44 protein-coding genes (1 of these 44 only partly in view) are annotated in these 48,242 nt (G+C 62.8%); 28 read left to right on the top strand and 16 right to left on the bottom strand.

Features of this window, described 5'->3' with window-relative positions:
• The 4 genes from GQO94_RS10115 to GQO94_RS10100 form a co-directional block, all read right to left on the bottom strand.
• A partial coding sequence (locus GQO94_RS10115; protein ID WP_198045916.1) for a nuclear transport factor 2 family protein occupies positions 1-263 on the bottom strand: 263 nt, incomplete at its 3' end.
• A 60-nt stretch (positions 264-323) separates the two neighbouring features.
• Complete coding sequence (locus GQO94_RS10110) at positions 324-878, bottom strand: VOC family protein (RefSeq protein WP_232332867.1); 555 nt, start codon at positions 876-878, stop codon at positions 324-326.
• Positions 879-883: 5 nt separating this feature from the next.
• On the bottom strand, positions 884-2,203 hold the full coding sequence (locus tag GQO94_RS10105; protein ID WP_156841030.1) for an aromatic ring-hydroxylating oxygenase subunit alpha: 1,320 nt from the start codon (positions 2,201-2,203) through the stop codon (positions 884-886).
• On the bottom strand, positions 2,200-2,760 hold the full coding sequence (locus GQO94_RS10100) for a nuclear transport factor 2 family protein (protein ID WP_156841029.1): 561 nt from the start codon (positions 2,758-2,760) through the stop codon (positions 2,200-2,202). Before GQO94_RS10100 ends, GQO94_RS10105 begins: the two co-directional genes overlap by 4 nt.
• Before the next feature lie 482 nt (positions 2,761-3,242).
• Here GQO94_RS10100 and GQO94_RS10095 point away from each other — a divergent pair, with 482 nt between their 5' ends.
• From GQO94_RS10095 to GQO94_RS10085, 3 genes are read left to right on the top strand one after another with little or no spacing between them, the layout of a single operon-like run.
• Entirely contained in the window at positions 3,243-4,589 is a 1,347-nt protein-coding gene (locus tag GQO94_RS10095) for an aromatic ring-hydroxylating oxygenase subunit alpha (protein ID WP_232332866.1), read from the top strand.
• Positions 4,589-5,275, top strand: a complete 687-nt coding sequence (locus GQO94_RS10090) for an SDR family oxidoreductase (protein WP_156841028.1) — start codon at positions 4,589-4,591, stop codon at positions 5,273-5,275. Before GQO94_RS10095 ends, GQO94_RS10090 begins: the two co-directional genes overlap by 1 nt.
• 13 nt (positions 5,276-5,288) lie before the next feature.
• The gene (locus GQO94_RS10085; protein WP_156841027.1) at positions 5,289-5,726 is read left to right on the top strand and encodes a nuclear transport factor 2 family protein; all 438 of its coding nucleotides are present in this window, start codon (positions 5,289-5,291) and stop codon (positions 5,724-5,726) included.
• Here the strand turns inward: GQO94_RS10085 and GQO94_RS10080 are convergent, their stop codons facing one another.
• A complete protein-coding gene (locus GQO94_RS10080) occupies positions 5,727-6,107 on the bottom strand; it encodes an EthD domain-containing protein (protein ID WP_156841026.1) in 381 nt (126 codons plus the stop codon). It lies immediately after the preceding gene.
• Between the two features lie 5 nt (positions 6,108-6,112).
• Positions 6,113-7,249 (bottom strand): aromatic ring-hydroxylating oxygenase subunit alpha, encoded by a 1,137-nt coding sequence (locus GQO94_RS10075; RefSeq protein ID WP_408636612.1) that lies wholly within the window; start codon positions 7,247-7,249, stop codon positions 6,113-6,115.
• 151 nt (positions 7,250-7,400) lie between these two features.
• Between GQO94_RS10075 and GQO94_RS10070 the strand changes: the two genes are divergently transcribed.
• Entirely contained in the window at positions 7,401-9,047 is a 1,647-nt protein-coding gene (locus tag GQO94_RS10070; RefSeq protein ID WP_156841024.1) for an AMP-binding protein, read from the top strand.
• A gap of 37 nt (positions 9,048-9,084) precedes the next feature.
• Here GQO94_RS10070 and GQO94_RS10065 read toward each other — a convergent pair whose 3' ends face one another.
• Complete coding sequence (locus tag GQO94_RS10065) at positions 9,085-9,891, bottom strand: SDR family NAD(P)-dependent oxidoreductase (RefSeq protein ID WP_156841023.1); 807 nt, start codon at positions 9,889-9,891, stop codon at positions 9,085-9,087.
• A gap of 163 nt (positions 9,892-10,054) precedes the next feature.
• Between GQO94_RS10065 and GQO94_RS10060 the strand changes: the two genes are divergently transcribed.
• Positions 10,055-10,816, top strand: coding sequence for an SDR family NAD(P)-dependent oxidoreductase (locus tag GQO94_RS10060; protein WP_156841022.1), 762 nt, complete (start codon positions 10,055-10,057; stop codon positions 10,814-10,816).
• A 177-nt stretch (positions 10,817-10,993) separates the two neighbouring features.
• Here GQO94_RS10060 and GQO94_RS10055 read toward each other — a convergent pair whose 3' ends face one another.
• A complete protein-coding gene (locus GQO94_RS10055; RefSeq protein ID WP_156841021.1) occupies positions 10,994-12,007 on the bottom strand; it encodes an NADP-dependent oxidoreductase in 1,014 nt (337 codons plus the stop codon).
• A gap of 191 nt (positions 12,008-12,198) precedes the next feature.
• Here GQO94_RS10055 and GQO94_RS10050 point away from each other — a divergent pair, with 191 nt between their 5' ends.
• Positions 12,199-12,963: an SDR family NAD(P)-dependent oxidoreductase gene (locus GQO94_RS10050; RefSeq protein ID WP_156841020.1), complete on the top strand. Its 765-nt coding sequence runs from the start codon at positions 12,199-12,201 to the stop codon at positions 12,961-12,963.
• Between the two features lie 21 nt (positions 12,964-12,984).
• On the opposite strand, the gene GQO94_RS10045 is transcribed toward GQO94_RS10050, so the two are convergent.
• The 4 genes from GQO94_RS10045 to GQO94_RS10030 form a co-directional block, all read right to left on the bottom strand.
• Positions 12,985-13,992: an NADP-dependent oxidoreductase gene (locus GQO94_RS10045; RefSeq protein ID WP_156841019.1), complete on the bottom strand. Its 1,008-nt coding sequence runs from the start codon at positions 13,990-13,992 to the stop codon at positions 12,985-12,987.
• Between the two features lie 103 nt (positions 13,993-14,095).
• Positions 14,096-14,524, bottom strand: coding sequence for a nuclear transport factor 2 family protein (locus tag GQO94_RS10040; protein ID WP_156841018.1), 429 nt, complete (start codon positions 14,522-14,524; stop codon positions 14,096-14,098).
• An 85-nt stretch (positions 14,525-14,609) separates the two neighbouring features.
• The gene (locus GQO94_RS10035) at positions 14,610-14,960 is read right to left on the bottom strand and encodes a Rieske (2Fe-2S) protein (protein ID WP_156841017.1); all 351 of its coding nucleotides are present in this window, start codon (positions 14,958-14,960) and stop codon (positions 14,610-14,612) included.
• 4 nt (positions 14,961-14,964) lie between these two features.
• Entirely contained in the window at positions 14,965-15,972 is a 1,008-nt protein-coding gene (locus GQO94_RS10030) for an NADP-dependent oxidoreductase (RefSeq protein ID WP_156841016.1), read from the bottom strand.
• Between the two features lie 118 nt (positions 15,973-16,090).
• Between GQO94_RS10030 and GQO94_RS10025 the strand changes: the two genes are divergently transcribed.
• The 14 genes from GQO94_RS10025 (at position 16,091) to GQO94_RS09960 (ending at position 31,892) form a co-directional block, all read left to right on the top strand.
• On the top strand, positions 16,091-16,489 hold the full coding sequence (locus GQO94_RS10025; protein WP_332310840.1) for a nuclear transport factor 2 family protein: 399 nt from the start codon (positions 16,091-16,093) through the stop codon (positions 16,487-16,489).
• Positions 16,490-17,175: 686 nt separating this feature from the next.
• A complete protein-coding gene (locus tag GQO94_RS10020) occupies positions 17,176-19,815 on the top strand; it encodes a TonB-dependent receptor (protein ID WP_156841015.1) in 2,640 nt (879 codons plus the stop codon).
• Positions 19,816-19,900: 85 nt separating this feature from the next.
• Positions 19,901-21,886, top strand: a complete 1,986-nt coding sequence (locus tag GQO94_RS10015; RefSeq protein ID WP_156841014.1) for a tetratricopeptide repeat-containing sulfotransferase family protein — start codon at positions 19,901-19,903, stop codon at positions 21,884-21,886.
• Between the two features lie 150 nt (positions 21,887-22,036).
• Positions 22,037-23,041, top strand: coding sequence for an SDR family oxidoreductase (locus tag GQO94_RS10010; protein WP_156841013.1), 1,005 nt, complete (start codon positions 22,037-22,039; stop codon positions 23,039-23,041).
• Complete coding sequence (locus GQO94_RS10005; RefSeq protein WP_198045915.1) at positions 23,038-24,867, top strand: glycoside hydrolase family 15 protein; 1,830 nt, start codon at positions 23,038-23,040, stop codon at positions 24,865-24,867. Before GQO94_RS10010 ends, GQO94_RS10005 begins: the two co-directional genes overlap by 4 nt.
• Before the next feature lie 202 nt (positions 24,868-25,069).
• On the top strand, positions 25,070-26,854 hold the full coding sequence (locus tag GQO94_RS10000; RefSeq protein WP_156841012.1) for a thiamine pyrophosphate-requiring protein: 1,785 nt from the start codon (positions 25,070-25,072) through the stop codon (positions 26,852-26,854).
• A gap of 139 nt (positions 26,855-26,993) precedes the next feature.
• Positions 26,994-27,170 carry a hypothetical protein gene (locus GQO94_RS09995; protein WP_156841011.1) on the top strand — a complete coding sequence of 59 codons (177 nt, stop codon included), beginning with the start codon at positions 26,994-26,996 and terminating at the stop codon, positions 27,168-27,170.
• A 15-nt stretch (positions 27,171-27,185) separates the two neighbouring features.
• Complete coding sequence (locus tag GQO94_RS09990; protein ID WP_156841010.1) at positions 27,186-27,422, top strand: hypothetical protein; 237 nt, start codon at positions 27,186-27,188, stop codon at positions 27,420-27,422.
• A 345-nt stretch (positions 27,423-27,767) separates the two neighbouring features.
• Positions 27,768-28,436 carry an SRPBCC family protein gene (locus GQO94_RS09985; RefSeq protein ID WP_156841009.1) on the top strand — a complete coding sequence of 223 codons (669 nt, stop codon included), beginning with the start codon at positions 27,768-27,770 and terminating at the stop codon, positions 28,434-28,436.
• Entirely contained in the window at positions 28,436-29,623 is a 1,188-nt protein-coding gene (locus tag GQO94_RS09980) for a zinc-dependent alcohol dehydrogenase (RefSeq protein WP_156841008.1), read from the top strand. The genes GQO94_RS09985 and GQO94_RS09980 overlap by 1 nt, the downstream gene beginning before the upstream one ends.
• Positions 29,620-30,414: an SDR family NAD(P)-dependent oxidoreductase gene (locus GQO94_RS09975; RefSeq protein WP_156841007.1), complete on the top strand. Its 795-nt coding sequence runs from the start codon at positions 29,620-29,622 to the stop codon at positions 30,412-30,414. Before GQO94_RS09980 ends, GQO94_RS09975 begins: the two co-directional genes overlap by 4 nt.
• A gap of 33 nt (positions 30,415-30,447) precedes the next feature.
• Complete coding sequence (locus GQO94_RS09970) at positions 30,448-30,732, top strand: DUF3175 domain-containing protein (protein WP_156841006.1); 285 nt, start codon at positions 30,448-30,450, stop codon at positions 30,730-30,732.
• Between the two features lie 101 nt (positions 30,733-30,833).
• Complete coding sequence (locus tag GQO94_RS09965) at positions 30,834-31,058, top strand: DUF3072 domain-containing protein (protein ID WP_156841005.1); 225 nt, start codon at positions 30,834-30,836, stop codon at positions 31,056-31,058.
• Between the two features lie 6 nt (positions 31,059-31,064).
• Positions 31,065-31,892 (top strand): oxygenase MpaB family protein, encoded by an 828-nt coding sequence (locus GQO94_RS09960; protein WP_156841004.1) that lies wholly within the window; start codon positions 31,065-31,067, stop codon positions 31,890-31,892.
• An 82-nt stretch (positions 31,893-31,974) separates the two neighbouring features.
• On the opposite strand, the gene GQO94_RS09955 is transcribed toward GQO94_RS09960, so the two are convergent.
• From GQO94_RS09955 to GQO94_RS09945, 3 genes are all read right to left on the bottom strand, one after another.
• Positions 31,975-33,027: a cupin domain-containing protein gene (locus GQO94_RS09955; protein WP_156841003.1), complete on the bottom strand. Its 1,053-nt coding sequence runs from the start codon at positions 33,025-33,027 to the stop codon at positions 31,975-31,977.
• Between the two features lie 70 nt (positions 33,028-33,097).
• Entirely contained in the window at positions 33,098-34,288 is a 1,191-nt protein-coding gene (locus GQO94_RS09950; RefSeq protein ID WP_156841002.1) for an aminotransferase class V-fold PLP-dependent enzyme, read from the bottom strand.
• Positions 34,289-34,343: 55 nt separating this feature from the next.
• The gene (locus GQO94_RS09945) at positions 34,344-35,738 is read right to left on the bottom strand and encodes a sodium-dependent transporter (protein ID WP_156841001.1); all 1,395 of its coding nucleotides are present in this window, start codon (positions 35,736-35,738) and stop codon (positions 34,344-34,346) included.
• A 94-nt stretch (positions 35,739-35,832) separates the two neighbouring features.
• Between GQO94_RS09945 and GQO94_RS09940 the strand changes: the two genes are divergently transcribed.
• The 6 genes from GQO94_RS09940 (at position 35,833) to GQO94_RS09915 (ending at position 42,795) form a co-directional block, all read left to right on the top strand.
• Positions 35,833-36,327 (top strand): MarR family winged helix-turn-helix transcriptional regulator, encoded by a 495-nt coding sequence (locus GQO94_RS09940; protein ID WP_198045914.1) that lies wholly within the window; start codon positions 35,833-35,835, stop codon positions 36,325-36,327.
• Between the two features lie 11 nt (positions 36,328-36,338).
• On the top strand, positions 36,339-36,728 hold the full coding sequence (locus GQO94_RS09935; RefSeq protein WP_156840999.1) for a VOC family protein: 390 nt from the start codon (positions 36,339-36,341) through the stop codon (positions 36,726-36,728).
• A 177-nt stretch (positions 36,729-36,905) separates the two neighbouring features.
• Entirely contained in the window at positions 36,906-38,243 is a 1,338-nt protein-coding gene (locus tag GQO94_RS09930) for a metal-dependent hydrolase family protein (RefSeq protein WP_198045913.1), read from the top strand.
• Positions 38,240-39,676 (top strand): amidohydrolase family protein, encoded by a 1,437-nt coding sequence (locus GQO94_RS09925; protein ID WP_156840997.1) that lies wholly within the window; start codon positions 38,240-38,242, stop codon positions 39,674-39,676. Before GQO94_RS09930 ends, GQO94_RS09925 begins: the two co-directional genes overlap by 4 nt.
• Positions 39,677-39,755: 79 nt before the next feature.
• The gene (locus GQO94_RS09920) at positions 39,756-40,934 is read left to right on the top strand and encodes a pyridoxal phosphate-dependent aminotransferase (RefSeq protein WP_156840996.1); all 1,179 of its coding nucleotides are present in this window, start codon (positions 39,756-39,758) and stop codon (positions 40,932-40,934) included.
• Between the two features lie 43 nt (positions 40,935-40,977).
• Entirely contained in the window at positions 40,978-42,795 is a 1,818-nt protein-coding gene (locus GQO94_RS09915; RefSeq protein ID WP_156840995.1) for a tetratricopeptide repeat protein, read from the top strand.
• A 68-nt stretch (positions 42,796-42,863) separates the two neighbouring features.
• On the opposite strand, the gene GQO94_RS09910 is transcribed toward GQO94_RS09915, so the two are convergent.
• Positions 42,864-45,839 carry a TonB-dependent receptor domain-containing protein gene (locus GQO94_RS09910; protein ID WP_198045912.1) on the bottom strand — a complete coding sequence of 992 codons (2,976 nt, stop codon included), beginning with the start codon at positions 45,837-45,839 and terminating at the stop codon, positions 42,864-42,866.
• A 482-nt stretch (positions 45,840-46,321) separates the two neighbouring features.
• On the opposite strand from GQO94_RS09910, the gene GQO94_RS09905 reads away from it, so the two are divergent.
• Together GQO94_RS09905 and GQO94_RS09900 are read left to right on the top strand one after the other, a co-directional pair.
• Positions 46,322-48,112, top strand: a complete 1,791-nt coding sequence (locus GQO94_RS09905; protein ID WP_156840993.1) for a DEAD/DEAH box helicase — start codon at positions 46,322-46,324, stop codon at positions 48,110-48,112.
• Between the two features lie 17 nt (positions 48,113-48,129).
• Positions 48,130-48,242: the start of a YaiI/YqxD family protein gene (locus GQO94_RS09900; protein WP_156841040.1), read on the top strand. 337 nt of this gene lie beyond the right edge of the window; the window shows 113 of its 450 coding nt (coding positions 1-113); the start codon lies at positions 48,130-48,132; its stop codon lies off the right edge, out of view.

Raw genomic sequence — 48,242 nt, 5'->3', positions numbered from 1 at the left:
GTTTCGCCGTCATAAGCGGTGATCGCGAAATTGGTGAGGTAATGCGCGTGCGCCGACATAGCCGCGAATGTATCCTCGAAAAATTTGCCGATTTCGCCATGGCCATTGAGGTTAGGAAAATTGATTCCCGAAAGATCAAACACCGCATCCTCGACAAAGACGTCGCATATGCCTTCTACGTCATGCAAACTGTCGACTGCGTGGGCATAGGCAATCACTAAGTCCTGGATGGCCAGACGGTCGTCTATGGGACACTGCGCCATGCTCGATACCTCCTCTCGTTAGAAATATGAAATCTGTGCCGCCGCCTTGCCGACAGCAAATCACTTCGCGTCGGACGGAAAACCAGGCCGTATTGGATCGGTCTTGCCATCCCAACCGTCCGCCGCAGCGGCGATGCGAGCGAAAAAATCTCCTTGGAGAGAATTCGCCTCGATCAGTTCGACCATGCAGCCGATCGCCGGGCTCGTGTCGATGTAGCTGAACCGGTAACCACCGAAGGTTCCGTTCACCGCGGTAAGAAATCCCTCATCCATATAACGCGCATACACGTGATCGTACGCATCGGTGTAGATGGCAAGGTGGTGGAACCCGGACTGCCCCTTGGCGATGGTATCGCGGTAGGCCGACGGGACTTCGCCATGCTGCTCGATCAGTTCAATTTGAACCCCACCCGATTGCGCGATGGCGACCGAGAAATCGAGGCCAGTCGATTTAATCCCGCGATAGTCGAATTCCTCGAGAACGATATGCGGAACTTCGAGAAACGGGCCGATCCCGGTCGCCCTGATCCACTCGCGGCAGCTTTCATGCAGATCTTCCACCACAAAGGCGATTTGCATGAACTGCTTGCTGGGGACTCCCGGGATCGGCGCCAAAATGCTTACTCGCCTTCCACCATATCCTTGAGCAATTCGTGGAAGCGTTGCACTCGCTTTTCCTGTTCCGGCAAATGAAAGCCCTTAAACCCGCGTGAGTTCAGGCCCTGCTGCTGCGTGGTGCCGATCGACAAGTCCTGATCCGCGACGAAGCCGAGCGAAACGCCGTCCCCGTAGACCGAGTGCCGATGCACCGCGTCATGTTCGAGCGGCACGTTGCCGATCGGAGTGACGACTTCCTTCATGCCTTCCACCGGCGGATAGAGGCACCAGTGCTGAAACACGCACTTTTCCGGATCGGTCGGATGCGGCTCGGTGCGCAGGACCTGGAGCTGCTCGGGGCTCATCGTCAGCGTCAGGTTGGGGAACAGCGTGCAGTGGTAGTAATCCACCAGCTGCTGGTCGGTCATGTTGTTGTAGTTGGTGTAGCCACGCTCGGGCCCCAGCCGCCTCTTCGCCTCGATGATCGCGGCGCGCAAGTCGCCGGTCCGGCCATTGTATTCGGTCGGATCGATCCCCCAGGCGGTGGCGATCTCGTCTAGCGGAGCCGGGACTTCGGTGGTGTGATAATCGGTGCGCGTGGTCGCCTGATGGCCCTTCATCCACATCGCGTTGTGCCCGGAGGGATACATCTCGAAAAGCGTATCGGGCAGGCCGTCGTTGATGAACGTGCTCAACTCCGGATGGATGGTGGGGAGGTGATAGCTTTCGTTGAAGTTGTCGCGAATGATCTTCCAGTTGAACTCGCAATCGGCAGATAGGTTCAGCACGCGCACCCAGTTATCCAGGCCGTAGCCCGCCAGGCGTTCGGGAAACGGCGACAGCCATTCGTGCAGCGGCGCGACATCGTCGTCCATGCACCAGAACACGAACGGCCCCCAGGTGTCGCAGCGCAGCTCCGACAAGTGCAGCTTGCCGCAGGGATTGCCGTCGGCGAAATCGTCGGGATCCTGGACATGCGCAAGCGTTCCGTCGAGGTCGAACGTCCAGTTGTGATAGCCGCACACGATGCGCGGCACACTCGTCACGTCGCCGAGCACCAGCCGGTTTCCGCGGTGCGGGCAGGAATTATAGAAGGCACGGATCGAACCGTCTTCCTGGCGGACCATGATCACCGATTCCTTGCCGAAGTTGTGGCGAATGATATCGCCCGCTTCCTCCAGTTCGGCAATCATCCCGCCCAAGTGCCACACCTTGGGCCAGAGCCGTTCGTTCTCGCGATCCATCCATTCCTTGGAGATGTAGCGCTCGGCGGTGATGACGTCGCCACGAACCGGCAAATCGAACTCTTCCGAGTAGCGCGAAACCTTCTTCTGGATATTCATGAGCGAACCTCTTTGGCTGGCATGGCGTTGCTGGCTTGGCTGGGATCCGCCCCTTGGCGCCCGCCGCGCGGAGCGTCAGGGTTGGCGGTGAAGAAATTCATGTCGCCGGGATGATCGGTGACCCAATCGGTGACGAGTGTCCGGGTCGCAATCCGCCAGTCGCCGTCGATCGACGTGTACGTGTCGAGATAACGCCCGGCAATGAACACGTCGCGCCAGCCTTCGGCCTCGCTGCCGGTGCGGTGCCATGCCTGAAAGTAGCATTCGCCGCTCGCCCGATCGCCGTCGATCGAAAGCGAGACTTGGCCGAGCAAATGATGCGTCGCGTCCATGGTCTTCAGCAAATTCTGGGCGAACGTCACGAACGCGTCGACCCCGCCCCGCATGAGGCCGCAATCGATGACGGCGTCGGGATGAAAGGCGCTGGCCTGCAGATCGGGATCGAGCCGGTCCAGCCCCCGCATGTACCGCTGCACGGCGGCGCCGATGTCGCGACGGGCCGCGAGGTCGCGGATTTCCGCTTCGAGATCGAACGGGCGGGGGCTTGGTGAATTCATGAAATCGATTCCTTAGCGATGGTGCCGGGACACGGCGTCGTATCCGCGCCGCCAATCCGGCAACCCGAACGCACCGATGCCGGGGCGTGTAAAACCGGGGGCGAAGAGCTGTTCATCACAGAGATCGGCGGCCAATCCGTTCGCGACACGCGTGGCGCCGCGGCAAGCAACCTTGCCGGCCTTCGCGGGACGATTGTTCGCAGAACTATCCATATTCTAGGCCAACCTCGTCCTTAGCGTTCACGTCTCGGACGGATGTGATGCGCCATTTCGCTGGAATCTAAACAATTCTCCGACTTATCGGACCGTAGTACGATGCGTTCGGCCCGCCCTCACCTGCAATTTCTGTTAGTGATTCTGCGGCTCTGACGGTCACGACCCGGTCGGTATCCCCGGCGCATGCTCGCATAAAGGAGAGGTGTCGGCGGTCCGCCGTCTGCTGCAGGGTCCCGACCAAATTCGATGTTCACCGGGAGAGTGGCGTGAACCAGCAAACGGCAGTCCCGCCGCCAATGGACGGGCGTGACCCCTCCAATCTGCGCGGCGATGCGATCACGGGCGACCGCTATTATTCGAAAGCGTTCGCCCAGAAAGAATGGGACCATCTCTGGTCCAAGATCTGGCACATCGCCGGTCGCCTTGCGGACATCCCCGAGGAAGGCGACTTCATGGTCCACAACTTCCTGAAGCAATCGGTCATCGCGGTTCGCCAGGCGGACGGATCGGTGCGCGCCTTCCACAATTCCTGCGGCCATCGTGGCATGCGGATGGTCGACGGAACCAGTTCGGTAACGGCCTTCACGTGCCCCTATCACGGCTGGCGCTGGGGTATCGACGGCGTGTTGGAAAACGCGCAGGACGCCGACGTCGATTTCAAGCAGGGCAACCCCTGCGGCAAGCTTTCGCTCAAGGAACTGCGCTGCGACACCTGGGGTGGTTTCGTGTGGTATTCGATGGACGACGCCGGCCCTACGCTCGCCGAATTTCTCGAGCCGATGCCTGCCCTCTATCGCGGCTATCCGATGGACAAAGCCGTGCGCGTCGCGTGGTATCGGATCGAACTGAACGCCAACTGGAAGTTCGTCACCGACAATTTCTCAGAGAGCTATCACACGCGCACTGCGCACCCGCAGGTGCCGCCGTGGATCGATCAGGACGTCGATTCCGCTCGGCACGAAATGTGGCCCAAGGGCCATGGCCGCACCGTTCAGCCGATGCGCCCCTCCTTGTCCGACCGGCCGGAAGGCGGCGGCAACGCCATGTTCGAAGCCGAACTGCGCAAATGGGATATCGATCCCGGCAAGTACGAGACCTACGAGGATTTCGCGCTGCAAGGCTGGAAGGACCTCAAGGCCGCCAAGCAGAGACTCTGGAAGGAAAAAGGGTATCTGCACTACGAGCACATGAACGACGAGGAGATCACCGACAGCCCGCACACGGTGATCTTCCCCAACGTCACCATCAGCTTTCTTCCCGACAACCTGGTGCTGTTCCGCAGCGAGCCGCATCCCGACGATCCGGAGAAGTGCTATTTCGACTTGTGGTGCATGGCTTTCCCAGTCGAAGGACAGACCGAAGTGGAATCGATCATGGCGGGGGTGAAGCCGCTTCGCGAAGTTTTGGAATGCGAACACCGTGTCTTCGATCAGGGCCGCGGCATTCCCGAGCTGGCCGGCCAGATCGTCTACCAGGACATGGAACTGGCCGAAGGAATGCAAGCCGGCATGCACTCGCTTGGCTACCGCGATGCGTACTTGTCCGACCAGGAAACCCGCCTCAGGTTTTTCCATGAAACGTTGAACGACTGGATCGAGGGAAGGCAACCATAATGGCTAATGTCGCAATTACCGGTGCCGGTCGCGGCATCGCCCTGGAATTGGTTCGCAGCCATGCAGCGAAGGGGGATCGGGTCTTCGCGCTGGTTCGCAATCCTTCCAAAGCCGCGGAACTGCAGGCCATCGCGAGCGGTTCGGACGGCAAGGTCAGCATTCACGAAATGGATGTCGCCGAAACAGCATCGGTCACGTCCGGTGCCGCCGAAACCGGCGCCGAGCCCATCGATCTGCTGTACAACGTCGCGGGCGTGCTCGGCGAAGCGTCGGCGCAACTGGACGGCGTCGACTGGGACGACTTCGACTATGCGCTCGAAGTGATGCTCAAAGGCCCGATGCGCGTTCTCACCGCGTTCCTGCCGCGCATGCGTGCCGGGTGCAAGGTGATCAACTTTTCCAGCCAGCTCGCCGCGTCGACTTGGCCTTACGGCGGTTACTATCCCTATGTGGCGGCCAAGGCGGGGCTCAACCGGATGATGCGATCGGTCGCGACCGATCTCAAGGATCGTGGCATCGTCGTCGGTATCGTTCACCCCGGATACGTCCAGACCGACATGAGCGGGCCGGACGCCGACATCACGCCGCAGGAAAGTGCAGAGGCCATCATCGCGCTCACCGAAGCCTGGACGCTGGAAGAGAGCGGCGAGTTCTACAACTGGAACGGCAAGAAGCACGAGTGGTGAGGGAGCAATAAGAATGGCGTTCACAGGCCCGATCGAAGATCGCATCGCGATCCGCGAACTGATGGATACCCATGCCCACGGCGTGATGACGAAAGACGCCGATCTATGGGGCTCGATCTGGGCCGAGGATGCGCACTGGGAGTTGCTCGAATATCCCGATCTGGGCGGGTTCGACGGTCGCGAGGCGATCGTCGCGGCGTGGTCTTCCTCGATGGAGCGGTATGGTCTCGAGGCCATGACCAAACCGATGATTTATTTCATGCAGCCCGGCGCAATCGAAGTGGAAGGGACCAAAGCCAAAGCGGTCGCCTACACCATCGAGATCTACGACGATCCCGATACCGGCAAGCGGGTGCACACCACCGGTCGCTACGATGACGAGCTGGAAAAGCGCGGCGGGCAATGGCAATTCACACGCCGCGCCTATGGGTCGATCCTCAACGAGACGTGATTAGCGAGAGTCCGGATCAGATGCGTTCGGCGGCGGCATAGCCGATGCGCTCTCGCTGACGCTGAACGTGCGGATCCGACTGCGATCGAATAGCTTTTCCTCGTCTCCGGCTATCATGGCGAGGGTATCGGGACGCCCCATAGCAAGGAAGCAGGCGTCCCGCATCGCTTCGTCGGGAAAATCGATTTCCATGACCACATCGAAATCGAATTCCTGGTCCTCACCATCGCTTGGCGTGAGGTAGCGCCGCACATAGCGCGTGGCATATCCCGCCAGAACCTGTTCGCCGATGCGGCGGTGGTGGGTTTCGTAGTAGTCGCGAAAGTCCACCCTGCTCATGCCGGAGCGGCGCTTGAGCAGGGTGATTACCGTGACGGACACGCGCGTTACATCTGCGGTTCGGGTGCGGACGGATCGTCTTCGAGGTACCAGTTCACCCATTCATGAAAGAACTGGTTGCCGCGTTCGTTGCGCCCGAAGACGAGATCGTCGTGGGCGCCGGATTCGAGGCCCTTCTGGATCTCGAGCCCGATGACGTAGTCTTCGGTATACGTCACGTCGCGGAAGAAGTTCATCGCGCCTTCGACGGCTTCCCGATCCGCTTCGTCGCGGATCGGCTCGCGGCGCAAATAGTTGAGGATGGTGACGTTGCGGTCGGGCGTCGGTCCAGGGAAAAGCTGCGCGACTTGCGTGATCTCCGGCGCGACGAACAGCGAGACATTCGGGAAAAAGATGCGCACGAAATCGTAGCCGGCGTTTTCCCGGTCGCCCCACTGCTCGCGCGGGACATCCTTGAGCTGCTCGGCGATCGAGTGCTGCGGAAAGCCGATGCGCATGTTGGGGCCAAACCCCTCGTAATGCATGGTGTTCGACGGCGTACGCGGGAAGATCGTGTCCGGATGCAGCGACTTGAAGTGATAGCCTTCGAGATAGCCGTCAAAGGCAATCTTCCAGTTCGCGCCCTCGATCCGGCGATTGCCGAGATAAGTCCAGTTCGCGAAATCGAGCGCTTCGAAGTCTTCGAGGTAACCCTTGAAATAGCGGTCGAGATCCATGGGCGCGTTGGGGGTAAGGCAAACGAAGATCATGCCGGCCCGTTCCTCGCAAGGCAGCTGGCGTAGGCCCATCTCTGACTTGTCGACGTCCCCGAACGTGGATGATTCCGCGATCCCGATCAGCTTGCCGTCGCTGCCGTAGGTCCAGGAGTGGTACTTGCAGGTGAAGCGCGAGCAATTTCCCGTTCCTTCGGCCACGGGAGCGCCGCGGTGCGAACACACGTTGAGGAAGGCGCGAACCTCACCCTGCTTGTCACGGTTGATCAGCACCGGCATGCCGACGGCATCCATGGTCTTGTAGTCGCCGGGGTTGGGCAATTCGGCGGTGAAAGCCAGCATGAGCGGCGTGCGCTTGAAGATCAGTTCGATTTCCGCGTCGAACTGATCCTGGTCCGTATAGCTGCGAGTGGGGACGCGCAGCGGCTTGTCCGTCTGATGGGTCTTCTTGTTCTCGACATAGTCGAGCATGATTTCGGCAACGTCGCCAAGCTTGCTCAAACGATCCACTAACCTGCTCCCGGTTTAGATTTGACTGCAATTCTTGAAGTGTCCGCCAGCCCGTCGCAAGCTGCCCAAGGTACTAGTTGGCGGCGCCTCGATGGTGGAGCACTTAGCTGACATGATGGAGAGGAAGAGCCCTGCATGGGCCTGGCTAGAAGGTCCGCCCGCACATCTTGCGACGTACGTCGGAACCGGAGTCTGGGACGAGCGCACGATCGCGCAACAAGCCGCTGCGTTGACTGAGGACGATCCCGATTTCATCGCGATTGTCGATGGCGAACTCACGCGCACACGCGCGCAGATCATGGCCGAAGCCGAGGCCTTGTCCGCCGCGATGTACCAGCGCGGCTTGCGCAAGGGCGACGTCATCGCGTTCCAGATACCCAACTGGTACGAAGCGATGGTCGTCAACCTCGCCGCAGCGATGTCCGGCCTCGTCATCAATCCCATCGTTCCGATCTATCGCGATCACGAAGTGTCGCAGATGCTCGAAGATTGCGGAGCACGCGCGATTTTCGTCGCCAGCACGTTTCGCAAGTTCGACTTCGAAGCGATGGCGCTGCGGATCAGGACTCACCTGCCCACACTCGAGCACGTCTTCACGGTGCGTGGCAGCGGCCCGGAGGACTATGCCGCGCTCGTCGCCGAAGGACGAAACTTTGCGTTCACCTGGCCGGAAGTCGACCCGCTGGGGGTGAAGCTGGTGCTCTACACTTCGGGAACGACCGGGCGGCCCAAGGGCGTGCTGCATTCGCATGTCTCGATCGCCCGAATCTTGCGTGAAAGCGCAGCGGACTGGGGCCTGTCTGCCGGAGAGGCGACATTGATGCCCTCCCCGGTCACGCACGTTTCGGGCTATGCCAACGGGTTGGAAGCCCCGTTCATATGCGGGACGCGCACCGTCCTGATGGAAGCGTGGAACGCCGAGGACGCCTTGCGGCTGATCGTGCAGCACAACCTCGTGGGCACGGTGGCGGCCACGCCGTTTCTCGTCGAACTGGCGGATACCGCGCGCAAGTTCGGCAACCGCCTGAGCGGGTTCCGGTACTTCGCCTGCGGCGGTGCCGCCGTTCCCGACGATCTGATCCCGGCTGCCAACGCCGCGTTCGACGATTGCCATGCCTTCCGCGTTTTCGGTGCGTCCGAAGTTCCCCTCGTCACGTTCGGCTGGCCGCACGACGAACAGCTTGCCGCGACGACGGACGGACGGATCGGAGACTACGACGTTCGCATCGTCGATCACGAGCATCGCCCGCTGCCCGATGGTACCGAAGGCGAAATCCTCGCGCGGGGACCGGCCATGATGCTCGGCTACGCCGATGCCGAACAGACCCGTGCCGCGATCACCGAAGACGGCTATTTCCGCACGGGAGACCTCGGTATCCGCAGCCCTGCGGGTGCGATCACGATCACCGGGCGCAAGAAGGATCTCATCATCCGTGGCGGCGAGAACATTTCGGCCAAGGAGATCGAAGACGTTCTTCTTCGCCATCCCAAAGTGCGCGAGGCGGCCGTGGTCGCCATGCCCCATCCGCGGCTCGGTGAAGGCGTATGCGCCTATGTGATCACGGCCGAAGCTGGTATCGACGCGTCCGCACTCGTCGCGCACGTCGGCGATAGCGGCCTTGCCAAACAGAAGATCCCCGAACGCTTCGAATTCCGGGACGATTTCCCGCGCACGGCCGCAGGCAAAGTTCGCAAGGATCAGCTTCGTGCCGAGGTCAAGACGCTCGTCGAAGCCGACCAGACGGGCGGAGCAAGCTAGCGCCGGGATCGCGCAAAGCCGCACCCTTTACGTCCCGCTATTCGTTCATGGCTTGCGCGACGGACGCTTCGATTTCGCTTTTCATCGGGTTGCGGCGCAGCGTCAGGCCGCCGTTCACTTGCAGGTTCTCTCCTGTCATGAAGCATTCGTCGCTGGCGACGAAGACTGCAGCCGCCGCGATGTCCTCGCTGGTGCCGATGCGGCCCAGCGGATAGCCGGCCAGGAACGCATCGAACAGTCCGGGCACTTCGCGCGCCTCCGCGGTCATCGGCGTGTCCGTCAGCCCCGGCGAAATCGTGTTCGCGCGCACGCCCTCCATGCCGAACTCGTGCGCGATGCAGCGGATGACGTGATCGGCACCGGCCTTGGTCCCCATGTAGGCGGCATGATCGTTGAGCATGATCGTCGCCGTGGCCGAGCTGATCTGGATGATCGAACCGCCGTCGCCGCCCATGCTGCGGCACATCTTGCGCAACACGGCCTGATAGAACTCGAAAGCGCCGACGTACTGCAGCATCGTCAACGCCATCAATTCTTCGTGTGTGGTTTCGAGGAACGGCTTGAGCAGGCCCCAGCCGGTCGCGTTGATCGCGACATCGATCCCGCCCAGCATGTTCGCGCAGGTTTCGACCAAGGCATCGATACTGTCCTGTTCGGTAAGGTCGCAGGTCGCCCAGGTGCATCCGGTCTCGCCGCAAAACGCCTTCAGTTCCGCGTCCTTGCGACCGCTGACCATGATTTGGGCGCCTTCCGCCAGGAAGCGGCGCGCGATGCACTGCCCCATGTTGTCGCGGCTGCTCGCGCCGACGATCAGCGTGCGTTTTCCTGCGAGGCGTCCCGACATACCCGCTCCTTTCCCGTCTTATTCCTGTTGCTCCGGGGCTAACACGGGCCAGGGGGTCCCAACTTCCTGTTCAAAAGAGGAGTGGCCACACCGGTTGCCACGGTCGAAACACCATCGCACAACAGCGCGTCGGCGCCCAAACTCGTGTGGAGGACCTGAAACGATGGATCTTGGACTTAAGGGAATGAAAGCGATCCTCGTGGGCGCCAACGGCGGGATCGGCCGCGCGGTCGCCAAAGTCCTTGCCGCGGAAGGTTGCGCAGTGGCCATTTGCGGCCGCACGCAGGACAAGGTCGATACGGTGAAGGGCGAGCTCGATACGGCCGGCGTCTCCAACTATGTCGAGGCGCTCGACGTTACCGATGCCGCGAGCGTCCCGGCTTTCGTCGAAAAGGCTGCGGGTGAGCTCGGCGGTTGCGACATCTTCATCAGTTTCACGTCGGCCAATCCCGGCGAGGATAGCGACGCAGGCTGGGAAACCATTCTCAAGACCGATATCCTGCCGATGCGCCGAGGGATCGCTGCCGCGAAGCCGTTTCTCGCCAAGTCGGAAAACGGTTCGATAATCTGTATGAGCTCGACCGGCGCCGTCGAGGAATTCATGGGCGTTCAGCCTTACAATGCGCTGAAGGCGGCCGTGATCAACTATTCCGCGGCGACGGCACAGTCGCTGGCCGCCGAAGGCATCCGTTGCAATTGCTTCACGCCTGGCCCCGTTTGGACCGACGACGGTCCGTGGCCGCAGATCAAGCAAGCGGCGCCCGACTTTTTCGAACAGATTGTCGGATCGATCCCGAACGGAAGGATGACGACCGGTGAAGAGCTTGCGAACGCAATCGTGTTCGCGGCCTCCCCGGCCTGCAAGGCGATGACGGGAACGAACATCGTGGTCGATGGCGGCTTTACCAAGCGCGTTCAATTCTGACCGGGGCGACCCGCACCGATATTTCGGTCTGCTTTTCGAATTGAGAGGAACTAAGCGACGGCCTTCCCCGGGGAAAGCCGTCGCGAATTTTTTGCTCCAGGGTGCTGCCGAAATTCGCTGCCGCGAGGACATCAAACGCCGAGCGCGTTGCGCAGCAATTGCGAACTTCGCGGATAATCAGGCTATTTTCAGCACCAGCTTGCCGGTGTTCTTCCCCGAGAAAAGTCGCATGAAGGCGGGGTAGACGTTCTCCATGCCTTCCTGCACGTCTTCATCGAACCGCAGGCTTCCATCGGCCATCCACTGCGCCAACTGCGCGCCGCCTTCACCGAAGCGCTCGGCATAGTCGGCTACGATGAAGCCGTGAATCGTGGAGCGGGTCGCAAGCACTTGCCACAGGTTGCGCATGCCCACTCTTTCCGGCGCATTGTATTCGCTGATGAGACCGCACAGGACCACGCGAGCGTAATGCGCGAGGTTGAGTATTCCGGCTTCCATCACCGGCCCGCCGACGTTCTCGAACTGAACGTTGACGCCCTTGGGCGCGGCCGCGCGCACTTCGTCGGCAAGCGTCTCGACGCTCTTGTCGCGGTAATCGATCGCAACGTCGAAGCCGTAGTCTTCGATCAACCTGCGGCACTTTTCAGCCCCGCCGGCGATGCCGATGACGCGGCAGCCCTGCAACTTGCCGATCTGCCCGACCAGCGAGCCGACGGCACCTGCCGCGCCAGTGACCAGCAAAGTGTCGCCCTCGGCCGGTTTTCCGGTCTCGAGCAATCCGAAGTACGCCGTCATCCCGACTGCGCCGAGCGCGGAAAGATAATTGGACGGCGAGGCGACCGCGTCGATGTCCACCGGCATGGTGAATCCACCCGGCAGCGCAACCGAGTAATCCTCGATCGCGTTGAGCCCCATCACCCACTGGCCTTCCACGAAGTCGGGATTGCGCGACTCATGGACCGTGCCGACAGTGGTGGCGCGGACCGCATCGCCAAGCGGGATCGGCGGCATGTAGCTTTCGGCGTCGTCCATCCAGCCCCGCTGGGCCGGATCGAGCGAGATGTAGCGATTGCGCACCACAATGCCGCCTTCGGGCGCCTGGGGGATCTCCTTCGAAACCAGAGAGAAGTCTTCCGGGACGGGCTCGCCGTGCGGACGGCGGACCAATACGAATTGGCGGTTCGTCGACATTGCAATTCCTCTCTTGTTTTCGTGGCTTTCCAGCATGGACCGAGATCGGCAATCGCATGGCAAACCGCACCTGTGCAATTAGGCAGGTCATTCCCTACCGCCATGCGGTCCATAGGGTTGCGACAATCGAACGATAGCAACGCCGGCCAGATCCTGACTGCCGGCAATAACGACTGGGAAAGGATCCGACTATGGGGCGTCTCGAAGGAAAAATTGCGCTGGTCACGGGCGCGGGCAATGCGCGCGGACTTGGGGCTGCAACAGCCGAACGCTTCGCTCAGGAAGGCGCCTTCGTCTATCTCACCGATATCGATCTTGCCGGTGCCGAGGGCGTCGCGAGCAAGATCCGTGAAAATGGCGACATGGCGGAAGCCCACGCGCACGACGTGACGAGCGAGGGTGACTGGGACACGCTGTTTGCGCAGATCCGCAAGGGTCATGGCCGGCTCGACATCCTGGTGAACAACGCCGGGATCGCGATCCTCAAGCCGATCGCGGATCTGACGGCCGCGGACTGGGAACGGCAGAACCGGATCAACCTCGATAGCGTGTTCTACGGCACGCAGCGGGCAGTGGCCCTGATGCGCCAAACCGGCGGCGGTGGTTCGATCATCAACCTTTCCTCCATGGCAGGGTTGGTCGGTGTCCCCGCTTGCGCCGCCTATGGCGCTGCCAAGGGCGGCGTACGGACTTTTTCCAAGGTGATCGCCATGGAATGCGCCGCAGAAGGCATTCGGTGCAATTCGGTCCATCCCGGCATGATCGAAACCGCGATGCAGGATGTGGCCAGGCGCGACAATCCCGACGGCTTCAAGGAGATCGTCGCGGGCATTCCGATGCAGCGCATGGGCACGCCGGCAGACATCGCCAACATGAACCTGTTCCTGGCAAGCGACGAGTCTTCCTATATCACCGGTGCCGAGCTCGTCGTCGACGGGGGCGCCACCGCGATGTGACGCGGTGACGGGCAAGGTCGATCACAATTTGACGATCACCTTGCCCGTACTCTTGCCGGTCAGCATCCGCTCGTAGGCCACCAGCACGTTTTCGATGCCCTGCGTTTCGTCGAAGATCGTCGCCAGCTCGCCCGCGTCCATCCATTCGCGCAGCTGCGGCATGAACTCGGCGCCGCGTTCGAGGAAGTCGGGGATGAAAAAGCCCTCGACCCGAAGCCGCCGCATCAGGATCTGATCGAAACGCGCAGGGCCAGCCATCGGCGCATCGTCGCCATAGGCGGCCACCATCCCGCAGATGGCGATGCGCCCGTAATGCGCCATGTTGGGCAGAACCGCATCGAGGATCGGACCGCCGACGTTGTCGAAAAAGGCGTGAACCCCGCCGTCGACCGTAGCGAGCCGTTCCTCGACGGATTCGCCGCGGTAGTCGATCGCCATATCCACGCCGATGACGTCGCGCAGCCACGCGCACTTGTCCGGCCCGCCGGCAATGCCGATGACTTTCGCCCCAAGGTTCTTGCCGACCTGGCAAGCAAGACTGCCCGTGGCACCGGCGGCAGCCGAAACCACGAGCCATTCATCGGGTTGGACCGCCGCCACTTCCTTGACCCCGACGTATGCCGTCCAGGCATTCATGCCGAGCGCGCCGAAATGCTGGCGAATGTCGCCAATCGTGGGATCGACCACTTCGAGGCCAGTGGCAGCCGGATCGACGGTTGCGATTTCGGCCCAATGGCCAAATCCGCGCACGAGCGATCCGGTGGGAAAGCGTGGATCGTCGCTCTCGATCACCGACCCCAGGCACAAGCCCTGCATCGGCGAGCCGAGCGGCAAAGGCGGTTGGTAGCCGTCGGTTCGCGGGCTCATCCAGAGCCGCGTTCCGGCGTCCATCGATAGGTATTGAACCTCGATGCGGACATGCCCGGCAGGCAGTGGCCCCAACTCCTCGTGCTGCAGGCTCAAAGCCTGATCGAATTGGGTGTTGCCTTCCGGATGGTTGTCCAGACGCCAGAAACGGGTTGCACTCATGCCGCTTGATCCTTCGGTATCTCGTCATGGCGGATGCTCGTTTCGGCTCCGCCCTCTCCTTCACTGCTCCATGCACGCGTCACACCCTTTCGGCGCAGCGCGATCAGCAGTCCTTCGCGGCTCGCTGCCGGTGAATGTTGCGAAAGCTGCGCGACTTGAACAGCCACCGCCCGTCGATCTTGACGCAGACGTCCTCGTAGAGACCGCGATCGCGAACGGTGATCCCGTCCTGATCGTAGGTCTCTGCAGTGTAGCTGCGCATCGTGGCGGTGGCTCCGACGATCTCGATCGAACCGGGCCAGGCCTCGAACATGATCCCTGGATAGGATTTCATCGCTTCGATCCACATGGCGATGATCGCCTCGCGACCCTTCGTCGTTCCCAGCTCCGGGTAATCGGGCAAGGACCATTCGCCGTCCGGAGCCCAGGTGGCGCCCCAGGCGTCCGCATCGAGTTGGGTCACGGCGTCGGCGTACGTTTCGAGCAATTCGCGGATGGCTAGGCGATCTTCGACGGATCCGGTGAATGGCATTTTCGGCAAACTCCCAGTTTTTTGTTCTGTATCGGACGAACCAAAATCGTCGCTTGCGCAGCGATTTCGAGACGATTGCGAGACCTCAGGTAACCACCGGTCGCTCGTTGGGCCCCGGATGCTGATCGGGGATGGAAACTTCGATGAAGCCGCTCTCGATGCGCGATGGGAAGACGCGCAGATCGGCGTAGGCGCCGCCGATGCAGCGGCCCGTCGCCGCTTCGAACCGCGCACCGTGAAGCGGGCACATGATCGCCCCGCGTCGCACGCGCCCCGGCGAAAGCAGCGCCGCCTGATGCGTGCAACGATCGTTCATCGCCCGATAGCCCTCGTCCGTCTTGAGCACGAAGACGCTCCAGCCGCCCACCTTGGTGGCGAATTTTCCGTCCTCGGGAAAATCCGCTTCCGCGCAGATCCGATGCCAGCTCTCACTCAACGTTTCATATCCTCACCAGGGTTTTTCCGATCGTCGTGCCCGACATCAAATCGATGAAGGCTTCGGGCAATTTCTCGAAACCTTCGCGCACGTTGGCAAGAGGCTTCAGCTCGCCGTCCTCGACCCAGGTATCGAGTTCGTTCTGCGCGCGTTCGAGCACGTCCGGGTAATCGTAGGTGATGAAGCCCTGCATCTTGATGCGGTTCACCACGAGCTGCCAGAGCGTCTTGACGCCATGGGGGTGGTCGGCATCGTTGTACTGCCCGATCATCCCGCACACGGCGACACGCCCGTGCAGACGCATCAGCGGAAGCAGCGCTTCGAGCGTTTCGCCGCCGACGTTGTCGAAGTAGACGTCGATGCCCTCGGGCGCGGCCTTGGCCACTTCGGCGGCGATGTCGGGCGTGGCACGATAATCGATCGCCGCATCGTAGCCGAGATCGCGGATCACTTGCGCCTTTTCCGGAGAGCCGACGAGGCCGATCACCTTGCAGCCGCTCGCCTTGGCGATCTGGCCGACGGTGGATCCCGTCGCTCCCGCCGCCGCGCTGATGACGACCGTTTCCCCCGGCTTGGCTTCACCGACCGCAAACAGGCCGACCCACGCGGTCAGACCGACCGGCCCCAAGGCGCCCATGTAGTGGTGCAGTTCGGTTCCCGGGTGCGGATGGACCTTTTCGAGACCCCAGGCGTCGCCGGCCAGGACATAATGATCGGACCAGTGCGCGAAAGCGCGCACGAAAGTCCCGACGGGGTAATTGTCATGCCGGGATTCGACCACCTCGCCGAGGGACATGCCCTTGATCGGCTCACCGATCGCGACCGGGTCGACGTAACTCGGTCGATCGTCGAGAAAGCCGCGGATCGCCGGGTCGACGGAGCCGACGCGCATGGCCACGAGGAATTCCCCTTCGCCCGGGACCGGCCTCTCGCTCTCGATCAATCGGAAATCATCTGCCTGCGGAATTCCGACGGGCCGACGCGCGAGAGTGATTTGCCTGATTTTTCCCATAGTCTGTCTTTAGCTGTGCTGAGCCGGACCCGACGCTAGTTGAATTGCTAGGTTCGGCGCAGCCTCATCCCTGCGCTAACATGGGCCAGAACGCACAAAGCGGGGCGAGGATAAAACGATGAGCATGAGCACACAGGAAATCACCGATCTCGTCGATCAGATTTACGCAGTATCGGGAGCCGGCGACTGGGATCGCGTTGCGGGCATGCTGACGGACGACTTCGTCGCATACGAAGCGGATGGTTTGCCCATGGCCGGCGAATACCGTGGTCCTAATGGCCTCAAGGAGCTCTTCTTAAAAGTGATGGGCCTGGTCGATGTCGTAGGACTGGACCGGACGGACTTGTTGATTGGTGAGGACTGCGCGATCGCGGTGATCACGATGCGCTTCGCCGGTCCCGACCGCGCGCCGGCGGAACTGTGCGAGATGCTGCGCTTTCGCGACGGCAAGTGCTGCGAAATCAAACCCTATTACTACGATCCGAAGCCCTTCATTGCCGCATCCAAGAAAAGCTGAAACTGCAAAGCCGCGACTAGCGGTTTGCCCCCTACGACGCGGTCGGTCCTGACCGCGTCGTAATTACGCTTCTTATTTGATCCGCGCGGCATAGCTCGACGCGGGCCGGGTCGACAGCAAGGCGAGCCAGCCTGACGGACGCAAAGCGCCCGTGGCTCCAGACTGCGACCAACGCTTGCGGTGGCCGCATGGAAAAGTGGCCGCCTTGGCAGGCGGATTTCGAACGCAACCCACGCCCGCTCCGCGGATCATCGGCGTCGCTTCGTCATTCGCGTTTCCCCGAATGGTCGACCAAAAACCTTCACGACGATAGTTGATTCAAGAACCAAATAAGCGCTTATTTCCTCAAAATTACTATTTTTACTTACGGAATAAAACGCTTTCCCCTGGTGATGTTACAGTAATGAATATCGCCTACGCATCTCCCTCACATGCCATAACAAATCGTAAATGTTGCAAATAGGCAACGCTCCCCGCGTGCTGCGGCAATATCTCCCGCTACGGGTGGAAATGGATCGGTTGCTGATCTAGGGGGCCCGCAGAGTTTGGAATATTCTAACCACTATCGGGCTTACTCACATAGTTCGGGCGCTTTGGTCACGGCGCTTGCGGCTATGGGATACCGACCCCGAGGTTTCCGCGGCGTGACGCGGAGTTGCTATTTGAAAACAGAGGGATAGATTGTAATGTCGAAACTGAGCCGGTGCGTGTCCGCGAGTACGCTCGCACTCGTCATAGCCACTCCGGCACTGGCGCAAGAGGCACCTGCAGCGCAGCGTCAGGGTGGTCTTCAGGAGATCATCGTTACTGCCACGAAGCGTAGTGAAAGCCTGCAGGATGTCGCCGTTTCGCTCAATGCACTGGGCGAGGAAGAGCTGGACAACCTGGGCGTCGATACTTTCGCCGATTATCTCGACCAGTTGCCCAGCGTGACCGCGGGCGGTTCGGGCCCCGGCCAGTCGACCATCTACATTCGCGGCCTCGCCTCGACCACGCCGAACCTGACGACCGCGGGCGTTGCCGGCCTTGCGCCCAACGTCGCGATGTATCTCGACGATCAGCCGCTCGCGCAGCCGGGCCGCAACCTCGACGTCTACGCCGCCGATCTGGAGCGTATCGAAGTGCTCGGCGGGCCGCAGGGCACGCTGTTCGGCGCCAGCAGCCAGGCCGGCGTCGTGCGTCTCATCACCAACAAGCCCAGCCTTGCCGGCTTCTCGGCCAAGGCCAAGGCGGAAACCTCGTTCACCAAGGGCGGCGAGACCAGCTACAAGGGCGAGCTGACGTTGAACCTGCCGGTGACCGACAGCTTCGCGCTGCGCGGCACCGCGTTCCTCGACGACCAGGGCGGCTACATCGACAACGTCGCGGGCACGCGCACCGCGGCGGAAAGCGCGCGCTTCCGCCCCGCCGGAACCATCCGCGACAACGGCGTGCCCGTCGCACCGAACCGCGCCGGTTTCCAGTCCACCGCCGACCTTTCGGGCGTGAACTTCATTGCCGCCGACAACGCCGGCCTCGTCGAGAAGAACTTCAACGACACGCAGTATGCGGGCTTTCGCGTCAGCGCGCTGTACGAAGTCAATCCGGATTGGCGGATCACGGTTTCGCACATGCGCCAGAGTGTGGAATCGGACGGCGTGTTCTTCGCCGATCCCGAGCTGGACCTCGACGATCTGTCGATCCAGCGGTTCGAGGACGACCGCCTCGAGGACGATTTCTCGAACACGGCCTGGACCGTCGAAGGTCGTCTGGCGATGCTCGATGTCGTCTATACCGGCGCTTACACCGACCGCGAAACGCAGCAGCGGGTGGATTATACCGACTACCTCTTCGCCGGTCAGTACCTGCCGTACTATATCTGCGACGGCTCGGTCTCGTACCCCGGCAGCAACGCGCCTTCGGGCACGTGCCAGGCGCCCAACCTCTACGTCACGTCCAGCGGCGGCACCGAAGTGTTCACGCAGGAACTGCGCTTCAACACGCCCCAGCAGGAACGCCTTCGCGCAACGGTCGGCGGGTTCTATTCGGACCTCACGCTCAAGGAACGCAACGACTACGTCTATCCGGGCAGTATCGCCGCGGCGCCGTTCGGCGGCTTCGCGCCGAACTTCCCGTTCCCCGGAGCCTATGCCAGCGAAGCCGGTCCGTTCCCGGCAGGCACGATCTTCCGCAACGACGTGAAGCGCACCGACAAGCAGTTCGGCATCTTCGGCGAAGCCAGCTTCGATGTCGTGCCCGATCTGCTGAGCGTGACGCTCGGCGCACGGTACTACGATGTCGAAGTGGACTTCGAAGGGACGGCGAACTCGTCGTTCTGTAATGCGGGCGCGGCGCAGGACGCCAACGCGTTCGGCACCAACATCTCGGATCTCTACGATGGCGACGGGCAGTTCACCTTCATCGGTTCGTGCAACAGCGATCTGCGGCAGACCTTCTCGCAGGGCGACAGCATCGCCGACATCATGGCTGCCGGCCTGAGCCAGGCGCAGGCGACGCAGGTGTTCAATGCCTTGTCCGCGCCGGACAAGGCCAAGACTAGCGGCACGATCTTCAAGGGCACGGTCACCATCACGCCGACGGAGGACGTCATGGTCTACGCGACCTATTCGGAAGGTTTCCGTCCGGGTCTGCTCAACCGTCCCGGCGGCGCGCTCGGTCCCAATGGTTTCACCGTGCCCTTCGAGCTCGATACCGACGAAGTGAAGAACTACGAGATCGGCTGGAAGACCGAGCTGTTCGATCGCCAGCTGCGCTTCAACGGCAGCGCGTTCTACGTCGACATCAGCCGACTGCAGACGACGATCTTCGATCCCAGCATCACCAACCTGTTCTTCTCGGACAACGCGGCCGATGCGCGGATCTATGGTCTGGAAAGCGACTTCACGTATGCGCCGTACTCGATGCCGGGTCTGACCGTGGCAGGCGCGGTGTCATTCCTCGATACCAAGATCACCAAGGTGCTCACGCCGACCGAGGACGTGGTCAAGGGTTCGCAGCTCGCATATGCGCCCGATTTCCAGGGCAACCTGCGCGTGCGTTACGAGTGGGATCTCAACGACAGCCTGCGGGCGCACGTGATGCCGCAAGTCACGCATTCGTCGTCGAAGTTCACCGACATCATCGAGATCAACAAGCTGAAGCTCGATGGCTACACCACGGTCGCGATGACCGTCGGCGTGAAGGGCGACATGTGGTCGGCCGAAGTGTTCGGCGAGAACCTTACGGACACGCGTGCGGAAATCGCGGGCAGCTTCTACTACGATCGCGCCCGGATCACGACCAACCGTCCGCGCACGATCGGCGTGCGGCTGGGCTTCCAGTACTGAGCCCCAGCTTTCGAAGCTCGATCGGCGACCGGCGAGGCGAGAGCCTTGCCGGTCGTTGCGTTTTGCTGGCAAAGGCACACGCACGATGACGGCAACCGAACCAGCGACAGATCTGCGCGAGGGCCAGCAGGCTTTGACCGCAGGCGACTTCGCGGGCGCCGCGAAGATCGCGGAATCGGCGATCGATCGCGATGCGCAAAATGCCGAAGCACTCTATCTGGCAGCAGTCGCGCACCGCTATCTCGAGGCATTCGAGCGCGCCGAACATTTCCTGCAGCGTTTGCGCACCGTTTCGCCGGAGTTCGGTCGCGCCTGGCAGGAAGCGGGCCATCTCGCACGCGCGCGCGGCGATCACGCTCAGGCGCTCGCCGCCTATGCCAGGGCCTGCCGATACAACCCGGCGCTGACGGCCAGTTGGCGCGCCCAGGCAGATTTGCTCGATCAGCTCGGCCAGACAGGCGAAGCGGCCGCTGCACGGGCGCAGGCCGAGCGGCTCGAGACGCTCCCGCGCGAGCTCCTCGCGGTGATGCACCACTTGCATGAGGGCCGGCCGCTGCGCGCAGAGGAAATCTGCCGCCACTATCTTCGCCGAAACCCGCGCAATGTCGAGGCGATGCGGCTGTTGGCCGACATCGGGCGGCGGCTCGGCGTGCTCGACGATGCCGAATTCCTGCTCGAAAGCGCAGTCGGCTTCGATCCCGACAACGTTCAGCTTCGGCTCGATTACATTCAGGTCCTGCGCGCGCGGCAGAAGTTTGCCAAGGCGCTGGAAGAGGCCGAAGCGCTCTACCGCCGCGATCCTGAGAATCCCTTGTTTCAGTCGCATCTCGCGATCGAAGCGATGCAGACCGGCGACTACGACAAAGCCTTTACGCTGTTCGACAAAGTGCTCGAGACGCTCCCGCGCGATCCGGCGACGCTCACCTCGCGCGGGCACGCGCTGAAGACGGCGGGGCGCTCCGAAGAGGCGGTCGCGTCGTATCGTGCCGCGCTGGCGGCATCGCCCTCGCACGGGGACACGTGGTACGCACTCGCCAATCTCAAGACCTATCGCTTCGACGACGACGAAGTCGCGAGCATGCGCCGCGAGCTGGATCGGTCGGACATCGCGTTCATGGATCGGGTGCATATCCTCTTCGCTTTGGCGGCGGCCTTGGAGACGCGCGGCGACTATGCCGAAAGCTTCCGTTGCTACGAGGAAGGCAATCGGCTGAAGCGCACGCAAAGCGGCTATGATGCCGACAAGATGAGCGCCGAACTCGCGCGGCAAACGGACGTCTGCACCCCGGATCTGTTCGCACCCGAGCGCGGACAAGGCTACGCAGCGCCGGACCCGATTTTCGTCGTGGGCCTGCCGCGCGCCGGATCGACCCTGATCGAGCAGATCCTTGCCTCGCACAGCCAGATCGACGGAACGCTCGAACTGCCCGACATGCTGGCGATCGCGCACCGTCTGCGCGGGCGCAGGGCGGGGGCATTGCGTTACCCCGAGATCCTGCGCGATCTCGATGCGCAGCAGCGCGAAGATCTCGGTCGCCGTTATCTCGAGAGCACGCAGATCCACCGCCAAGGCGCGCCGTTCTTCATCGACAAGATGCCGAACAACTTCCGGCATATCGGCCTGATCAAGCTGATCCTGCCCAACGCGCGGATCATCGATGCGCGCCGCGATGCGATGGATTGCTGCTTTTCCGGCTTCAAGCAACTGTTCGCCGAAGGCCAGGAATTCACGTATGGCCTCACCGAAATCGGCCGCTATTACAGCGATTATGTCGATCTGATGCGCCATTGGGACGAGGTGCTGCCGGGTGCAATCCTGCGAGTCCGGCACGAAGACGTCCTCGACGATCTGGAGGGCCAGGTCCGTCGTATGCTCGACTATCTGGGACTCCCGTTCGAAGACGCCTGCATCCGCTTTCACGAGACAGAGCGCGCGGTCCGCACGGCCAGTTCCGAGCAAGTGCGCCGGCCGTTGAACCGTTCCGGTCAGCAAGCCTGGCGGCCCTATGCGCCATGGCTGGGGGATCTGCGAACGGCACTCGGACTGGAAGAGTCCGCGACCGAGCAATAAGCGCGCTTCAGGCATATTTGACCTCGACCGGACCGATCGAGCCGCCCAGACATCTTCGAAGAACGCTCGCGCGATCGCTGCTGTTACTGGAAGTTGCGTAAAAATTACAAACTGTCGCAACCATCCGGCGGGAAAGTCCGTTCGCGATGCATGACCAAATCGAACCATGAAGTCGTCGTGATCACCGGCGCCTCCGCAGGTGTCGGGCGGGCCGTCGTGCGCGAGTTTGCCCGTCCCGGAATCAAGATCGCCCTGATCGCAAGAGGCCTGGATGGCCTGGAAGCCGCGGCACGCGAAGTTCGCGAAGCCGGTGGCGAAGCGCTGGTGCTACCGCTGGATGTCGCCGACTTCGGAGCGGTCGATGCTGCTGCCGAACGCATCGAACGTGAGCTTGGAGCGATCGATATCTGGGTCAACGTCGCCTTTGCGGGGGTGCTGTCGCGCTTTGTCGACATGAGCATGGCCGATTACGAGCGGGTGACGCGCGTCACGTACCTGGGCCAGGTTCACGGCACCAAGGCGGCCTTGCAGCGCATGGTGCCGCGCAACCGCGGATCGGTGGTGCTGGTGGGATCGGCGCTCGCCTATCGCGGCATCCCGCTGCAGTCCGCCTACAGCGGAGCCAAGCACGCGATCCAGGGTTTTCACGACGCGATCCGGTCCGAGCTGCTGCATGACGGATCGAACGTGCACGTCTCCATGGTCCAGCTTCCCGGCGTCAACACGCCGCAGTTCGACTGGATCAAGACCGATCTGCCGAAGAAGCCCCGCCCTGCCAGTCCGCCCTATCAGCCCGAAGTCGCGGCGCGCGCGATTCACTGGGCGGCGCGACACCGGCGCAAGTCGATCAAGCTTGGCTGGCCTTCGCTGGAGGCCATCTGGGGCGATCGGTTGGCCTCGCCACTGCTCGACCGCTATCTCGCTCGTACCGCTTTCTCGGGGCAGCAGGACAAGGAGCCGGTCAGCCCCGATCGCCAGAACAATCTCTACGAGCCCGTGCCCGGCGATCATGGCGCGCATGGCCGGTTCGATGAGACCGCGCGCAGCTGGACCAGCCAGTTCTGGGTCACGCGTCATCGGCTTGCGATCGGCGCCGGGTTGGCGCTCACCGGCTTGGGCGCTCTGACCGCGATGCTGCGGGATCGCCGCAAGTGAGCGAGCCGCAGCGACGGATCGAAGACTATGCTTTGATCGGCGATGGCGAAACGGCGGCGCTCATCCACCGCGATGCGACCATCGAATGGCTCTGCTTCCCCCGGTTCGATTCCGAAGCGTGTCTCGCCGCGCTGCTCGACGATCGCGAAAACGGGTGCTGGCGCCTCGGACCGGTAAAGGACGTGACCAGCACCACGCGGCGATACCGGGCAGACAGCCTCGTGCTGGAAACCGAAGTCGCCACCAGCCAAGGAAAAGTGCGGATCATCGATTTCATGCCGATCCGTGGCGAAAATGCGGACGTCGTGCGCATCGTCGAGGGGGTCGAGGGCGAAGTCGAGATGGTCGGCGACCTTGCATTGCGCTTCGATTACGGTCGCATTCATCCACTCATTCGCAAGGTAGCCGGTCATCACGTCGTCGCCATCGCGGGACCCAATGGTGTTTCCCTCCATTGCGATGTCCCGGTCGAGGTTGAGGAACGCAGCCTGCGCAGTCGCTTCAAGGTCCGCGCTGGCGAGCGCAAAAGCCTGGTGCTGACATGGTTCGCTTCGCACGAGGAAGTTCCGCAGCGGATCGATCCGCGGCAGGCCCTCGAGGACACTGACCGTTTCTGGTCCGACTGGTCCGCCCAGATCCGCTATCGCGGGGAGTATGCGGAACTGGTGCATCGGTCACTGGTCACGCTGAAGGCGCTGACGCACCGACCGACAGGCGGCATCATCGCGGCACCGACCGCGTCCCTTCCCGAAACCCCCGGCGGCACCCGCAACTGGGATTACCGCTACTGCTGGCTGCGCGATTCTACGCTGATGTTGCTCGCGTTCGAGCGAATGGGTCTGCTGGAGGAAGCAAGCCAATGGACGCAATGGCTCGCACGGACCGTCGGCGGAAAGCCCATTTCCCTGCAGCCGTTCTTCGCGGTGGATGGCGCACGGCGCTTGCCGGAATGGGAGGCCGATTGGCTGGCCGGGTACGAAAATTCGAAACCGGTGCGGTTCGGAAACGGCGCGGTCGGACAGCTCCAGCTCGACATCTACGGAGAAGTGACCGACGCTCTGTTTCAGGCGATCGAGGACGGCGTCGAAGCCTCGGGAGAGGCGGAAACGGTCCTGCGGATGCTTGCTGACAAGCTCGAAGAGGTCTGGGAATGCCCCGATGCGGGCATTTGGGAAAGCCGAGGCGAGAACCGCCATCATACGTATTCGAAAGCGATGTGCTGGGTGGCATTCGACCGGACAGCCGCGCTGTTGCATGACCGGGAGCCTGAGAAAGCCGAGCGGTATCGCGATTTGGCCCAGCGCATCCGTCAGCGCGTCCTCAACGAAGGCTTCGACCCGGAGGCCGGCTGCTTCACCGATACGTTCGGCGGAAATAGCATCGACGCTGCGGTTCTACGCCTGCCGCTGGTCGGCTTCATCGATGCCAACGACCCGAAAATGGTGAAAACGGTCTCCGCCATCGAGCAAAACTTGGTCCGCGATGGTCTGGTCTGGCGGTACGATCCGGATCAGTTCGACGACGGCATCGGCTCCTCGGAAGGCGCGTTCGTCGCGGCCTGCTTCTGGCTCGCGGAAGTCTACCATTTGCAGGGCCGGGAAGCCGACGCGCGCAGCCTGTTCGAACGCGTGATCGGTTATGCGAACGACTTGGGGCTCATTGCGGAGGAACTCCAACCCGGAATCAATCCTCGGCAACTCGGCAATTTCCCACAGGGGCTGTCGCACTTGTCCCTGGTCTCGGCCGCACAGCGGCTGTTCGGCCAAGCGGACACCAATTGCGATCGCAAACCGGAAGCGACCGGAGCGGCCGCGCAGGACGCATGAGCGGGAGCATCGGCGCTCGGCGGCACGGATAAGGGCCCTCGGGAACGATCCCGCCAAATGCGCCAAGGCGTGCGCCGTACGCTCGCTTTTTTTGGCCGTCCCGGAACGCAGCGGGGACCGCAATTGTTACCAGACCACGACGCGCATCACTGGTGTGCGTGGGGGCAAAACTAGGACTTTCGTTAAGCAAGGAGCGCCCGCCATGTCCAATTCCGTCGCCGATTTCGTTTGTGACCGCCTCTATGATTGGGGCGTGCGGCGGATCTTCGGGTATCCCGGCGACGGCATCAACGGACTGATCGGCGCGCTGGACCGCAGGCGCGACAAGTTCGAGTTCGTGCAAGTCAGGCACGAGGAAATGGCGGCCTTCATGGCCTCGGCACATGCCAAATTCACCGGCGAGCTTGGCGTCTGCCTCGCCACTTCGGGACCCGGCGCGACCCATCTGATCACCGGCCTCTACGACGCTCGCATGGATCACATGCCGGTGCTCGCGATCGTCGGCCAGCAGGCCCGCGCCTCGGTCGGCGCGCATTACCAGCAGGAGCTGGATCTCCAATCCCTGTTCAAGGACGTCGCGGGTGAATTTACCGGCTATGCCGCCGAAGCGCCGCAAGTGCGTCACCTCATCGATCGGGCCTGCCGGATCGCGCTCGGCCGCAAGCGGGTGACCGCGCTGATCCTGCCCAACGACTTGCAGGAAGAGCCGATGGAAATGCCGGCGCGCGAACATGGCTCGGTGTTCTCCGGCGTGGGGTACACCCGCCCCAAGATCGTCCCCACCGATCCCGACCTGCGCCGCGCGGCCGACGTGCTCAACGCGGGCAAGAAGATCGCCATTCTGGCGGGCGCAGGCTGCATCGGTGCAGAAGACAAGCTCAAGGTTATTGCCGATCGCCTGGGCGCGGGCGTCGCCAAGGCGCTGCTCGGCAAGCAGGTGCTGCCCGATGCGCTCGACTGGGTAACGGGATCCATCGGCCTTCTCGGCACCGAGCCGAGCTATGAGATGATGATGAAATGCGATACCTTGCTGATGCTTGGTAGCGGCTTTCCCTATTCGGAGTTCCTGCCCAAGGAAGGCCAGGCACGCGGGGTCCAGATCGACATCGATCCAGGCATGCTCTCAATCCGCTATCCTATGGAAGTGCCGCTCGAAGGCGATGTCGCTTCGACGATCGACGCCCTGCTTCCCTTGCTCGACCAGCAGCAGGATCTCAGCTGGCGGGAATCCATCGCCGGCTGGAAGCGCGATTGGGAAACCAAGCTTAAGGATCGCGCGGCGGAGCCTGCCAATCCGGTCAACCCGCAGCGCATCTTCACCGAGCTGTCGCAACGGCTGCCCGATCGCGCGATCATCACCAGCGATTCCGGGTCCTGCGCCAACTGGTATGCACGCGATCTCATGATCCGCGAGGATATGATGGCGTCGCTTTCGGGCGGGCTCGCATCGATGGGCGCGGCAGTGCCTTACGCCATCGCGGCCAAGTTCGCGCACCCCGATCGTCCGGTCATCGCCTGCGTCGGCGATGGCGCCATGCAGATGAGCAACATGGCCGAGCTGATCACGATCGCGAAATATTGGGAGCGCTGGGCCGATCCTACGCTCGTGATCTGCGTGCTCAACAACGAGGATCTGAATCAGGTCACTTGGGAACAGCGCGTCATGGAGGGCAATCCCAAATCGGAGATGACCCAGCGCCTACCCGATGTGCCCTATTACCGCTTCGCCGAGATGATCGGTCTTTCCGGGATTTTCGTCGACGATCCGGAGCGCTTGGGGACCGCGTGGGAGACTGCGCTTGCGGCTGGGCGGCCGACCGTGCTCGAGGTCAAGACCGATCCCGAAGTCCCGCCGCTGCCGCCGCATATCAGCTTCAAGCAAGCGAAGAACATGATGTTCGCCACGATCAAGGGTGATCCGCAGGGCGAAGGCATGATCAAGGGCAGCATCCGGCAATTGACGGCAACGCTGACCGGTGGAGAGTGATCTCAGGGCGCTTTTCGCTCTGACACTTTTGCAAGGTTGCCCGGTCCTGTCGCCCTGCTCCGCCGGCGGCTCGTCGCACCGCGCGGAACATTGACCGGGGTCTGTTCGCTGATGGGGTACACGATAGGAGAATTCGTCGATGAGCGAGAAAATCAACCCCGCCGAACAGCAGCCGACCGACAAGAACCCGGCGCATCAGACCAGTGAAGCGCATGGATCCGTCAAAGGGCAGCAGGTCACCGACCACAATACGAAAAAGAAGGATATGCCGACCGGCAACGAGCACGAAACTCGCGGTCAGACCGGCAACCGCTAAACCGGAGAGAACAAGATGCCTGAACGCCAATCCCGTCATCCTGACAACGACCTGATCGACTCGATGAGCGACGCGCCCGGCCCGCAAAGCAGCAGCGGCGGCGGCGTCGCGCGCGATGTCGGCAAGCGCGACGAGCTCAAGCAAGTGCTCGAAGGCGAGAACACCGAACGGGTTCGCGGATCCGACAATCCGCAAGCCGATGCGCGCAAGGGCGACAAGACCCTGTCGCACATGCAGGACGGCGGCAACTGATCGGTCACGATCGATAGTCGACCACGCGCCATAGCGAGGCACCGCAAGTGCTCGTCGCTATGGCGCGGGGTCCGTCGAAAAACGTGAAACGAACCCAAGCGAATTTTTGTAAACTTGATCTATGTTAGACTGCACTACAGTGCAGGAAACGACTTGCGACTTAATATTCAAGAATCAGGAACGAACCTGCTCGCTGAGCCGTTGGCCTCTTGAATAGAGAGTCGCGAACATCGCCGAAGACAGGACTGAAATGCGGTACGTGTTTTTGCCGCGACCTTGTCCGTGATCCTTCCTGCGATCTTTGCATCTCTCTCGACTCACTCACCGTTGAGAGGAATGGAATACATGCCAAATTCGAAAGGCAAAGCTGCCTTCGGCGTCGGCTTGGCAACACTCGGCCTGACGGCTGGCGTGGGTGCCTTGCTGGCTGCTCGCAGCAAAGATCGTCCGGCGCGGGACGATGCGCCCAATTCAGCGGGCCGGCGCGGTTATCAGGGCCATGACATCGTCGGGCGCTCGGTCACCATTGCCAAGGCGCGCAAGGAACTGTTCGATTACTGGTCGGATTTTGCCAATCTCGCGTCCTTCATGGAAAACCTGGTCAGCGTGACCAAGGACGGCGCGAACGACCGCGCGACCTGGACGATACGCGCACCTGCCGGGCAAACCGTCGATGTCGTGACCGAAGTCGTCGCGAACCGCCCCGGAGAGATGATCGCGTGGAAATCGGTGCCTGAATCGCAGATCAAGACCGAAGGCAACGTCACTTTCGAGGACGCCCCCGGCGACCGGGGTACCCGCGTTTCGCTGACCATCGATTACAGCCCACCCGGCGGCGAACTGGGCAAGGCGATCGCCTCGCTCTTCCTGCGCGAACCGCAGATCCAGGCGCGCCACGATCTCAAGCGCTTCAAGATGCTGATGGAGACCGGCGAAGTCACCACTTCGGCACGGCGCAAGAGCGAGACCCGCGCCGCCAAAATCCAACAAAACGAAAAAGCGGAGACCGCCTGATGCGCGCCCTCACCTTCCACGGAAAGCATGACGTCCGTGTCGACACCGTCGACGATCCCGAAATCGTCAATCCGCGCGATGCGATCATCAAGGTCACCTCGACGGCGATCTGCGGATCCGATCTTCACCTTTACGACGGGGTCATCCCGGCGGTCCTCGAAGGCGATATTCTCGGCCATGAATTCATGGGCGAAGTCGTCGAGATCGGACCCAAGTCGAACCTCAAGAAGGGTCAGCGCGTCGTGGTGCCCTTCACCATCAGCTGCGGCCAGTGCTTTCATTGCCAGGTCCAGCAGTTCTCGTGCTGCTCGAACTCCAATCCGGCCGAAAAGCAGGACATGTCCGCGACGCTCTACGGCCAGGCCATGGCCGGTCTGTTCGGCTATTCGCACCTCACGGGCGGCTATTCGGGCGGACAAGCCGAATACGTCCGCGTGCCCTATTCCGATGTCGGCCCGATCGTGATTCCGGACCATCTGGAAGACGACAAGGTGCTGTTCCTCAGCGACATCCTGCCGACCGGCTGGATGGGCGCGGAGAACGCCGATATCGGCCCCGACGATACCGTAGCCGTCTGGGGCTGCGGTCCCGTCGGACTGTTCGCCATTCAGTCGGCGCTCGCGATGGGCGCGGCGCAAGTCATCGCCATTGATCATTACCCTCACAGGCTCGAGCTTGCGCGCAAGCTGGGCGCGCAGACGATCAACTTTCGCGAGACCGACGTGCGCGAAGCCTTGATGGAAATGTCCGGCGGGATCGGCGTGGATGCGGTCATCGACGCCGTCGGAATGGAAGCGCACGGTTTCGCGATCGACAACATGCTCGACATCGCCAAGCAGAAGATCGGCATCGGTGCGGATCGCGCCAGCGCCCTCAAGCAGGCGATCCTCGCCGTCCGCCGCGGCGGCCGAGTCTCGATCCCTGGCGTCTACGGCGGCATGACGGACAAGTTCCCGCTCGGCGCGCTGATGGAAAAGGGCCTGCAGGTCCGCAGCGGACAAACGCATGTCCAGAAGTACACCAAGGATCTGCTCGCCAAAATCGAGGACGGTACGCTCGATACGACGTTCCTGATCAGCCATCGCTTGCCGCTCGAGCAGGCCCCCAAGGGCTACAAGAATTTCAAGGAACAACAGGACAGCTGGACGAAGGTCGTCCTCAAGCCCGATATGGAGTTGGCGGCATGAGCGATAAGAAGATCGACGCACTCGAGGGTTTCGTCATCATCACCGGCGCTTCGAGCGGGATCGGCCTGGAACTGACCAGACTGGCGGCGAAGGATGGCGTCTCGCTGTTCCTCGTGGCCGACCGCGATTTGTCCGCTGCCGAAGCCATAGCACGCGAGGCCGGGGCCAAATCGATCGAGACGCTGGTCTGCGATCTCGCCACCGAGGACGGCGTCAAGCAAGTGGTCGAGAGCGTCACCAACCGCGAAGTCTCGGCGCTGATCGCCAATGCGGGCCATGGGCTTAGCGGCGCGTTCTTCGACGAAGAGTGGGACAAGGCGCGCCACGTCATCATGACCAACGTCACGGGCACTTGCCAGCTGGTCCACGCGATCGGCCGGCAGATGCGGGCGCGGAACCGGGGGCGGATCCTCGTTACCGGGTCGATTGCGGGGCATATCCCGGGCGCATTCCAGCTGGTTTACAACTCGACCAAGGCGTTCATCGACGATTTCTGCGTGGGTCTCGCCAACGAGCTCAAGGAAACCGAGGTCGTCGTCACGTGCTTGCAGCCGGGCGTCACGGACACCGATTTCTTCGAACGTGCCGGCATGATGAATACACCGGTCGGGCAGGACGATGACAAGGCCGATCCCGCCAAAGTGGCGAAGGACGGTTATGCCGCGATGCTCAAGGGCGAGACCCAAGTGGTCAGCGGCTTCATGAACAAGGTGCAAGCGCTCTTCGCGGACATTCTGCCAGATTCGGTGATGGCGCAGATGCATCGTCGGATGGCTCAGCCGGAGACCTGAGCCCGCACGCCATGGTATAACAGCGGAGTGTCGATGACCGAAAAGTGGTCCCAGGAGGTTACCGAGAAATCGGTCTCGCTCGAGCTTGAAGACGGCGTCTTCTCGCTCGACGATCCACGCGAGATCGCGCGATCGCTGAAGCGCTCGGCAGAGCAAAGCGATCGGCGCAAAGGCACTCCCCTCCAGTCCGCGATGAGCATGCTGACGTTCTACATCAACCGGGCGGGAGACAATCTGTCCGCCAAGCAACGCAACAAGCTGGAAGCCGCCAAGATCGAGTTGCGCGCCCTGTTCGCCAAGGAGCCGGCGGACTCATGATCGTTGCGGGGTACCGTGAGCCCGCAGCCAACGGATGGCGGGAACTCTAGGCTGCTTTTGTCGTTCATTAGAACGAAACAAGAACTTTAAGGAACACGCTCATGGCTGACGACCTCGACAATCCCAAGCTTGAAGATCATCCCGGTTCGAACGCGGAAAAAGATCCCGATAATTGGGTCTCGGGCGACGATCCGATGACCGGGGCCCAAGCATCCTACCTCACGACCCTGTGCGAAGAGGCAAAGATCGACCCGCCATCGGCAGATCTTAGCAAGGCCGAAGCCTCCAAGCGGATCGACGATCTCAAGGCCCAGCTCGGCCGCTGATCCGGGATGCAGGACCTCGCGCGGCGCTTTCTTGTCGGTAAGGTACGAGCGACCTTCAACGACCCCGCCCAAGGCGAGCGCCCCGTCGAGCGGCGCAGCGATGGTCTGCTCGGTCCGCACTCGGTGCCATGGCGCGTCCATGGCGATGTGACGACGATGATGGTCGGCGGGATTTCAGCTTTGCTCCTGCAAATGCTGCATCCCGCCGTACTGGGCGGTGTGTGGGATCATTCGAATTTCCGAGCGGACATGCATGGCCGGCTGCGACGCACCGCCCGTTTCATCGCGTTGACGACGTACGGCGGCCGCGACGAAGCACTCCAGGCGATCGAGCGCGTTCGCTCCATTCACGAACAGGTACGTGGCGAGTTGCCCGACGGCACCGCGTACAGCGCGACCGATCCCGAGCTACTCACCTGGGTCCACGTTACCGAGACGCTTTCCTTCCTCGATGCGTGGATCCGCTTCGCCGAGCCGAACATGTCGGCAGCGGACCAGGATCGCTATTTCGCGCAAGTCGCGATCGTCGCCGAGCATCTCGGTGCTCGCGATGTACCGACCAGCCGCGCCGCGACACTGCGCAAGATCCGCCACATCCGTCCGCAATTGCGAGCGGATAATCGAACCCGAAAAGTTGCGGCGCTGGTCCTAGAGAAAGCCAAGTATAGCGCGATGGACACCGTACCGCTGGGCTTGATGCAGCAGGCTGCGGTGGACTTGCTGCCCGGCTGGGCCCGTCGCCTGCATCGCCTGCCCTCGTCGGGCCTGTCGCGCCCGCTGGTATCCGGCGGGACGTTCGCGCTGGCGGGCATGTTGCGCTGGGCCTTTCGCTGAGCGGGCAGGATCTCGCGGCCGCACCGGGCAAGCCTGCGCCCATCACCTTCTTGAAATAAAAACCGTAGCCGATCGGCTGGCGTCAGTAATTGATCCCCGGGTTTGTGCCGGGATAGATGAATCCCACCACATCCATGCCTTCCGACGCCGTGCATTCGAGAGAATGGACAACCTTGCGCGGAAAGAAGATGACATCTCCGGCTCCGACCACTGCGCGACACGTCGGATTATGGATCATGCCCTCGCCCGAGACGATGATCAGAGCTTCTTCATAGAGGTGTCGGTGCATATCCGCGCGGGACAGCGGAATGTGGCCGATGAATTGCGCGGCGTTATCCAGGCCGTCACGATCATCCATGAGAACCTGGAAGTACCTTGGTCCCATGGCGACTCTTGCCGCCTCGTCGATCGTTCTCAGGTCGTCCGCAGGCTTGGCGTCCCGCCATGACCATGCCGTATCGTCCACCTCGAGGTCCGCTACGGCCGGACAGACCGAGACATACGCCTCGATCTCGTCGCCCTCGAACGCGAAGGGCACGCCCGCACCGATGTGCAGGCCACCCATCGCCGGGATCTCGATCGCCGTGTCGCCGACGAGCGCGCGGCCCTTGCCGCCGGCGATCCACACGACCGTGTCGCCCGCAGCCGACAGCAGCGGCGATCGTCCCTTGTCGAGCGCGACGTGAAACTGCGACTGATGGCTGGCCCCAAGCTCCCGCGTTACCAGTGGACGAATCCGGACCGTTTCCGATTCCCACGACGGCGGCACGCTTCCGGGCGAGACGACATAACAGCTATCGTCGAGAGGCGAGATCCCGCGCGAGTCTCGCGGCACCAGCGGCATTGCTTCGGCATCGACCGTTTCGGGCGCATCGGCATAGCCGCCCGGCAGATTGCTATGCGTCCCGTCGCAGAACGGAGGGGTCGCAGTGTGCTTGCATTCGCAGAACAAGACTTCCTCGTCCGCCTGCGCGCGATAGCGGACAGGCACCTTGCCCGAGCCCAGATGCGATTTTCCATCGCAGAAAGGGCCATTGGTGGATTGCCCGCAAGCACACCACAGGACGACTTGTCCGGCCCGCAGTTCGCAATACGAGGGTTTGCGCTTCGAGGGATTTTGCGATTTTTCGGTCACGCCCGTCACTCTACTGATGCTTGCTGGAAATGAGGTCCCGACATTCGGTCGGCTCCACCAAGGACCCTAGCTAGAAGCGGGCTGCCGCCATTTCAGGTGCCGTACCCAACATGTCGCGGTGGTCCTTGAGCGCCGATACGAAACGCGCGACATCGCCTTCGTCATTGTAGGCGTGGAAGCCGGCGCGGATCTTGCCGTCGCGGCAAGACGTGACGATGCCCTTGCTCGCCAGACTGTCGACCATCCCGACATCGTCGAGCGACGGTATCGAGATCAACGGCCCGCGCTGCGCGTCCTCATTCGGGTTGTTGAACGGAATCCCGGCCTCCGAAAGCGCATCGAGCGCGGATCGAGTCACGCGCCGGACCTGCTCCGCGATCGCGTCCAGCCCGGTATCGAGGATGAGCGACAGACCAGCGGATGAGGCGATGCAGGACGGCACCGGCGGCGTTCCGCCTTCGAAGCGGCGCGCCGTCTCGCTCGGGACAGACGCGAAGATGTCCATGGCGTCGAGATCGGCTTGCGCGAACCAGCCCGTGGCGCGGGGGATGAGCTGCGAGATCAGGCTGCCGCGCACGTACATGAAGCCGATCCCGGCGGTGCCCAGCAAGTACTTGAGCATGCCGCCGATGCAGACGTCCACGTCCAGATCGCGGGGGCGAATGACTTCCGTGCCGACGATCTGGTAGCTATCGAGCACGAGCAGCGCGCCGTGCTGATGCGCCATCTTCGCGATCGCGCGGATATCGTCATCGGAGATGCGCCCGCCATGGCGGTAGCAGACCTGGGAAATCGCGACGATCGCGGTTCGCTCGTCAATCGCCTGCTCGAAATGTTCGAGCGGAATGCGCCCTTCCGATCCCTCGGCGACATGGACCACTTCGCCGCCCGCCCGCTCCTGCGCGTGCCAGATCTGCGCGCTGGTGGGAAATTCGAAGTTGGAGACCACGATCCGGTTGCGCTCGGATCGGAAATCGAAGGCGCTCGCCAACGCGTTCAGTCCGGAAGAGGCCGAACCGGTGATCGCGATCTCGTCCGCATCGGTGCCCAGGAGGCGCGCCATCTTGGCGCGCACGTCTTCCAGCTCGCCGACCCAGCCTGCCCAGTCCGCACCGTTTTCGATGCGCCCATCCATATACCCCGTCAACGCATCGCGCACACCATTGGCAAGCAGTCCGTACGATCCGCTGTTGAGATAGGTCAGTCGCGGAATCGAAGGAAAGTTCGCGCGGAAGTCGTCGACATTGAAGGATGCAGGCACAGTTCGCTCCGGCAATTGGGATGAGGTCTAGCAGGTTTTCGGGCAGCCGCGCCGGTCAACCGATCAGGCTGCTCAGCAGCAGGACCACGATGGCGACCGGGACGGGAAAACGGATGACGCGGCGCCAGATCGCAAGGCCGCGCGCGCTGAAATCCTCGCTCGACTTCATCACCGTGCGCATGATCCATCCCGCGAAAATCGCGATGAGCAAGGCGTTGATCGGCAATAGCAATTCGGCAATGCCGAAGTCCAGCGCATCGAAGAACGTCTTGGTCTCGAAACCGGGCACGAGCGCCAGCGGATGAAAGTTCGCGAGCGGCCCGAAGGACAGCAGCGACGGCAAGCCGATCAGCCAGATCGCGAAGGCCGCGCCGAATGCCACCGGCCCGCGGCGCCAGCCGGTCAATTCGCGCAGGACGGCCACGACCGGCTCCAGCATGCCCACGGCCGTGGTGAAGGCTCCGAGCGAAACGAGGGCGAAGAACACGATCCCCACGAGACGTCCGCCCGGCATCTGGCCGAACGCCACCGGCAAAGTCACGAAGATGAGGTTCGGACCTTCGGCAACACCCATACCGCTGGACAAGGCGATCGGGAAAATGGCGAGTCCGGCCAGCATGGCGACCACGATGACGGACAGCGACACGATCGCGGACGATTGCGCGATCGACACACCGCGCGGCAGATAGGCACTGTACGTCATCAGCACGCCCGCGCCGATGGCGGTCGAGAACAGGGCCTGTCCGAACGCCGTGAGCAGGCTGGCGCCGGTAACCGCTTCGAAGTTCGGCCGAAGCAGGAAGGCGACGCTTTCGGAAATATCGAATGTCACCGCGTTGTAGATGACCAGTCCGACGAGCACGATGGCCAACGCAGCCATCTTGATCTTCGAAATGGTCTCGATGCCCTTCTGGACGCCGAGCGCGACGACCACCGCCACCAGCAGGATGAAGCCGAACTGGAAGAGCGATTGCCGCAAGGCGCCGGCAATGAGCGTTTCGAACAAGGCCTTGGAACTGTCCGCGTCTGCACCGGGGAAGCCGGTGAACACGGCCTCGCGCGCATAATCGACACACCAGCCGGCGACGACGCTGTAATAACTCAGACCGAAGAACGGCACGGCCACGCTGAGCCAGCCGATCACACGCCAGAGCGGAGACGCCGCTTCATCGGAAACGAGCCGCCGCATCGTCGCGAGCACGCTGCCGTGTCCGCGCTTGCCCATCGCCATTTCGGCGATCATCAAGGGAATGCAAAGGCACACCACGAAAGCCGCATAGATGAGGACGAACGCGCCGCCGCCATTGGCCCCCGCCACGTAAGGGAAGCGCCAGAGGGTGCCCAGTCCGATCGCCGCAGCGGCCGTCGCCAGGATGAACCCCAGCTTCGATGACCAGACCTCGCCGCCCTCGGAAGGGGGCTCGGCACGCGAAGACCTGGCATCGGACATAGTGGCTCCCTGTCACACTACATATGCATTTGCATATACTTGCGTATGTTGCAAGGCGGTTCTAGATCATGAGAAGGGCCATTCGAGGGACGTCGTGCAGGAAACAGAGAACGCGGCAGCAAGCCATTCAGTATCCGTCGACGATCTCGAAAGTGGAAACGGATGGATCGACGCGTACATCCCCTATCAGCTCTACAAGGTCACGAGCCTGCTCAACGTGCGCTTGCACAAGCGACTGCGGGCGACGGGCGTCAATCTCTCGCAATGGCGGATCTTGAGCGTTTTGCGCGCCTATGGCAGATTGAATCTCTCGCAGATCATCGAACATACGCTGATGGAGCAGCCGACAGTCAGTCGCGTGGTCGTCCAGCTGGAATCGGACGAACTCGTATCGCGCCACAACAGCGCCGAAGATTCGCGGATCGTCGAGGTGGTCATCACCAAGAAGGGTGCGGAAACATTCAATGAGATCATCCCCACCGCCTTCCGCCATCAGCGGATCGCATTCGATAGCCTGGAGCCAGCCGAACTCAAGATGCTCGACGAGGTCCTGCGCAAGATCGAAAAGAACATCACGCAGGATTTCTAGGTTTTCGCATCGTGCATGACCTCGAGGGCGCCCTGCCGATTAGCGGCGTCCATACCATGTTCTATTACGAGGATCTTCAGGAGGCGATCGACTGGTACGATCGCATCGGCTTCAAGAATGTGCTGAAACTCGATTTCGTGTCCATTTTCGAGATCGGCCCCTCGAGTTACCTCAGCTTGGTGGATGCGACCGGCGGAAGTCAGCGGCCCCTGCGGGATGGCAACAAGGGCGCGATGCTGTCGATCGAGACAACCAACCTCGAACTCTGGCACCAGACGCTGTTCTCCAAGGGCATAGAAGGTACCGGCGCCGGCGCGGAAATCGGATGCGGCGGCCGAACCATCGAGTTCAAGCTGCGCGACCCCGGCGGATACACGCTCGAATTCTTCGAATGGCTTTGATCCTCACGCATTTGCGCTGAGCGAAGATCGGCCTTCCGACACATCGCCCTTGAAATATCCACTTTCATATATTAGCGATATGTTTCAAGCATGAAATTGTGGGGCGCGCAGCTGATGAATGCATTCCGGAAATTGCTTATGCTTGGTGCGGTGGCACTGTCGGTTCCGGCAAGCGCCGTGCCAGTCACTTCCACCGTCGCCGACCTCCCTCCCGGCCAGCCAGAGCATGCCGTCGCGCGAAAGGCGGTTCCGACGATCATCCATGCCGGCACGCTGCTTGCGGTTCCCGGCGATCGACCCGTTCGGAATGCCTCGGTCATCCTGGTCGATGGCAAAGTCCGGGCGGTCATGCCCGGGTTCGTCGATGCGGCGTCCGCCGGACTTCCTGCCGACGCCCAGATCATCGACCTTCGCGACAAGTTCGTGCTGCCCGGGTTCATGGACATGCACGTCCATCTTCAGTCCGGCGGCGCCAGCCGGACCGACCCCATGCTGCGCCTGCGCGAGCCGAGCGAATATTGGGCGCTCAATGCGTACGTCAACGGCGTCGCAACGCTGATGGCAGGCTTCACCACGGTCCGCGATCTCGGCTCCACGGGCGACGTCATGTTCGGCCTGCGCGATGCGATCCGTGACGGGATCGTGCCCGGTCCCAAGATCATCGCCGCCGGTGAAGGGATCAGCCCCACCAATGGCCACGCCGACGCGCACGGTTTGCGTCGCGACCTCATGGAGGCCGAGATTCGGCCGGGAGTCTGCGATGGCGCCGATGAGTGCCGCAAGGCCGTTCGCAACGCAATCAAGTATGGCGCCGATGTCATCAAGGTCCACGTCACCGGCGGTGTGCTCGACGAATCGGACGCCGGCACCGAGCAGCAATTCACCGACGACGAACTAAAGGCCATTGTCGAGGCCGGCCACATGATGGGCCGCAAGGTAACGACCCATGCCCACGGCAAGTCGGGCATCGATGCGGCGGTTCGCGCTGGTTACGATTCCATCGAGCATGCCATGTGGGCCGACGAAGAAAGCCTGCGCCTGATGAAGGAGCGCGGCACGTGGCTGGTGCCCACCGTATGGCCGATCACCTGGGTGGGCGATTCTCCCGAGAAGATCGCTCAAGGGCCGTTCCGCAACCTGCGACCCAATTCGTTGGCCAAGCTCTACAAGCTTGGCGACCAACCGAAGAAGATGGTGCGCATGGCGATCCAGATGGGCGTGCCCATCGCGCTCGGCACTGACAACGGCATTGCGCCGCACGGCACCAACGCGCGCGAGATGCTCGAATACGTCAACGCAGGCATGAGCCCGATGGAGGCTCTCAAGACCGGTACCGTCAACGCGGCCATGGCCGGCGGATTGCGCGATCGCGGCAAGCTCGCACCCGGCATGGCCGGCGACGTCATCGCGCTCGACGCCAATCCGCTGGACAACATCGACGCAGTCCTGTCGGTCAATTTCGTCATGCGCGACGGTCTCGTTTTCAAGCAGGATGGCCAGGAGGTCAGCGAATGAAGTTCCCAACCCTCAAAACGGTGATTGCCTCGGGCGTTGGTTCGCTGGCGCTGGCCCTTTGCGCGCCGGCGCTCGCCGAGGATTACATCGTCGACAACGTGACCCTGATCGACGGCACCGGTCAGCCTGAACAATCGGCGATGTCCGTCGGTGTCGAGAACGGCCATATCACTTTCGTGACGCCGACGTCCGCGGCTCCGGCCGTGCCAGGTCGCCATCTCGACGGTGCCGGCAAGTTCCTCATGCCTGGCCTCATGGACGTTCATATTCATTTGCAGGGTGCGCGTGGCGGCGACGGCAAGCGCCTCGTCGGCGTCGAGCGGGGCAAGGGCGAGCGGACATCGCCGACGCCGGAATTGCTGCGCGTCGAGAAGGAAGCCCACGAACTTGGCCTCCAAGCGCTGGCCAGCTACCTCTATTCGGGCGTCACCACGGTTTACGATGCGGGTAACGTGCCGCAGCACATCATGGGGCTGCGCGCCGAGGAGCGCGCGGGCAAGATCCTCTCGCCGCGCATTTTCGCGACCGGCAATCTTGTGACCTCGCCCAACGGCCACGGCTCCTCGATGGCGATCAAGATCGGCGACTGGACGCAGGACCGCCAGAAGCTGCTCGACTACCTCGAGGAGCAAAAGCCGGACGTCGTCAAGCTGACGTATGACGAGCATGGTTGGGGCACCCGCCCGATGATCGACAAGTTCCCGATCGAGCTGATGCAGCAGGTGATCCAGGAGATCAATCTGCACGGGCTACGCACGACCGCGCACACCTCGAGCGAATTGCGCGCGACCGAAGCGATCTTCGCCGGGATCGACAGCCTCGCGCACCCGGTCATCCAAGGTCCGATCACCGAAGAATTCGCCAAGCTGATGGGCGCCAAGAAAGTGCCGATGGCCACGACGCTGACGATCGGCGAAGGCTACAGCCGCCTGGTCGAGCATCCCGAATTCCTCGATCAGCCGCTGTACCAAGCGTCGCTTTCGGCCGACGCGATCCGCAAGCTGCGCGAGGAGACCGCGCCGCAATGGAAGGAGCGCGGCTGGACCTGGTGGATGAAAGTCATGACCCCGGTCGCGCAGGAAAACATGCGGATGGTCGATGCCGCCGGCGGTATCGTCGCCATCGCCACCGACCAGACCATCGGCCCCGCCGTCCATCGCGAGATGGAACTGATGCAGAGCGCGGGCGTGCCTGCTGCGCGCATCGTCGTGATGGCGACGCTGAACGGCGCCAAGCACCTCGGCAAGGACGACGTTCTGGGGTCGATCGAGCCGGGCAAGTTCGCCGACATGGTGCTGCTGAACGCCGACCCGACCGTGGACGTCAACAACGCCAAGCAGATCGTCTGGGTGATGAAGAACGGCATGCTGATCGATGAAGACAAGCTGCCGCTGGCCGGCGGCACGCGGGCTCTCAGGCGCGCCGAGCGCTAAGCCAGGTCTCCTCCCGCGCATTCCCTATTTCCGCAATGCGCGCGGGAAGAACACGAACCGGAACGAGCAAGGACACCCGATGGAACAGATCGCCCGGCGAATCCGCGAGGCTTCGCCCAAGAGCTTTGGAATGTACGAGAAAGCGATGAAGCTCGCCGCGCAAGGCGCCGACCTCATCCATCTCGAAGTCGGGCGCCCGTGCCACGACACGCCCGAGCACATCAAGGATGCCGCGATCGCGGCGTTGCGCGCCGGTGAAGTGCACTATTCCGACATGCGCGGCATCCCGGAACTGCGCCAGGCGCTGGCGGACAAGCTTCAGGCCGAGAACGCCATGAGCGTCGATCCCGATGAGATCCTCGTCACCAACGGCCTCACGCACGCGGCTTTTGCGGCAATCATGGCCACGATCGATCCGGGCGATGAAGTCATTCACCTCGAACCGTTCTACCCCCAGCACGTCGGCAAAGTGGAACTGGCGGGCGGACGCATGGTCGCCGCTCCGCTCGATGCCGCGAACGACTTTCGCATCGATCCCGCGCTGATCGAGCCGAAAATCACCGATCGCACCAAGGCGATCGTCCTGATCAATCCGTGCAATCCCACCGGCCGCGTCTACGAGCGCGCCGAGCTGGAAGCGCTGGCCGATCTCGCGATCCGCCACGATCTGCTGGTGTATTCGGATGAGGTCTACGAAAAGGTTCTCTACGACGACAGCAAGCATTGCAGCATCGCCTCGCTGCCCGGCATGTACGAGCGTACCATCACGTTCCTCGCCTTCACCAAGGCCTATGCGATGGACGGCTGGCGGCTGGGCTGCGCGATCGCGCCGCCGGCGATCGTCAAGGCCATGATGGCCATCACGATGAACGACGTGACGCACGTGAACACGTTCATTCAGTACGGTGCGATCGAGGCCGTGCTGAGCGGCAATGAAAGCGCAAGGCGGATGAAAGAGGCCGATCGGGTCCGGCGCGACAAGATGGTGCGCGCGCTCAACCAGATGCCGGGCGTCACGTGTGCAGTCCCGCAAGGCACGATCTATGCTTTTCCCGACGTGAGCGCGCTCGGGCGCCCCTCGCAGGCGATCGCCGAAGCCATACTCGAGGACGCCCACGTCGTGGTGGAAGCCGGCAGCTTCTACGGGCCGGCGGGCGAAGGCCACTTGCGTCTGTGCTTCGGATCGGAAAGCGAAGAGCGGCTGGACGAGGCGCTCGAACGCCTGTCGCGCTTCTTCAACGGCCAGTCGGAGGGCTGACGCCCCTCCCCTTGCGCGATGGCCGTGGTATGGTCGTTCTGACGTGACCGAACCATTGCAACAGGGACTGGCAGACGCGCTCGCAGCGCTGCGCGCGGGCCGCGACAAAGACGCTCGGCAGCGGCTCGACCGGCTGCGCGAGCGCTGGCCGGCAGATGCAGATGTCCTGCAATTGTCCGGCATGCTGCTGCGCAAGCAAGGCGATCAGCGCGGAGCGGCGGAGCTGTTCCGCCAATCGCTTGCCGCCCGCCCCGCGCAACCGCACGTGCAGCATGGCCTGGGCAATGCCCTGCTCGCGCTTGGCGAACGGGAAGCGGCGCGAAAGGCCTACGAAGCGGCCCTCGCGCTCGCGCCAGACTTTCTCGATGCCCGGATCGCGCTCGGCGAATGCGAGCTGGCCGATGGCGCCGCCGACGCCGCTGTCGCGACGCTCCGCTCGGCGGTCACCGCGGCGCCGGGGAATGGCCGTGCGTGGTCGTCGTTGGGTCGGGCGCTGCGTACGCAAGGCGAGCATGACGAGGCGATCGAGGCCCTGACTCGCGCGGCGCAGCTGCGCCCCGGTCATGTGGGCACGCTCTACAACCTGGCTGTCGCGCTGCGTCTGGGCGGGCGACCGCAGGATGCGGCGCTGCTGCTGGAAGAGTGCCTGAGGCTGCGCCCCGGCATGTATGAGGCCAGCTTCGTCCTGGGCCACTGTCGCCAGGAGCTGGGTGAGATCGAGGCAGCGATCGCGGCCTATCGCCAGGCCATCGCGGCGCGCCCCGGCTCGCGCGAAGCGCACGACTCTCTCAGTCGTCTGCTTTGGCAACACGGGGACAGCGAGCGTTACCTCGAAAGCTACGGGCAAGCGCTCGTCCGCAACCCCGACGACACTCCGCTCCTCGCCGATCTGGCTGCCAAGCTCAGTCAGGTAGGACAGGTCGAGCAAGCCGTTGGCATCCTGCGCGATGCCATCGCGCGCGGGCTGGAAACGCCGGAAATATGCTACCGCCTCGGCCAGGCCCTCGCGACGCACAAGGGCCCGGCACGGGAAGAAGCGATCGCGCCGCTGCGCAAGGCCGCGCTGGCATCGCCGCCCGATCACGGCGCGCGCTACGAATGGGTGCGGCTGCTGCTCGAGATGGGACGGCTCGAGGAAGCCCGCGACGCCCTGCAACCATTGCGCGACGCTCTGCCCTTCGATCAGCAAGGCATCGCGCTCGATCAACTCCATCGACGCTTGACCGGCGAGGAACGGGAACCTGCGGCGATCCATGCCGAGCGCACGGTCTGGTCCGGCGTCCTCGCACCGCCGCCGGGCTATGCCGACATTACCCAATTCAACCGCGATCTTGCTGCTCTGCTGGGCCAGCTTCACCACCACCGGCAGCATCCGCTCGACCAGACCTTGCGCAACGGCACGCAGACGGTGGGCGAATTGCTCGATCGGCGCGAGCCGCTGCTGCGCTCGTTGCGCGCGATGCTGGAGAACGCCATCACGGATTACATCGCGCGCATGCCGGATGACGAAAGCCATCCGCTGTTTGCGCGCAAGTCCGCGCAGTTCCGATTTTCCGGATCGTGGTCAGTGAGGCTGGCGAGCGAGGGCCATCATCTCAGTCACATCCACCCTGCGGGCTGGATCAGCTCCTGCTACTACGTCTCGGTTCCCGATACGATTGCGCAGGGTGAAGACGATGCGGGCTGCTTGGTGCTCGGACGCTCGAACCTCGATTGCGGCCCTGCAGACCAGGTGGCTCAAATCGTACGGCCCCGCCCCGGCCTGCTCGCGCTGTTTCCCTCGTACCTCTATCACGGCACCGTGCCGTTTCGCAGCGATCAGCCGCGGCTGACCGTCGCCTTCGACGTCGTTCCGGCCTGATCCGACACAAAGAGAACGGCCCGCCCTGCGATGAACGCAGGGCGGGCCGCCGGGTCGTTAGTGCTGGCTCAGAACCGCAGCTTGGCGCCGAGGAAGAAGCGGATGCCGAGCGGGTCGTACGTGCTCGGATAAGTGTTCAACTGCTCCTGCGCGCTGCCGATCAATTGCTGGTGATTGTCCAGCGCGTTGAGCACGCCGCCGAACAGCGAGTAATGCTCCATGTCGTAGCTGAACGAGATGTCGAAGTAGTTCTCCGGCTTGATCTCAGGCACCGGCAGCGCGCTGGCCGCCGCGACGCCACGAATGACACGGTCATCGGTCACCTTGCCCTGGTAACGCCAGCGCAGGCTTCCGGTGAAGCCGCCCACCTTGAGCGTCAGCCGCGTGTTCGCCTTGAACTCGGGCAAGGGCTCCCCGCAAGTGAGGCCGAACGCGCCTGCGCATTCGTTGACGCGATCGGGCAGCGCCGCCACCGCGGTCACATCAAAGCTGTTGAGCCAGTTCGCCGTCGTCGAGATGTTGAGCAGCGCCTCGTTGTCGCCGATCATACCCACCGGGATCGAGTAGCTGAGGCCAAGATCGATACCGTCGGTCTGGATCTTGCCGATGTTGGCGAAGAGCACGCTGACGCCGCTATTCTGACCCGCGGCATTCGTACCCGTGCCGATCGTGCCGTCGTCCTGACGGATGATCGAACGGCAATACGGGCTGTTCGCGTCCTGCACCTGATTGTAGCACAGATCGAAGACGTTGTTGATCGAACCACCCAGCCGCGCGATCGCATCGTTTACCGTGATGTTGTAGTAATCGAGCGTAACGACGAGACGCGGCATCGGCTCGAACACGGCGCCAACGGTATAGGTATCCGTCGATTCCTCTTCGAGGTCGGGATTGCCGCCGACGATGCCCGAGACCTGGAAGCTCGGCTGCACGCCGCTGGTGCCGACGATGCCGTTGGGGACACCGGTCGCCACGCAGAGCGCTCGGATCGCGGAATCGCTGGCAGCCGAGGCAAGCGCACAAGGATCGCTGGCGGCTTCCGAGACGCGCGACTGGGCGGAGAAAAGCTCGTTCACGCTCGGCGCACGCACCGCGCGTTGGTACTGACCGCGCACGCGCAGGGCATCGAACACTTGCCACGTCGCGCCGCCGCCGTACGTCCACACGCCCTTCACGTTGTCGAGCGAGTAGTCCGAATACCGGAACGCGCCGTTCAGTTCGAAGCCGGTGAATACGGGCAGGCGAAGCTCGCCGAAGAATTCCTTGATGTCGTATTCGCCGAAGGTCGGCTCACCCACTTGTCCGACGCTGCCGGTTGCCGGATTGAATTCGGCGGAAACCTCGCGCCATTCGAAACCGGCCGCGAAGCCGGCGGGGCCGGCGGGCAATTCGAGCAGTGTCCCGGTGACCGAAGCCGTCGCGACCTTCATCGAGGTCTCATACGTGCTGACTTGCCGCTCGGTTATGAAATCGATGCCCTCGGCCGAAATGTTCGGGCCGAAGATGTTGAGCGGTACGCAGCCATTCGCCGGATTGACGCAGACGAGATTGCCGTTGTCGTCGAAGCGCGTGGTGACGCCCTGCGCATAGCGCGAGGCGACGATGTTGCCGGTCGTCGTCAGCACGTTCTTCGACTTCGCGTAGGAGTAGTAGGCATCCCACTGCAGATCGGTCATGAAGCCTTCGCTGAGCGACCCGATGTCGCCCCGCAGACCGCCCACGAAGCGATAGGCGTCGCGATCGTAATTCGCGTTGCGGGTCGAACCTTCGGCGATACGGCGGCCGATACTGACGGTCGTGTAGCCGTCGCCGCGCGTGGCCGCCGGAATCAGGACGGGTCGTCCGTTGGCACCCAGCACCGGGTTGTTGTTCGCATCGAGCTGCACGGTCCCTTCGCTCTGATCGAGCGCGCGGAACAGGTCCTGCAAACCGGGCGTCAGGAACGGGCTGTCGACCTGGATCGAATAGCTGCCCGTCACCGGCGTCGCGGCATACTGCGTTTTGGTGCGGTTCGAGCTGTAGAGACCTTCGAAGTAGGCCTCGATCCCCGGTGTCACTTCGTAGTGCGCCATGCCGCCGAACTGGTTGCGGACCAGCGGAAGCTGCAGGTAATTCAGCGGGTTGAAGTTGTAGCGATCGCCCGGCACCACGAAGGGGCTGACTTGCGAGCCGGTATCGTCGAACTTGAAGCCGTTCGACGTCAGGTTCGAAAGCCCCAGCGCGGCAAGGGCGCTCTGAACCCCGGGACGCGCGTTGAGCGCGGCGCCGGCGGGAAGCCCGGCAATGCGACCGTTCGGGATGCCCGCGCTACCGCCGCAGGCGAGCGCCGGAGAGCCGTTGACGACGGTATCTTCCAGAAAGCAAGCCGAACGGGCGCGCGCATCGGCAAAGGTCGGCTCGCGGTTGTAGTAGTTGTAGAAGACCGTGACATTGCCGCGATCGTCGGCGAAGTTCGCGCCGGCCACGAGATCGAGATTGAAGCGCGCGGAATCGCCAGCCGCGGTGATGTCGTACTGGGTCGAGGCTTCCACCCCGTCCATGTCGTCCTTGAGGATGAAGTTGACGACGCCCGACACCGCGTCCGAGCCGTAGACGGCCGAAGAACCGCCGGTGATGAGCTCGACGCGCTTCACCAGCGCGGTCGGGATCGTATTGACGTCGACGATCTGGCGCGCGTCGAAGAAGACGAAGCGCCGTCCGTTGACGAGGATGAGATTGCGCTGCGGCCCGAGACCGCGCAAGTCGAGAGTGGATGCGGCGCTGGTCTCGTTATTGGTAAACGCACCTTCGCCCGGCACGACTTGCGGCAGCGTGTTGAGCAGCGACTCGACAGTCGCCGTACCCGTGAGCGTCAGCTCCTCTTCGCCGACAACGGCGATCGGGCTGACCGATTCCACGTTCTGCGTCGCAATGCGCGAACCGGTGACGACGATGGCCTCGCCACCTGCCGGCTCCTCCACAGGACTAACTTGCGCATGTGCCGCGGTCGCCATGGCGATGGTCGAGCTGGCAGTGCAAAGGATCGCGTTGAACGCGGTTCTCATCGAAATAAATTGGCCCACAAATCCCCCTGGAACTTTGGTTTCGGCGGGTCCCCCAGATGCAATCTTTTTGAGTTTCTGAGGCAAACGTACGCCAACCATCAACATTGTCAATGCAAATGCATATATTGAAGAATGTTTATTTGCATTTTTCCGCAGCAGCTCGGGACGGGCAACCCTCGTTGCACTTCGCCGACATGGGCACGCTTCGATGCGAGGGCGTCGCGATGGCGAGCGGGGGCCGCAGTGGTGCGCAAGTCCCGCTGTTCCGCGTGGGGAGCAAGACGGGCTTAGGCAGGGCCTGGAATTTTCTTCGAAATCTTTCGAAGCCAAACGCGTCACAAACATGTAGGAGGCCGGCGGAGCTGTCGATGCGATGGACTGGCCGGGCACATGCGAAGTCTCGTGCAGCCGGCCGCTGCCCCATCGATCCGACGGCCGCTGGTCGCGCAATTTCGCGCGCCGAGCCTTAAAATGTGAGTTCAATGCCCTTTTCAAACCTCCCGTCGTTATTCGGCGATGCCCTCGCCGAGCGTGGCTATGACAGCCCCACTCCCGTCCAAGCCGCGGTCCTGGAGCCCCAGGCCCTGGGACGCGACCTCGTCGTCTCCGCCCAAACCGGCTCAGGAAAGACCGTGGCCTTCGGATTGGCGATGGCCGGCGAACTCATCGGCAGCGACGGGACGATGCCCCGCTCGCGCACGCCGCTCGCGCTGGTCATCGCGCCGACGCGGGAACTGGCCTTGCAGGTCAGTCGCGAACTGGCCTGGCTTTATGGAAAGACCGGCGCGCGCATCGCGACGTGCGTCGGCGGCATGAATCCCTCGCAGGAGCGGCGCACGCTGCAGGCCGGGGCTTCGATCGTGGTGGGCACGCCGGGGCGTCTTCGCGACCACCTCGAGCGCGGCGCGCTCGACCTTTCCGCGCTTGCGGCGGTCGTGCTCGATGAAGCCGACGAGATGCTGGACATGGGCTTCCGCGAGGATCTCGAGGAAATCCTCGACGCGACGCCGGAAAAGCGCCGGACGCTGCTGTTCTCCGCGACGATGCCCCGCCCGATCGAAGCGCTGGCTCGGCGTTACCAGCGCGATGCCTTGCGCATCTCCACCGTGGGCGACGACCGCGGCCATGGCGACATCTCGTATCAGGCCGTCACCGTCTCGCCGTCCGAGATCGAAAACGCGGTGGTCAACCTGCTACGCTTCCATGAGGCGGAAACCGCCATCCTGTTCTGCGCGACGCGCGACAACGTGCGCCACTTGCACGCGACTCTGCAGGAGCGCGGATTCACCGCCGTGGCGCTGTCGGGCGAGCACTCCCAGTCCGAGCGCAATCAGGCGCTGCAGGCGCTGCGCGATCGGCGTGTGCGGGTTTGCGTCGCGACCGACGTCGCCGCGCGCGGCATCGATCTGCCGACGCTGACTCTCGTCATCCATGTGGAAATCCCTCGGGACGACGAAGTGCTGCAGCACCGGTCCGGCCGCACGGGGCGCGCCGGCAAGAAGGGGACGGCGGTCCTGATCGTTCCCTATCCCCGTCGCCGGCGCGTCGAGGCCATGCTCAACCGCGCGAAGATCCAGGCGGACTGGATCGAGGCCCCGAGCCGCGAAGCCATCGCCAAGCAGGATCGCGAGCGCCTGGTCGCGACCTTGCTCGAGCCGGTCGAGCTCAACGATACCGATCGCGAGCTTGCCCAGCGCCTGCTCGCCGAACGGACCCCGGAAGACATCGCGGCGATGCTGGTGCATGCGCACCGCGCCAAGATGCCCGAGCCGGAAGATCTGATCCAGAACACGCCCGAGGCACGGCGCGAAGCGCAGAAGGAACGGCATCGTCCCGGCTTCGAGGACGTGGTCTGGTTCCGCATGGACGTCGGACGGCGCCAGAATGCCGATCCGCGCTGGATCCTGCCGCTGCTGTGCCGTCGTGGTCACATCACCCGCAACGAGATCGGGGCGATCCGCATCGGGCAGGACGAGACCCATTTCCAGGTTCCGCGCGCCATCGTCGGCAAGTTCGGCGAAGCCCTGCAGCGGACCGCCGGTTCCGAGACCGAGGAAGAAGCGGTCCAGATCGTGCAATCGACGGAACCGCCTCGCGAAACCGCAAGGCAGAACCGAAGGAATGCGCGGCCTGGCGGCCATGGCGGCCCGCCGAAGTACCAGGCCAAACCGCACCGCAAGGGCCCCGGCAAAGCCCAGAGATCGAACGATGGCGCGCCGCCCTATGCCAAGAACAAGAAGAAGCCCGGTCCTGGCCGTCGGAAGGACGGATGAGCGAAGCCGAGCGGTCGATGCGGGTGCTCGTCGATGCCGACGCGTGCCCCGTAAAGGACGAGATCTATAAGGTTGCGCTGCGCCACAAGGTGCCGGTCACCATCGTCAGCAACGACTGGTTTCGAGTGCC

The sequence above is a fragment of the Novosphingobium aquimarinum genome, assembly GCF_009746585.1.
In the GTDB taxonomy this organism is placed as follows: domain Bacteria; phylum Pseudomonadota; class Alphaproteobacteria; order Sphingomonadales; family Sphingomonadaceae; genus Novosphingobium; species Novosphingobium aquimarinum.
Note: the sequence above shows the minus strand (reverse complement) of the source record. Positions and strands in the feature narration are given on the sequence as shown.

Bases quoted from the DNA above. Each gene is read 5' to 3' on its own strand.
- GQO94_RS10105 (WP_156841030.1), bottom strand. From the start codon at position 2,203: ATGAATATCCAGAAGAAGGTTTCGCGCTACTCGGAAGAGTTCGATTTG.
- GQO94_RS10100 (WP_156841029.1), bottom strand. From the start codon at position 2,760: ATGAATTCACCAAGCCCCCGCCCGTTCGATCTCGAAGCGGAAATCCGC.
- GQO94_RS10090 (WP_156841028.1), top strand. From the start codon at position 4,589: ATGGCTAATGTCGCAATTACCGGTGCCGGTCGCGGCATCGCCCTGGAA.
- GQO94_RS10085 (WP_156841027.1), top strand. From the start codon at position 5,289: ATGGCGTTCACAGGCCCGATCGAAGATCGCATCGCGATCCGCGAACTG.
- GQO94_RS10075 (WP_408636612.1), bottom strand. From the start codon at position 7,249: ATGCTCGACTATGTCGAGAACAAGAAGACCCATCAGACGGACAAGCCG.
- GQO94_RS10070 (WP_156841024.1), top strand. From the start codon at position 7,401: ATGATGGAGAGGAAGAGCCCTGCATGGGCCTGGCTAGAAGGTCCGCCC.
- GQO94_RS10065 (WP_156841023.1), bottom strand. From the start codon at position 9,891: ATGTCGGGACGCCTCGCAGGAAAACGCACGCTGATCGTCGGCGCGAGC.
- GQO94_RS10060 (WP_156841022.1), top strand. From the start codon at position 10,055: ATGGATCTTGGACTTAAGGGAATGAAAGCGATCCTCGTGGGCGCCAAC.
- GQO94_RS10055 (WP_156841021.1), bottom strand. From the start codon at position 12,007: ATGTCGACGAACCGCCAATTCGTATTGGTCCGCCGTCCGCACGGCGAG.
- GQO94_RS10050 (WP_156841020.1), top strand. From the start codon at position 12,199: ATGGGGCGTCTCGAAGGAAAAATTGCGCTGGTCACGGGCGCGGGCAAT.
- GQO94_RS10045 (WP_156841019.1), bottom strand. From the start codon at position 13,992: ATGAGTGCAACCCGTTTCTGGCGTCTGGACAACCATCCGGAAGGCAAC.
- GQO94_RS10040 (WP_156841018.1), bottom strand. From the start codon at position 14,524: ATGCCATTCACCGGATCCGTCGAAGATCGCCTAGCCATCCGCGAATTG.
- GQO94_RS10030 (WP_156841016.1), bottom strand. From the start codon at position 15,972: ATGGGAAAAATCAGGCAAATCACTCTCGCGCGTCGGCCCGTCGGAATT.
- GQO94_RS10025 (WP_332310840.1), top strand. From the start codon at position 16,091: ATGAGCATGAGCACACAGGAAATCACCGATCTCGTCGATCAGATTTAC.
- GQO94_RS10020 (WP_156841015.1), top strand. From the start codon at position 17,176: ATGTCGAAACTGAGCCGGTGCGTGTCCGCGAGTACGCTCGCACTCGTC.
- GQO94_RS10015 (WP_156841014.1), top strand. From the start codon at position 19,901: ATGACGGCAACCGAACCAGCGACAGATCTGCGCGAGGGCCAGCAGGCT.
- GQO94_RS10010 (WP_156841013.1), top strand. From the start codon at position 22,037: ATGACCAAATCGAACCATGAAGTCGTCGTGATCACCGGCGCCTCCGCA.
- GQO94_RS10000 (WP_156841012.1), top strand. From the start codon at position 25,070: ATGTCCAATTCCGTCGCCGATTTCGTTTGTGACCGCCTCTATGATTGG.
- GQO94_RS09995 (WP_156841011.1), top strand. From the start codon at position 26,994: ATGAGCGAGAAAATCAACCCCGCCGAACAGCAGCCGACCGACAAGAAC.
- GQO94_RS09990 (WP_156841010.1), top strand. From the start codon at position 27,186: ATGCCTGAACGCCAATCCCGTCATCCTGACAACGACCTGATCGACTCG.
- GQO94_RS09985 (WP_156841009.1), top strand. From the start codon at position 27,768: ATGCCAAATTCGAAAGGCAAAGCTGCCTTCGGCGTCGGCTTGGCAACA.
- GQO94_RS09980 (WP_156841008.1), top strand. From the start codon at position 28,436: ATGCGCGCCCTCACCTTCCACGGAAAGCATGACGTCCGTGTCGACACC.
- GQO94_RS09975 (WP_156841007.1), top strand. From the start codon at position 29,620: ATGAGCGATAAGAAGATCGACGCACTCGAGGGTTTCGTCATCATCACC.
- GQO94_RS09970 (WP_156841006.1), top strand. From the start codon at position 30,448: ATGACCGAAAAGTGGTCCCAGGAGGTTACCGAGAAATCGGTCTCGCTC.
- GQO94_RS09965 (WP_156841005.1), top strand. From the start codon at position 30,834: ATGGCTGACGACCTCGACAATCCCAAGCTTGAAGATCATCCCGGTTCG.
- GQO94_RS09960 (WP_156841004.1), top strand. From the start codon at position 31,065: ATGCAGGACCTCGCGCGGCGCTTTCTTGTCGGTAAGGTACGAGCGACC.
- GQO94_RS09945 (WP_156841001.1), bottom strand. From the start codon at position 35,738: ATGTCCGATGCCAGGTCTTCGCGTGCCGAGCCCCCTTCCGAGGGCGGC.
- GQO94_RS09925 (WP_156840997.1), top strand. From the start codon at position 38,240: ATGAAGTTCCCAACCCTCAAAACGGTGATTGCCTCGGGCGTTGGTTCG.
- GQO94_RS09920 (WP_156840996.1), top strand. From the start codon at position 39,756: ATGGAACAGATCGCCCGGCGAATCCGCGAGGCTTCGCCCAAGAGCTTT.
- GQO94_RS09910 (WP_198045912.1), bottom strand. From the start codon at position 45,839: ATGAGAACCGCGTTCAACGCGATCCTTTGCACTGCCAGCTCGACCATC.
- GQO94_RS09905 (WP_156840993.1), top strand. From the start codon at position 46,322: ATGCCCTTTTCAAACCTCCCGTCGTTATTCGGCGATGCCCTCGCCGAG.